Here is a 56,172-nt window from a genome sequence, read left to right on the forward strand (position 1 = left end):
GCGCTTGACAGCCCCTCGCCCGGGGGCGCGTACTGGAACGAGGACAAACAGCAGACAGGGCCCTGTGCTCCGGATATCCGTCGGATACCGCGGCCGGTGCGAAAGCGGCGACAGGGCGTGCTGGGATCTCGGTACCCCCTCGCGTCGCCTTCGGCCCGGTGCCCGACGGCGGTTTTCGCGTGCGGGCACCGCGCCGCCGCCGTTCGGACGGTGCGCCCGCGGTGGCGCCGCCGGAGCCCGTGGCCCGTCCGAGGGGCCGCCATGAGACCGACGTCGAGACCGACCGATGTTCGAACGCGGGAGGACGGTACCGGCGATCCGCCCACGGGGCGCTGCCGCACCGTCGCCCTGCCGCGCGTCCTTCACGCGAGCCCTGGCATCCGCCGTCCGACGGGGTGCCGCACGGCGGCTCGTCCACGGAAAGGCGGGCACCATGGTGCTCGATTCGACCACGCTGCACTCGAGCATCGAGGACCCGGTTCTCGACCGGATGAACTTCCTCAACGAGATCACGTCCAGCTACCCGGACGCGGTGTCCTTCGCGCCGGGCCGCCCCTATGACGGATTCTTCGAGGTCGAGGAGGTCCACACCTACCTGCGCAGGTACGCGGCCTACCTGGAGAGCCGGGGCGCGGGGCCGGCCGAAGTGCGCAGCGGCTTCTACCAGTACGGGCCGGCGGCGGGGCAGATCCGGGAGCTGATCGCCTACTCGCTGCGGCAGGACGAGGGGTTCGAGGTCGCGCCCGAGGCGATCGTGGTGACGGTCGGTGCGCAGGAGGCGATGTTCCTGGTGCTGCGCGCGCTGTTCGCGACGCCCGAGGACGTGCTGCTGCTCGTGACCCCCTGTTATGTCGGGATCATGGGGGCCGCGCGGCTGCTGGACATCCCGGTGGTCGCGGTGCCGGAGCGTGACGGGCGGCTGGTGGTCGCGGACCTGGACGCGGCGGTGCGGGCGCAGCGGGCGGCGGGCCGCCGGCCGCGGGCCGTGTACGTGGTGCCGGACCACGCCAATCCGACCGGGTCGACGCTGGACCTTCCGACGCGTACCGGGCTGCTGGAGCTGGCCGGGCGCCAGGGTCTGCTCGTCCTGGAGGACAGTCCCTACCGGTTGAGCGGCCCGGGGCCGCGGTGCCCGATGCTCAAGGCGCTCGACACGTCGAGGAGCGTGATCCAGCTCGGCACCTATTCCAAGACGGTGTTCCCGGGTGCGCGGGTCGGCTACGTGGTGGCCGACCAGGAGGTGCGCGACGGGCGCGGCGGGATCCGGCTGCTGGCGCGGGACCTGGCGAAGGTGAAGAGCATGGTGACGGTGAACACGTCCTCGCTCAGCCAGGCGGCCGCGGCGGGTGCGCTGCTGGGTTCGGACGGGCGGCTGTCGGTGCTGAACGCGCGGGCGGCCGAGCACTACCGGCGCAGCATGGCCGCGACGCTCGCGCAGTTGGAGCGGTGGCTGCCGGAGCGGCGGCGCCGGGAGCTGGGGGTGGGCTGGAACCGGCCCGACGGCGGTTTCTTCCTCACGCTGCGCACCGGTTTCCGGACCGGTACGGCGGCGCTGGAGCGGTCGGCCCGGGAATTCGGGGTGATCTGGACGCCGATGGAGTTCTTCCATCCGCACGGCGGGGGCGAGCGGGACATCCGGCTGTCGATCAGCTACCTGACGCCCGGGCAGGTGGTCGAGGGCGTCGAGCGGCTGGTGCGGTTCGTGGAGACGCTCAGTGAGGAGACGCGCGGCGGTGGGGCGCGCGGTGGTGGACGCACGGTGGTGACGTGCCCGGTACCCGGAACGGAGAGTGACGCACCATGACCACGGCCCTGGACCGAGCGCCGGCCGCCACGGTCCCGCGCATCGTGAGCGTGGGCACCGCCGTGCCGCCCGAGCACTACTCCCAGGAGGAGCTGCTGGACCTGTTCGGGATCACCGACCGCCGGGTGCGCTCGGTGTTCCTGCTGGGCTCCATCCGGCAGCGTTCGCTGGTGCTGCCGCCGGCGGCGCCGGACGGCACCAGGCTCCGGGAGAGCCAGGGCGACCTGCTGGACAAGCACAAGGCGTGGGCCGTGAGCATGGGGGCGGACGCGCTGCAGCTGTGCCTCAAGCGGATCGGGGCCGACCTGTCGGAGGTGGCGTACCTGTGCTGCGTGACCTCGACCGGCTTCCTGACGCCGGGGCTGAGCGCGCTGCTGATCCGCGAGCTGGGCATGGACTGGCACACCGCGCGGGCCGACATCGTCGGCATGGGCTGCAACGCCGGGCTCAACGCGCTGGCGGTGGTGGGCAACTGGGCGGCGGCGAACCCGGGCCGGCTGGCCGTGATGGTCTGCTCGGAGGCCTGCTCGGCCGCGTACACGATGGACGCCACGATGCGCACGGCCGTGGTGAACAGCCTGTTCGGCGACGGCGCCGCGGCGGTGGCGGTGGTGGCGGACCCGGTGAACGACGGGCGCCGCGAGGACGAGGAGGCCGAGGAGGAGGGGCCCGGCCGCCGGCTGGAGGGGCCCCGGATCCTGCGGACCGCGAGCGTGACCATCGTCGACGCGATCGACGCGATGCGCTACGACTGGGACCGCGACCAGGGCCGCTTCAGCTTCTTCCTGGACCCGCAGGTCCCCTACCTGGTCGGCGCGCACGTGGAGGGGGTCGTCGACCGGCTGCTGGCGGGCACCTCGCTGCGCCGCGACGACGTCGCGCACTGGCTGGTGCACTCCGGCGGCAAGAAGGTCATCGACGCGGTCGCCGTCAACCTCGGGCTGACCCGGCACGACCTGCGGCACACCATCACCGTGCTGCGCGACTTCGGCAACGTCTCCAGCGGCTCGTTCCTCTTCTCCTACGACCGGCTCCTGCGGGAGGGCGTGGTCCGCGACGGCGACTACGGCGTGCTGATGACCATGGGGCCGGGTTCGACGATCGAGTCCGCGCTCATCCAGTGGTGAACCGACCCTAGGGAGACCGCAATGCCCGTCAACGCCCTGCCCGAGGGCCCCGTGCTGCACGTGGACGGCCGCCGGGAGATCTCGGCCGAGCTGACCGCCGCCCTCGGCGCCCTGTGCGACGAGGCGGAGAGCGCCGGCGCCGACGCCGCGACCCTGTTCCTGTCCGGCGCCCCCGACGGCGAGGCGGTGGCGAAGGCGGGCGACACCGCCGCCGTCACGAAGTGGGAGCGGGCGGTACGGCGCTTCGAGCGGCTGCGGCTGCCCACCCTGGCGGCGGCGAGCGGGGAGTGCGGCGGCGTCGCGCTGGACCTGCTGCTGGCGGCCGACGTCCGGGTGGCGGCCCCGGACCTGCGGCTGCTGCCGTCCTTCCACGGGCAGGCCGTCTGGCCGGGCATGGCCGGCTACCGGCTGGTCCAGCAGCTCGGGCCGGCCCGCGCCCGGCGCACCGTGCTCTTCGGGGTACCGATCACCGCCCGCGAGGCCCTGGAACGCTGCCTGGTGGACCAGGTGAGCCGGGACCCCGGGCGCACCCTGGCGGCCGCCGCCCGGCTGCTGCGCCGCCTGTCCGGCCCCGAACTCGCGATCCGCCGCCAACTGGCCTTCGACGCCCAGTGGATGAGCTTCGAGGACGCCCTCGGCCCGCACCTGGCCGCCTGCGACCGCGCGCTGCGGCGCACCCGGGCCCCGGACGGGGTGACGGCGTGAGCGCGGCCACCGGGCGGGCGCCCGCCGCCGTACGGGAGCGCGCCGCGGACGGGCTCGACCGGGCGGCGCGGCTGCTGCCCCCGTTCCCCGCGCCCGGGCCGCGCACCGGCGAGGAGCGCGAGCGCGCCGAGCGGGAGCTGGACGCCGGCCGCGCGCGGCGCACCGCCTTCCTGGACCGCCACGCCGAGGAGCTCTACGACCGGATCACCGCGGGCCGCACCCTGCGCCCCCGGCTGGACGCCCTGGTGGAGGGCGCCGCGTCCGCCGTACCGAACCTGGTGCCCACCGCGGCGCAGCTGCGGGCGGAGCGGGCCCTGCCGGTGGCCGAGCGCCTCGGCTACGAGGTCGACCTGGGCGTCCTGCTGCGCGGCGTGCTGCGCGGCCCGGCCGCCGGCGGCCACCTGATGGACTCCATGCTGCGGCCCACCGGGCGGGCGCTGGAGCTGCTCGGGGAGTTCCGGGCCACCGGGGTGGTGCGGATGGACAGCACCCGGCTGGAGCGGCGCGCGGGGGTGGCCCGGATCACCATGTGCGCCGGGGACCGCCTCAACGCCGAGGACGAGCAGCAGGTCGACGACATGGAGACCGCGGTCGACCTCGCGCTGCTGGACGAGGGGTGCGAGATCGGGCTGATCCGGGGCGGCGAGATGACCCACCCGCGCTACGCGGGGCGCCGGGTGTTCAGCGCCGGGATCAACCTCAAGCGGCTGCACGCGGGCGAGATCACCCTCGTCGGGTTCCTGCTGCGCCGCGAGCTCGGCTACCTCAGGAAGCTGCTGCTCGGGCTGCGCACGGACGACGCGTCCTGGCGCTACCCGTTCACCGACATGCCGTGGGTGGCCGCGGTGGACGGCTTCGCGATCGGCGGCGGCATGCAGCTGCTGCTCGCGGTGGACCACGTGCTCGCGGCCTCCGACGCCTACCTGAGCCTGCCGGCCGCGCAGGAGGGGATCGTCCCGGGCGCGGCGGACTTCCGGCTGCCCGCGGTGACCGGCCCCCGGCTGGCCCGGCAGATCATCCTCGGCGGCCGGCGGGTGCGCGCGAGCGACCCGGAGGCCCGCACGCTCGTCGACCAGGTCGTCGACCCGGCGGACCTCGACCGGGCCGTCGAGCGGGCCCTGGAGCTGCTGCACGACCCGGCCGTCACCGCCAACCGCCGCATGGTGAACCTCGCCCTGGAACCGGCGGACGGCTTCCGCGCCTACCTGGCGGAGTTCGCCGTCCAGCAGGCGCTGCGCATCCGCGCGGCGGACGTGCTCGGCAAGGCGGGCCGCTTCACGGCCCGGCCCTCCGGGTGAGAGCGCCGCGCCGCTGCCCTCCCCCGCCGCCCCGGCGGGCGGCACCCGAACGAACAAGGAGACCGAGATGACCAGCCCCTTCGACGACCCGGACGCCTCCTACCTCGTGCTGGTCAACCCCCTGGGCCAGTACTCGCTGTGGCCCGGGTTCGCGCAGGTGCCCGCCGGGTGGCGGATCGCCCGCGGCCGGGGCTCCCGCGACGAGTGCCTGGCGTACGTCGACCGCGTCTGGACCGACCAGCGCCCGCCGGCCCCGACGGCCGCGGCGCCGGACGGCAGGGAGGTCGTCGCGCCATGACGAGCGGCCCGGGCCCGCTGATCACCATCCGGGCGACCCCCGGCGACGGGACGCGGCCGGCCCGGGGGCAGGTCAGGCCCGGCACCTCCCGGCGGATCCTGCCCTACCTGCGGCCCTACCGGCGGCAGATCGTCGCGCTGCTGACGCTGACCGTGGTCGACGCCCTCATCACCGTCTCCACGCCGCTGCTGTTCAAGGAGCTCATCGACCGCGGCATCGTGCCGCGCGACCGGGCCGTGGTGGCGGGCGCCGCCGTCGCGGTGGCGGTCCTGGCGCTGCTGCAGGCCCTGGTGGGCTTCCTGGTCAGCCGAAGTTCGGCGCGCATCGGCGAGGGGCTGATCTACGACCTGCGCACCGAGGTCTTCCGGCACGTGCAGCGCCAGCCGCTCGCGTTCTTCACCCGCACCCAGACCGGCTCGCTGGTGAGCCGGCTCAACACCGACGTGATGGAGGCCCAGCAGGCGGTGACGGTGCTGCTGTCCAACGTGCTCTCCAGCCTGCTGGTGCTCTGCCTGGTGGTCGCCACGATCTTCTACCTGTCCTGGCTGATCGGCCTGGTGGTGCTCGTCACGGTGCCGCTGTTCGTGCTGCCGGGCCGGGTCGTGGGGCGGCGGCTGCAGCGCAACCTGCGCACCTCGATGCAGCTGGACGCCGAGCTCGGCTCGCTCATGCAGGAGCGCTTCAACGTGGCCGGCGCGCTGCTGGTCAAGCTCTACGGGCGGCCCGAGCGCGAGGACGGCCGGTTCGCCGGCAACGCGGCCCGGGTGCGGGACGTGCGCGTGGTCACCTCCGTCTACGCGCGGATGCTGCTGGTGACGGTGACGCTGCTGGCCTCGCTGGCCACCGCGGTGGTCTACGGCGTCGGCGGCGAGCTGGTGGTCGCCGGGAGCATCCAGATCGGCACCCTGGTGGCCCTGGCCACCCTGCTGGCCCGGCTCTTCGGCCCGATCAACCAGCTCTCCAACCTGCAGTCGAACTACCTGACCGCCCTGGTCTCCTTCGACCGGCTCTTCGAGGTGCTGGACCTGAAGCCGCTGATCGTGGAGCGGCCCGATGCCGTCGCCCTGCCCGTACCGGGCCCGGGCCGGGCCCCGGAGGTCGAGTTCGAGGACGTCTCCTTCCGCTACCCGGCCGCGAAGGAGGTCTCCCTCGCCTCGCTGGAGACGCTGTCGCTGCCGGCCCCGGAGCGCTCCGGCACCGCCCAGGCGCTGCGCGGGGTGAGCTTCCGCGCCCCGGCGGGCCGGCTGACCGCGCTGGTCGGGCCCTCCGGCGCGGGCAAGACCACCGTCAGCCAGCTGGTGGCCCGGCTGTACGAGCCGACCGGGGGCACCGTGCGGATCGGCGGCGTCGACGTGCGCGACCTGTCCCTGGCCTCGCTGCGCGACACCGTCGGCATGGTCACCCAGGACGCCCACCTGTTCCACGACACCATCCGCGCCAACCTGCTCTACGCCAAGCCGGACGCCACCGAGGCGGAGCTCGTCGAGGCCTGCGAGGCCGCGCAGGTCCGGGACGTGGTCGCGGCGCTGCCCGACGGCCTGGACACCGTCGTCGGCGACCGCGGCTACCGCTTCTCCGGCGGCGAGAAGCAGCGCCTGTCGATCGCCCGGCTGCTGCTCAAGAAGCCGTCCGTGGTCGTGCTCGACGAGGCCACCGCGCACCTGGACTCTGAGTCCGAGGCGGCCCTGCAGAAGGCCCTGTGGACGGCCCTGGCCGGCCGCACCGCCCTGGTGATCGCGCACCGGCTGTCCACGATCCGCGAGGCCGACCAGATCCTGGTGCTCCAGGACGGGCGCGTGGTCGAACGCGGCCGGCACGCCGCGCTCGTCGACGCCGGCGGCCTGTACGCGGAGCTCTACCGCACCCAGTTCGCCGACCCGCCCGCGCCGCGCCCCGAAGCCGGACCGGACCCGGCCGACGGCTACGGCGCCCCGCCCCCGCTGCCGCCCGGCGGAGGCCCCCTGCGCCTGCTGCCGCCGCCCCAGGCGGCGGCCGGCCCCGACCGACCCGAACGGCCCGACCAACCCGAACGGAGAGCACGATGAGCCAGCTGACGGTCGAGGACGTGTGGCCGCTTTCCCCGCTGCAGGAGGGACTGCTGTTCCACGCCTCGTACGACCAGGACGCGCCCCGGGACGTGTACGTGGGGCAGCGGGTCCTCAACCTCGACGGCGAACTGCGGCCCGAGGTGCTCCAGGCCTCCTGGCAGGCGCTGCTGGACCGGCACGCGAGCCTGCGGGCCGGCTTCCGCTCCCGCGCGGCCGGCGACACCGTCCAGGTGATCGCCAAGGGCGTGCGGATCCCGTGGACGTACGCCGACCTCGGCGCACTGGACGAGCGGGAGGCCGACGCCCGCGCCGGCGCCCTGGCCGCGACCGACGCCCGGCGCTTCGACCTCGGCCTGCCCCCGCTGCTGCGGGTGCTGCTGCTGCGCGCCGGCCCCGACCGGTACCGGATGGTGGTGACGATGCACCACATCCTGATGGACGGCTGGTCGCTGCCGATCCTGTTCGACGAGCTGTGGCGGATCTACGACAACGGCGGCGACCCCTCGGTCCTCCCCAAGGTGCCGCCGTACCGCGACTACCTCGCCTGGCTGGGCCGCCGGGACACCGACGCCGCGCGCGCGGCCTGGCGCGCGATGCTGGCCGGCACCGGGGAGCCCACCCTGGTGGGCCCCGCCGACCGCAGCGGCCCGCCGGTGATGCTCCGGCACGTGATCGACCGGATCGGCGACGACCTCACCGACCGGCTGCGGGAGACCGCGCGCGACGCCGGGGTCACCCTCAACCGGGTCTTCCAGGTCGCCTGGGCGCTGCTGGTCGGCAAGCTGTCCGGCCGCCTGGACGTGGTCTTCGGCGCGACCGTCTCCGGCCGCCCCGCCGACGTGCCGCAGGCCGACCGGATGGTCGGGCTGTTCATCAACACCGTGCCGGTGCGCGTGCGCCTGGACGCGGCCGTGCCCTTCCGCACCGCCATGGCCGCCCTCCAGGACCAGCAGGCCGCCCTGCTCGACCACCAGCAGCTGAGCCTGCCCGAGATCCAGCGCGCCGGCGGCCCGGGCGCGGTCTTCGACACCCTGATGGTCTTCCAGAACTACCCCCGCGGCCCGATGGCCGCCCCCGCCGCCGACCCGGCCGCGCCCGGCGCGCCGCGGCCCACCGCTCCCCCGCCCCCGGGCGAGGGCCTGGGCGGCACCGCGCTGCGCAGCGGCGAGCAGGCCGGCGGCCCGCTGGGGCGTGGGCCGGGCCCGGAACCGCCCGCGCCCGCCGACGGGACGTCGAAGCCGCCGCCGATGCCCGCCTGGGTCTCCCGGCGCGGCCCCACCGGGGTGCGGGTGGCGGCCGGCGGCGGCGAGGAGGCCGCCCACTACCCGCTGACCGTCGTCGTCACGCCGGCCGACGACACCGAGATCCGGCTGGACTACCGGCCCGACCTGTTCGACGAGCGCACCGCCCGCGGCCTCGTCGACCGGATGACGCTGGTGCTGCGCCAGGTCGCGGCCGACCCGGACGTGCCCCTGGGCCGGCTCGACGTGCTGACCGGCGAGGAGCGGCGGGACCTGGACGGCTCCGGGAACCGGACCCGCCGCGAGCTGCCCGAGGCGACCCTCGCCGAGCTCTTCGAACGGCAGGTGCGCCGCACCCCCGCCGCGGTGGCCGTGGTCGCCGGGGACACCGAGCTGACCTACGCCGCGCTGGACCGGCGGGCGAACCGCCTGGCGCACCGGCTGGCCGGGCTCGGCGTGGGCCCCGAGACCCTGGTGGGCGTGGTGGCCGAGCGCTCGCCCGAGCTGATCACCGCGCTGCTGGCGGTGGTGAAGGCCGGCGCGGCGTACCTGCCGATGGACGGCCGGCACCCGGCCGGGCGGCTCCGCGCGGTGGCCGCGCAGGCGGGCCCGGCCGTCGTGCTGGTGGACGCGCCCAACGCCGGGCGGGGCCTGGCCGACGCCGGACTGTTCGCCCCCGCCGAGGTGCTGCGCCTGGCGGCGGAGCCCGCCGAGGAGACGGACGCGGAGCCGGAGGCCGGGGCCTTCCCGCCGGTGCCGGTCCGGCCGGAGAACCTCATGTACGTCATCTACACCTCCGGGTCCACCGGCCTGCCGAAGGGCGTCGCGGTGACCTACGGCAGCGTCCTCGCGTTCTGCCTCGACGAGTGCTGGTCCAGCGGGGCCCTGGAGCGGGTGCTGGTGCAGGCCAACCACGCCTTCGACGCCTCCACCTACGAGATCTGGACGACGCTGCTGCACGGCGGCCGGCTGGTGCTGGTGCCCCCCGGGGACATCGACACCGTCGAACGCGGCCGGCTGATCGCGGCCCAGCAGGTCACCAACGTGCACGCCACGGCCGGGCACTTCCGGGTGCTCGCCGAGCAGGCCCCGCACATCTTCGGCGGCGTGCGCGAGGTCTCCACCGGCGGCGACGTCGTCTCCGCGAACGCCGTACGGACCCTGCTGCGCTCCCACCCCGGCATGGTGGTGCGCACCACCTACGGCCCCACCGAGACCACCGCCTTCACCACCCAGCTGCCCTTCACCGACCCGGACGCGGTGCCCGACACCGTGCCGCTGGGGCGGCCGATGGACAACACCAGGGTGTTCGTCCTGGACGCCTTCCTGCGGCCCGTGCCGGTCGGCATGACCGGCGAGCTCTACCTCGCCGGGGCCGGACTGGCCCGCGGCTACCTCGGCCGTCCCTCACTCACCGCGGAGCGCTTCGTGGCCTGCCCCTTCCCCGCCGAGGACGAACCCGAGGGCGCCCGGATGTACCGCACCGGCGACCTGGCGCAGTGGACCCCGGACGGGCAGCTGCTCTTCCTCGGCCGCGCCGACGAGCAGCTCAAGATCCGCGGCTTCCGCGTCGAGCCGGCCGAGATCGAGGCCGTGCTCGCCGCGCACCCCGGCGTCGCCCAGGCGCTCGTCGTCGCGGTCGAGGACGAGGACGGCCACAAGCGGCTGGCCGGCTACGCCGTGCCGGCCGGCGGCGACGAGTCCGCCCTCGACCCGGAGGCGCTGCGGGAGCACCTCGCCGGGAAGCTGCCGGACTACCTGGTCCCGGCCTCGGTGACCGTCCTCGGGGCACTGCCCGTGACGGCGAACGGCAAGCTCGACCGGGCCGCCCTGCCCCGGCCCGTCTTCGCCGGCCGGGCGGCCGGACGCGAGGCGGCCACCGACGCGGAGGAGCTGCTGTGCCGGCTGTTCGCCGAGGTGCTGAACCTCGAACAGGTCGGCCCGGAGGACGACTTCTTCGTCCTCGGCGGCGACTCGATCACCTCGATGCTGCTGGCCGGGCGGGCCGGCAAGGCCGGCCTGGCGATCTCCCCGCGCCAGGTCTTCGAACTGTGCACGCCCGCGGAGCTCGCGCGGGTGGCCGGGCCGGTCGACGGGACGGCGGCGCAGCACGCCGAGGACGTCCCCTACGGCCCGGTCCCGCTGACCCCGGTGATGCGCGAGGTCGCGCGGCGGGCGGGCTCGGTGGCCCGGGCGGGCAGCCAGGCGATGCTGCTGACCGCGCCGCCCGGCCTGACCACCGGGCAGCTGGCGGACGCGCTGCAGGCGGTCCTCGACCGGCACGAGGTGCTGCGGGCGCGGCTGGAGGAGGACGAGGAGCAGCTGGTGGTGCCCGAGCCGGGCACGTCCTGGGCGGTCGCCGCGGCGGACCTGGTGAGCCGGGTGGACGCGGCCGGCCTCGACGGGGAGCGGCTGGACGCGCTGGTCGACGAGCAGGCCACCGCCGCCGAGGCCGCGCTCGCGCCGCGCGACGGCGTGATGCTGCGCGCCGTGCTCCTGGAGCGCGGCGCCGGGCGCAGCGGCCTGGTGCTGCTGACGGCCCACCACCTGGTGATCGACGGCGTCTCCTGGCGGGTGCTGGTGCCGGACCTGGCCCTGGCCCACGCGGCCCTGGCCGCCGGCGGCGCGGACGCGGCCGGGGCGGCGGTCGCCGCCGAGGCGACGTCGTTCCGCCGCTGGGCGGTCGCCCTGGCGGAGCGGGCCCGGGCGCAGCGGACGGTGGACGAACTGCCGGACTGGCGGCGGGTGGTGGACCGGGTCGAGGACCCGCTCGCCGACCGGCCGCTCGACCCGCGCGTGGACACCGCGGGCGGCGGCCGCTCGCGCGCCGAGCTGACCGTCCCGGCGCGCACCGCGGGGCCGCTGCTGGCGGCCCTGCCCGCCGCCTTCCACGCGGGCGTGGACGACGTGCTGCTGTCCGGTCTGGCCGCGGCGCTCGGCGAGTGGCTGCGCGCCCGGGGCAGGCCGGTGCCGGAGGGCTTCCTGGTCGACCGGGAGGCGCACGGCCGGGTGCCGCTGTCGGAGGACATGGACCTGACGCGCACGCTCGGCTGGTTCACCGCCGTCCACCCGGTGTGGCTGGAGACCGGGCCGATCGACCCGGCCGAGGTCCGGGCGGGCGGGGAGGACGTGGCGCGGCTGATCAAGCGGGTCAAGGAGCAGTTGCGGCAGCGGCCGGGCGACGGTCTGGGGTACGGGCTGCTGAGGTACGCGAACCCGGCCACGCGGTCGGTGCTCGCGCCGTTGGCGGCGCCGCAGATCGGGTTCAACTACCTGGGCCGGTTCGGCGGTTCCGGTGAGGAGGCGGGCTCCGCGGGCGCGGACGCCGGGGTGGGCTCCGCGGCCGGTGGGCGGCCGTGGACGTCGGCGGGCGAGCACGTGATGCCCGGCGGTGTCGACCCGGCGATGCCGCTGCGGCACGTGCTGGAGATCAACGGCCGGGCGCGGGACCTGCCCGAGGGCCCCGAGCTGTCCTTCGTCCTGGAGTCGCCGGCCGGGCTGCTCGGCGCGGCGGAGCTGGCGGACCTCGCCGAGCGCTGGCGGGCGGTGCTGGAGGGCCTGGTGCAGCACGCCGACGAGGGCTCCGGCGGCCACACCCCGTCGGACTTCTCGCTGATCTCGCTGGGCCAGGAGGACATCGACGAGTTCGAGTCCGCCTTCGGCGGCGGGGACGGCGCGAAGGACGGCGGGAAGGACGGCGGCTGAGGCGGCGGGCAGGGGTCGCGGCCCCGGTGGGCGCGGCCCCTGCCCGGGGGGTCAGCCGTCGCTGCCGATCGGGCAGGTCGCGTCGGGGGCGTGGCCGAGGGGCCAGGCGAGGCCGACCAGGACGGCGTTCTTGATCTTCGGGTCGAGTTCGACGACGGGCACGGCCTTGTTGTAGGCGTTGCCCTGCGGGTCGAGGCAGATCCAGCCGCTCGCGCCGTTGACCCGGTTGCTGCCGTGCATCCGCCTCCAGCCCTCGGTGACGTCGTCCGTCGAGGGCATCGCCACCTTGTCCGTGGTCTGGTTGCGGATGCCGGCGACGGCGGTGGTGACCGAGTCGTAGGTGACGATCACCCGGCCGTCGCGGAGGTCGGCGGGGCCGATCGCGTCGGGTGCCTTGGTGTCGGGGCTCTTCAGCAGGTCGGCCAGCCTCGCCGTGGCGTCCTTGGAGCCGCCGGTGGGCTCGGCGCTGCGCTCCCCGAAGGTGTCGGGGTGGGCGAGGGCCGTGTAGCGGACGGTGATGCCGGCCCCCTTGGTGAGGGAGTCCCACTTGTCGGCGAACTCCTTGTCGACCATCAGGGTGGAGGCGTGCGAGCTGGTGATGACCGTGTAGTGCTTGTCGCACTTCCGGTTGCCCAGGGCGACCAGGAACTGGCGCAGCTGCACGGGGCGGCCGGCGAAGTAGAGGGTCGTGGCGGCGGAGGAGCAGATGTCCGGCACCATCTGGTGGAAGGTGTTGGCGAGGTTGCCCTCCTTGTTGTAGTCGAGCGGCGACTGGAAGGTCTCCGGAGCGTTGGGCGCGCCCTTGGCGAGCGTCTTGAAGGTCGTCCGCAGGGTGGTGAGGAAGTTGTCGCCCGGCCGGGTGTCCTCGATCACCAGGGCCTCCTCGGGCTTGAGGGTCGCCCCGTACGAGGCGAGGGCTGCGGCCTGGTCGGCGGTGCCGGGGACGATGCGCGCCAGTCCCGGGTAGGAGCGGTCGGTGGCGGTGTTCTTGATGTCGTCCGAGGTCATGGGGCCGGCGACGACCGGGATGCCCTTGTTCGCGGTGAGGTAGCGGACGGCGTCCTGGGTCCGGTCGCTGCTGAGGTTGATGCCCGCGACGGCCCGGAGGTTCTGCTTGCCGTCGGCCTTGGCCCGGGCCAGCTGGTCGGCGACGGCGAGCCACTCCTTGTACTCGCGGCCGGGGTTGGCCAGCACCAGCCGGATCAGGGGCTGGGTCTTCTCCTTGTTCGCGTCGTCGTTGGCCCAGTGCTGGGCCAGGTAGGCGCCCTGCACCTGTTCGACCAGCTCGCGCCGTTCGGCGGGGGCGTCGGAGGTCATCGGGATCATCAGCGCGACGGTGGCGTGCGGTTGGCCGGCCACGCGGTCGTTCTCGGCCTTGATGCGCTCGGTGACCTGCCGCAGCTCCTCGCTGAAGACGTAGGCGCCGTCGGTGACGCCGACGCACTCGTGCTGCTCGCCGCGCTTCTCCACGCCGGGGGCGCAGGACGGGTCGTCGGCCAGTCCGTACTCGTATCCCAGGTAGCCGCCGGTGGCCAGGACGGCGACGGCCAGGGTGGTCACCAGCGCGCGGTTCAGGGGACCGGCGGGCAGCAGCCTCATCGTGGGGACTCTCCTCGGATCGGGAGGTGGGGGGCCTGGATCCAGCGCCGCAGGAGCTGCGGCCAGGTGTCGTACGCCCGGAAGAACACCGTCTGGTCGGCGGGCCCGCTGTGCTGGGCCAGGGTGAGCAGCTGCAGCTGGACGCTGTCGATCAGCCGCTGGTCGGGTGGGGCGAGCGGGTGCGACTGCTGCCACAGGCCGCGGACGAGCAGGTCGATCGCCTGGTGCACGGGGGCGCGGGTGCTCCCGCAGGCCGGGCAGTCCTCGGGGCGTGCGGTGGCGGGGGCGAGGTTCCGGGGCGGGTGGGGCGCGGCGCAGACCAGGTTGAGGGCGGCGAGCCAGGTGGCCGCGTCCTGTCGGGCCAGGCGCTGGTGCAGGGCGCGCACGACGGTGGCGGTGTCGAGGACCGCGAGCGCGTGGTGCAGGAAGCGGTCGTCGGGCTGGCCGCCGGCGGTCCGCGGGGCGTAGCGGTCGCGGAGGGTCTCGTGGATGTCGTGCCACGGCTCGGCCCCGGGCGTGGCGTCGAGCCGGGCGGCCAGCTGGTGGCCGAGCAGGGCGCGCAGGGCGGGGTCGCCGACGAAGGGTGCTCCGGTGCCCGGCCACGGGCGGGTGCCCCAGCGGTCGCGCTCCAGCAGCCGGATGGTCTCCTGGACGCGCAGGGCCCCGTCGTCGCCGGGCGGGTAGGCGGAGCCGAGCGCGTGGGCGGCCTCGTAGTCGAGGGCCGGGGAGAAGTAGGCGAGGCGGGTGCGGGCGGTGTCGTCGGGGACGAGGAGGCGCAGCAGCCGCTCGTGCACCGGGGTGTCCGGTTCGTCGTCGGCGGGCAGGTCGAGCAGGGCGCGGGGGCCGGTGTCCGTTCCGAGGCGCACCGCCCGCCGGCCGGCCTGGACCAGGCCGTGGGCGATGCCCGCCCGTCCCGCGCTGAGACGGTGGATCAGCTGGGCGGTGTCGGGCGCGGGGTGGTCGGTGCCGAACATCCGCTTGACCTCGTCGAGGGTCAGCTGGGCCAGCGGCAGCCGCACGGTCCAGCCGTCCGCGGTCTGCGGCCGGTCCGCCCGCCAGAACGGGCCGGCGGCGTTGCGCGTCGACGGGGCGGTGCTCTCCGGGTCGGGGACGGCCGGTTCCCGGTCCAGGGCGGTGACGACCACGCCGGGCCGGGTCCGGACGCTCTCCTCGTGCCACACCCGGGTCAGCGTCTCCAGGACCGGCCGGCCCAGCGGGGTGTGGGCGTTGTCGAGGAGCAGCAGCGGGCGCGGCAGCCGGTTCTTCAGCCGCGCCCAGGTGTAGTGGTCGTCGATGTCCGCCAGGAGGGCGGCCAGCAGGTGCCGTTCGGCGGACTCGCGGTCCTGCGCGCCGCCGCGGAAGGCTCGGGCCAGCTCGGACAGCTGGACGTTCGCCTCGCCCTGGGCGCTGACCCGCCGTTCGGCCCACCAGCGCAGGCCGTTCCTGTTGGCGCGGGCGCCGAGCAGTTCGGTGGCGACGACGTCGGCGAGCGAGGCGACGAGCTCGTTCACCCCGGGGCCGAGCCCGGCCGCGGCGCCGAGGTTCGGGGCGACCTGTCTGATCCAGCCCGCCACCTTGTTCCGGCGGGCCTGGGCGTCGGGCTGGCTCTCGCGCAGCAGGCTCTCCAAGCGCCGGCCGGCGGCCTCCAGTTCGCCGAGCCCGACGGCCTGCCAGCTGGTGATCGCGAGCAGGCCCTGGGTGAGCCGGGGGAAGGACAGGCCCCCGCCGAACCGGTTCGCCCGCCGGCTCAGCTCGTAGCGCACGTGGAAGAGCAGGTCCGAGGTGTGCGAGGCGTTGCTCAGCCGGGGCGCCTCGTTCTCGGCGGGCAGGGCGAGGCCGGGGCGGCCGAAGTCCGCGCGCCCGAGGTCCGCGTACGCCTGGGGCAGGCGCTCGGCGTACCGCTCCTCCAGGGCCTTGAGGAGGGTGGTCTTGCCGGTGAGCCGCCCGCCGGCGCACTCGACCAGCAGGGGGGTGCCGGGCGGGATGCGCAGCCGGGTGCCGTTGCCCGGCTCGGGCCCCGTCAGTTCGAGGCCGACCAGCGCGGGAACGACGGCCTCGAACACGGCCATGCGTCCGTCCAGAAGCACGCGACCCCCCAGTCGTCCGGCGCGGCGGGAGTGCGCCGCGCCGGATGGAGAATAGGCGAGCCGGTCGGTGCGTCACAGGTGTATCGCCGGAGACGGGGCCTCGGTTGCCGATTCGTGACGTGCCGTCAGAGTTGCTGCGGGGGCGGTCGGGCGGCCTCGGGTGGTGGGGGCCGGTCGGGGGTCAGCCGGCCGGGCCGGTCCAGATGACGTCCTTGTACTCCGTGCCCATGGTGTGGTCGAACCGGACGGAGAACGGGTCGCCCGCGCCGGCCGGCAGGGCGTACGCGGTCAGCCCGGTGGCCTCCTCGCCCGGGGCCAGGGACTTGGTGAGGATCTTCATCCGTCCGCTGCCGTCGATCAGGGTGAAGACGAGGTTGCCCTTGGCGTCCCGGACGGTGGGCAGCCCCGAACCGAGGAGCGAGACCTCCGCTGGCCCGGTGTTGACGACGGTGATCCTCACCTGGACGATCGTGGCGTCCTTGGGGGTCTCGCCCACGCCCCCGCGCGGGACGTACGGCTCCGGCGCGGCCATCGTGACCTTCAGCCCGTCCGGGTAGGTGTAGGACTGGCCGAACGACAGGCGCCGGGCCCGCTCGTCCGCGGCCCGCTTCTCCTGCTCGGCCGCGAGCCGCTGGCGCTCGGCCTCGATCCGCGCCTTCTCCTTGGCCGCCCGCTCCTCGGCGGCCTTGGTCGCGGTCTCGAAGCGGATGCGCGCGGCCTCCGCCTGCGCCTTCTGCTCCCGGTGGACCTCCTGCACCCGGTTCACGACGAACACGCCGGTGCCGACCGAGACCAGCAGGCCGGTGACGCCCAGGACCACGCCCGCCAGGGCCATCGCCCGGTTGGCCGCCAGGCCCTTGCGCACGTGGCCCAGGGCGATCGCGCCGAAGACCACGGCCAGCAGGGCGGGCAGCCAGGACAGCCAGAACAGGATGATGGTCAGGCCGAGCACGACGCCGACGATCCCGAGCACCATGGCCGCGATGCCCAGGCCGTTGCGGGGCTGCGGCGCGGGCGCCGGCATCGCGTAGGGCGGCCAGTACGGGGCGCCGGGTGCCTGGCCGGGGGCCTGACCCGGTATCTGCCCGGGGCCCGCGGCGGGGGCGTGAGCGGGGGCGGGGCCGAAGCCGGGGACCGTGGGGGCCGCGTCCCGGCCCTGGCCCGGCGGCGCCCACGGGTCGGCGGCGGCCGGCTCCTCGGCAGGCCGCGGGCTGCTGTCGGGCGGGACGGGAACGGTCATGCGGAATCCTTCGGGAACGGTGGGATGTCGGGCGGGCCGCTGCCCGGCCCCGGGTCGGGGGCCTCCTGCCCGGCTCCCCGACGGCAGCGGCCCGGCCCCACGCGTCACCCCCTGGGACGGGACGCCGGCCGGGCCGGCGAGTGATCAAGATATACAGGTGCCGGGCCGCGGCCTCCCCCCGGGTACCCGGTGGGCGCCCGGTGGTGTGGGCGGGGCGCGGCGCGGGGACGGTCGCGGTGTGACGGGCAGTCCGGAGAGCGTGTTGGTCGTGGTGCGGGGTCCGAGCGGCGCCGGGAAGTCCAGCGTCACCGCTCGGCTGCGGGCCGCCTACGGGCGGGGCCTCGCCGTCGTCGGGCAGGACCTGCTGCGGCGTACCGTGCTGCGGGAGCGGGACGTCCCGGGCGGGGCGAACATCGGGCTGATCGACCTGGTCGCGCGGCACGCCCTCGACCACGGCTTCCACACGGTCGTCGAGGGCATCCTCGCCGCCGAGCGCTACGGGCCGATGCTGGCCCGGCTCGTCGCCGACCACCGGGGCCGCAGCTTCCTGTACTACCTCGACGTGGACTTCGACGAGACCGTGCGCCGGCACGCCACCCGCCCCCAGGCCGCCGAGTTCTCCCCCGAGGACATGGCCGACTGGTACCGGCCCCACGACCTGCTCCCCGGCGGTCTCGAACGGGTCGTCGGCCGGCACAGCGGCCTGGAGGAGACGGTCGGGCGGATCCTCGCCGACACCGGCCTCGCCCCGGCCGGTTGGACGCCCCGGCCCTGAGGGGCCGCGGCCGGCGCGCGGGCTTCACCCAGGGCGGAACTCCGTGCTCTTCCCCCGGGGCGCCGGATCCCTAGGGTGAAGGGGTGAGCACCCATGCGCCGAACGAAGCCCGCGTCATCCCCCTGCGCCCGCAGGCGCAGCCGCCCGCGTCCGGCGGGCCGTCCCGTCCCCCGCACCCGGCGCCCGTACGGCGGGAGCCGCTGTGGCGCGACGTCGTCGGCGACGTGCTGCGGCGCGAACGGCTCGCCCAGGAACGCACGTTGAAGGACGTCGCGGAGGCGGCCCGGATCTCGATGCCGTACCTGTCGGAGCTGGAGCGCGGGCGCAAGGAGGCCTCCTCCGAGGTGCTCGCGGCCGCCGCCCGGGCGCTGGGCCTCGGCCTCGGCGACCTGCTCTCGCTCGCCCAGGACGAGCTGGCCCGCTACGCCGCCGTCCCGAGCCGCACGGGCCGGGGCCGTGCCCCGTCCACGGGCCGGTACGACGGGCTCTGCCTCGTCGCCTGACCGCTCGCGCCCGCCCGGCTCTTCGGCCGGGCGGGCAGCAGCTCAGCCGGGCGGGCCGGGCAGGCCCGGCAGGCGGTCCAGGGTGATGCCGAAGCGGGTGCGGTACGCGGCGAGGGCCTCGTCGTCGGTGAGGGTCCGTTCGGTGCGTTCGCCGGCCGGGGTGGTGGTGATGAGGCGGTTGCCGCTGAGGGTCGCCCGGCCGCCGTCCGCGGTGAGCCGTGTGCAGGTGGTGGAGCGGGTGAAGTGGGAGTCCGGTGAGGTGGTCTGCCACCGGCAGGTCGGGGCGAAGTCGGCGAGTTCGTACGGGCGCGGGCCCAGGCGGTACTGGGGCGTGCCGTCCCGCAGGACGTCCAGGTCGCCGTCCGTGCCGGTCGGGGTGAGGGTGAACGCGCCCTCGGCGTCGGCCTGTTCGCCGCGCTCGTCGAGGCGCAGCGGGTGGTGGCTGAAGCGGCCGAAACCGACGTCGGCCAGCCACGGTTCGTCGAGGTCCACCCGCAGGGCGAGGTGGTCGAAGGGCGGGCCGAGCCGTTCGCCGTCGAAGACGCGGGCGGCGAGCAGGCCGACCCGGTAGCCGAGCGAGGTGAGCAACTGCGCGAAGGCGCCGTTGAGTTCGTAGCAGAAGCCGCCGCGGCGGCGGGTCACGACCTTGGCCAGCAGGGCCGCGGGGTCGAGGACGATGCTCTCGCCGAGGTGGATGTCCAGGTTCTCGAACGGGACGGTGCGCAGGTGCGCGAGCTGGAGCCGGGCGAGCGCGTGCGGGGAGGGCGCGCCGGGGTCGGGCAGGCCGATGCGGTCGAGGTAGGCGTCCCGCTGGGCGGCGGTGAGGCCGTCGGCGGGGCCGTCGGACGGCTGCTCGGGGTGTGGCACGTGATCCATCGGGCCATTCCACCCGGGAGGCCGGGCGCGGGGCCATCGGCTTTTGGTCCTACGCCCCCGGGTTCCCGCGCGCCCGGGGTTCTTACACGCCTTTGCCGTCACTCTGCCGAACGGCTGACGGGCGCCCGGCAGAGTCGTGCCCACACCGACCGCAGGACGTACGGAGGACACCGCGATGACGACGAGCACGGCGAGGGGCACGGCCACCGGGGCGAACGGCGCGAGCGCGAACGGCGCGGACACGGGCGGCGCGGGGCGGCGGGCCCGGCGGGGCGCCCTGGCCGCCGCGGCCCTGGCGGTACTGGCGACGGCGCTGCCGCTCGCCGCCGCCCCGCCCGCGCAGGCCTCCGCCGCCGGGGCGCAGGGCCGGCCCGCGTGGTGCCCGGCCGTCCCCGGCCACCGGGTCGACTGCACGACCATGCGCCGGCCCCTGGTGACGGGCGAGCCGCGCCTGGGCGGCGTCGACGTGAGCTACGCGGTGGTGCGCCACAGCCGCCCCGGTCCGGCCCTGGGCACCGTCGCCCTCAACCCCGGCGGCCCCGGCGAGACCCTGATCGACCGCGCCGAGCAGGTGGCCGGTGCGCTGCGGGGGGTGCTGGACGACTACGACGTGCTCCTGCTGGACCCGCGTGGCACCGGCCGCTCCGGCCGGCTGCCCTGCGACGTCACCGAGGCCGAGTACCGCTGGGCCCCGCGCCCCGAACAGCGCGAGCTCGTCGCCGAGTGCGCCGAGGAACTCGGCCCGCGCGCCCGCGGCTACACCAGCGCCGCCACCGCCGACGACATCGACGCCGCCCGCGAGCGCCTGGGCGCCCCCAGGCTGGTGCTGTACGGCATGTCCTACGGCACCTACCTGATGCCGGTCTACGCCGACCGCCATCCCGAGCGGGTCGAGAAGATGGTGCTGTCCGGCGCCTACCCGGTCGCCTTCGACTCCCTGGCCCGGCCCGGCGCCCAGCAGGTCTCCCTGACGCTGCGCCGGATCTGCGAGCGCAGCGGCGCCTGCGACCCGGACACCGCGGTGCACGACCTCGCCGCCGTCGCCGAGCGGCTGCGCGCCCGCCCGCTGAAGGTGACCGCCGAGGCCGGCGGCGAGCGGCGCACCGTGCTGTTCACCGAGGACAAGCTCGCCGACCTGATGTACGAGCCGGCCACCCGCGGCATCGGCCTGCACCCCGGGGAGTCCGGGCTGCTCGGCGCCCTGCCCGCCGCCCTGCACGCCTTCGCCGCGGGCGACGAGGAGCCGCTGTCCGCCCTGGTGCGCGGCGAGATGGAGGGCACCGGCACCGAGGACCAGGCCTCCTTCCTGGCCGTCACCTGCAACGACTACGTCCGCGCCTGGGACCCGGACGCCCCGGTGTCGGAGCGCCGCCGCCAGTACCGCGCCGCCCTGGCCGCCGCCGACCCGGCCGACTTCGGGGCCTTCAGCCCCGAGGGCTGGGCCGCGGGCCAGACCGACGGCGGGGACAACTGCCTGAACTGGCCGCGCCGGGGCACCGCCCACCCGCAGCCGACCGACCTGGGGAACCTGCCCGACGTGCCCGTCCTGGTGCTCTCCGGGGACCTCGACACCAACACCCCCGAGGTCAACTCCCGCCTGTCGGCGGCCCAGTTCCGCCACAGCGCGTTCGTCTCGGTACCCAACAGCGGACACCTCCCGGAGATGGAGTCCACCGGCTGCGCCCTGGAGATCGCCAGCGGCTTCGTCCGCACCGGCGAGGTCGGCGACACCTCCTGCCTGGTGCGGATCCCGCCGGTCGCGGTCGTCCCGGTCCCCCGCTGACGCGTCGTCGGCAGCCCCCGACCGGCCTGACCACGCCCGCCACCAGCGAGGATGACACCATGACAGATCCCACCGCCGACGCCCGGCGCACCGTCCTGGTCGTCGAGGACGACCCCGGTGTCCGCGCCACCCTCGACCACCTGCTGCGCTTCGAGGGCTACCGGGTGCTCACCACCGCCGACGGCCAGGAGGCGCTGGAGCTCCTGGAGCACCGGCGCCCCGACCTCGCGGTGGTGGACGTGGTCATGCCCCGCCTCGACGGCCTCGCGCTGTGCCGGATGCTGCGCCGGCGCGGCGACCGCCTGCCCGTCCTCGTCCTCACCGCCCGCCACCAGCTCGGCGACCGGGTCGCCGGGCTGGACGCGGGCGCCGACGACTACCTCGCCAAGCCCTTCGCCACCGAGGAGCTGCTGGCCCGCATCCGCGCCCTGCTGCGCCGCACCGAGCCGCTCGACGCCGGGGACGGCGAGGACACCGGGCTCGTCCTCGCCGACCTCGCCCTGGACCCGGCCGCCCGGCTGGCCCACCGCGGCGGGCGCCGGCTCGACCTGACCAAGACCGAGTTCGACCTGCTGGAGCTGCTGCTGCGCAACCAGGGCACCGTCCTGACCCGCCACCGGATCTACGAGCGCATCTGGGGCTACGACTTCGACACCGACTCGCGCTCGCTCGACGTGTACGTCGGCTACCTGCGCCGCAAGACCGAGGAGCACGGCGCGCCCCGGCTGATCCACACCGTGCGCAACGTCGGCTACACCGCCCGGACCGCCTGATGCTGCGCACCCGCATCGGCCTGGTGGTCCTCGCCTCCGTCCTGCTGGCGATCGCCGTGCCCGTCACCGCCGCCTACCGCGGCGTCAGCACCCTGGTCTCCGACCAGCTCGACCGGAGCCTGCGGGACCGGGCCGAGACCGTGCTCGCCGCCCTGGACCTCGGCCGGCTGCCGCCCGCCCGGCCCGACACCGTCGAACAGCTGCTGCCCGCCGACGGCACCGCCCGGCCGCTGGCCCCGGGCGGCGGGCCGGCGCTGCCGGTCTCCGAGCGGGCCCTGGAGGTGGCCCGCACCGGGCAGGGCTCCCACCAGGAGGACGCCACCGTCGACGGCACCCCCTACGGCGTCCTCACCCAGGCCCGCCCCGACGGGCAGGGCGCGGTGATGGTCGGCCAGACCTACGCCGGGGTCACCGAGGTCGACGACGCGTTCCTGCGGCGGATCACCGTCACCAGCGTGGCGGCCGCCGCCGCCTGCGCCCTGCTCAGCTGGCTCGTCCTCGGCCGCATCCTGCGCCCGGTGCGGCGCCTGGCCCGCGCCGCCGAGCACATCACCACCACCCGTGACCTGGCCACCCCGCTGCCCGCCGCCGGGCGCGACGAGGTCGGCGGCCTCACCCGGGCCTTCGAGTCGATGGTCGGCGCGCTGCGCCGCTCCCGCGAGCAGCAGCAGCGCCTGGTCCAGGACGCCAGCCACGAGCTGCGCACCCCGCTGACCTCGGTGCGCGGGTGCGCCGAGCTCCTCCAGCGCGCCCGCGGCCGGCTCGCTCCCGAGGACGAGGAGCAGATCCTCGCGACCCTGGTCACCGAGACCGTCGCGCTCGACGAACTCGTGCGCGAGCTGGTCGAGTTGGCCACCGACCAGCAGAGCGCGGAGGAGCCGGAGCCGCTCGACCTGCCGGCCGCCGCCGAGGACAGCGCGCGGCGCTTCCGCCGCCGTACCGGCCGGGAGATCGCCGTCGTCACCGAGGGGCCCGTCCCGGTGCTGGCCCGTCCGCGGGCGCTGCAGCGCTGCGTGGACAACCTGGTGGGCAACGCCGTCAAGTTCAGTCCGGACGGCACCCTGGTCCAGGTCCGCGTCACCGGCACCCGGCTGGCCGTGCGCGACCGCGGGCCCGGGATCGCCGCCGGCGACCGGCAGGCCGTCTTCGGGCGCTTCTACCGTGCCGCCGGCACCCAGTCGACCCCGGGTTCGGGGCTGGGCCTGGCCATCGTCCACGACCTGGTCGTCGCGGACGGCGGCACCGTCTTCGCCGCCGCCGCTCCCGGCGGCGGTGCCGAGGTCGGCTTCCGGCTGCCGCCGGCCCCGGGCGGCTGACGGACCACCGGACGGCGCCCCGGCGGACCGTCCGGAGGGGCCCGGGCGGACGCGTGAGCGCGAGAAGTCCGACCCCGGCCGGACCCCCGCGCGGGAGGGGCCCGTCAGGCCGGGAGGAGGTGGGCGGCCACCAGGGTGGCGAAGTCCTCGGGGGTGAGGATGCGGATGCCGAGCTCCTCGGCCTTGGCGCGCTTGGAGCCGGCCTTCTCGCCCGCGACCAGGAGGGTGGTGCGCTTGGAGACCGAGGAGGAGGCCTTGCCGCCGGCGCGTTCGACCAGTTCGTTCATCTGGTTGCGGGAGAGGTCGGCGAGGGCGCCGGTCATGCTGCCGGTGACGACGACGGCCTCGCCGGCGAGCGGGCCCCGGTCGTCGGCGGGTCCGTCGGCGGTGTCGCCTTCCCCCGCCGTCGGCGCGGCGGCGGGAGCGGTGGGGGCGGTGACGGCGGTGCCCACGCCGAGGGCGGCGAGGCGGTCCAGCAGCGGGGCGAGTTCGGCGAGTTCGGCGGCGACGACGCGGGCCTTCTCGGTGCCGATGCCGTCGACGCCGGCCAGGGTCTCGGCGTCGGCGGCCCGGATCGCCGTCATGGAGCCGAAGTGCGCGGCGATCCGGCGGGACATGGTCCGTCCGGTGCCGCGGATGCCGAGGGCGCAGAAGACCCGGTTGAGCGGCCGGGTGCGGGCGGTGGCGATCGCGGTGAGCAGGTTGTCGGCGCTGGTCTCCCCCATCCGGTCGAGGGTGAGCAACTGCTCGCGGGTGAGGGTGAACAGGTCGGCGAGGTCGGTGACCAGGCCGGTTTCGACGAGCTGGACGGCGCGGGTGCCGCCGAGGCCCTCGATGTCGAGCTGGTCGCGGCCGGCCGCGTAGAGGACGGAGGCGACGGCCTGGCAGTCGCGGCCGCGGACGCAGCGCCAGCGCTGCTCGGTGGTGTCGATGGCGTCGCCGCAGCGCGGGCAGGTCTCGGGGAAGGCGATCGGCTGCTCGGCGCCGGTGCGGGCGTCGAGCACCGGGGCCTCGACCCGGGGGATCACGTCGCCGGCGCGGTAGACGAAGACCTGGTCGCCGATCATCAGGCCGCGCCGTTCGATGTCGGCGGGGTTGTGGAGGGTGGCGAAGGTGACGGTGACGCCGTCGATGACGACGGGTTCGAGGACGGCGCGCGGGGCGATGACGCCGGTGCGGCCGACGTTCCACTCCACCGCGAGCAGCCGGGTGACCTGGTGCCGCGCGGCCAGTTTGCGGGCCACGGCCCAGCGCGGCGCGCGCGAGCCGGAGCCGGCCTCGGCGCGGTCGGCGGCCAGGTCGGCCTTGACGACCACGCCGTCGATCCCGAAGGGCAGTTCGGCGCGCAGTGCGGCGATCTCCTCGACGCGCCGCTGGACCTCGGCGGTGTCGGCGCAGCGCCGGGGGCGGGCGGCGGTGGTGGCGGCGGTGTGGGCGCCGAGGGCGGCGAGGTGGTCCAGCAGGGCGCTGTGGGCGAGGCCGTCGGGGCCGATGGCGTCGTAGGCGAAGAAGGTGAGTTCGATCCGGTAGGGGCGGTCCTTGGCCCGCAGGGTGCCGGCGGCGCCGTTGCGCGGATTGGCGAAGGGGGTGGCGCCGTGGTCGGCGCGTATCCGGTTGGCGTGGTCGAACTGGTCCCGGGTGAGGAGGACTTCGCCGCGCAGTTCGATGTCGGCGGGTTCGGTGAGTTCGGCGGGCAGGCCGAGGACGGCGTCGGCGGCGTGGGTGATGTCCTCGCCAGCGAGGCCGTCGCCGCGGGTGACGACCTGCTGGAGACGGCCGGCGCGGTAGCGGGCGGCGATGGCGAGGCCGTCGAGCTTGGGCTCCACGCACCAGGCGGTGACGGGGCGGCCCAGGCGCCGTTCGAGGCCGGCGGCCCAGGCGTCGAGTTCCTCGGCGGAGAACACGTTGTCCAGGGAGAGCATCGGGGCGCTGTGCGGGACGTCGCCGTTCGCGGCGCCGCCGGCCACCTTGCCGGTCGGCGAGTCGGGCAGCGTCTCGCCGGGGTGGGCGCTCTCGTAGGCGGCGATGGCCCGCAGCAGGGTGTCGTACTCGTCGTCGCCGAGCGGGGTGGAGCCGTCGGTGTAGTACGCGGCGGCGGCCCGGACGGCGGTGGCGACGGCGTCGGCGTACGCGGACGGGGAGGACAGCGGTGCTGCGGTGGCGGTCATGCGGGAATCATGGCGGCCGGCACTGACAGGGCCCCGGGACGCGCGCCGGCGGAACGCTGGGAGGTGTCAGACCAGCCGGGCGGTGGTGGGGGTGTCGGTGCCGTTGCGGCGGGCGTCGCGGCGGGCGTGGCCGGGGGTGGGGCCGGTGCCGAGGACGCGGCCGTCGGCGAGGGCGAGCCAGGTGCCCGGGGGCGTGCCGTCGGGGACGGGGGCGGCGAGGGCGGCGGCGGGTTCGTGGCCGACGGAGGACGGCAGCGGGAGCGGACGGTTCTCGCGCCACTGGGCGGTGGTGCGCTCGCCGCCGGTGCGGCGCCGCCAGTACAGGTGCTGGGCGACAATCAGCGGGCCCAGGGCGGTGAGCAGCGGGAATCCGCTGGTGAGCCAGCCGGCGGCGAAGCAGGCGCTGACCGCGCTGGTGGTGAGCAGGCCGACGAGGGCGGCGACGGCGGCGGCTGTGCGGCCGTGGGCCTTGGCGGCGACGAGCGGGTAGAGGACGAGCAGCAGGAGGTCGCCGAGGCCGACGGCGACGGGGGCCGGGCCGCCGGTGAGGGCGAGCAGGGGGGCGAAGGGGCGGTCCTGGACCTGTTCGAAGAAGCGGGTGGTGGTGTCGGTGAGGGTGGTGGCGGCCAGGTCGTAGCCGGTGAGGACGGCGGCCAGGGCGGCGGTGTGGCCGGAGCGCAGGCCGCTCTGGGTCCAGAGGTTGGCGACGCCGACGACGGCGGCGGCGATCATCAGGTCGCTGCCGGCGCGGGCGGCGGCTGGGTGGCCGGTGAGGGCGGCGAGCGCGGTGGCGGCGGTGGCGGTGAGGGCGGCGGCCCAGGACCAGGGGGTGGCGCGCAGCGGGGTGGCGGCGAGCAGCGGGGCGAGGGTGAACTGGACGGCGAGGCAGGCGACGAGGCCGAAGACGGCGGAGACGGCGGCCGCGGGCAGGGCGGTGTAGAGCAGCGGGGCGAGGACGACGCCGGCGCACAGGACGGCGATGTCGCCGCCGGTGTAGACGCCGACCGGGGGGCGGGGCATCCGGACGCGGGCGAGGTACCAGGCGGCCAGGGCGGTCTCGGCGGCGACGGCGGCGCTGAGGGCGGCCAGGGCGGCGGGGTCGACGGTCATTCAGCGCCTTCCGGGGACACGGTCGGGGGCGGCGGGGGTGCCGGGGGCGGCGGGGACGTCGAAGGTGTCGAAGGTGTGCTCGCGCAGGTCGGCGCGCAGGGGTGCGGTCGGCGGCATGGCGGCCCGGTCCTCGTACAGCAGGATGTCGGCCAGGCGCAGGCCGGCGGCGCGGGCGCGGTCCTCCAGGCGGCCGCGCAGGGCGGTGGCGGGCAGGCGGTCGACCAGCAGGTGCAGGCGGGCCGGTCCGTCGGGGCCGTCGGGGCCTTCGGTGAGGGCGTGGCGGGCGGGCAGCGGGACCTCGGGTTCGGCTTCGACCAGGTCGAGCACCTCGCGGGTGGTGACGGTGCGGCTGAGCGGGCCGTTCCAGCGGCCGAGGATCTCGGAGGTGGCGGGCAGGTGGGCGAGTTCGCAGTCGGGCGGCTCGGCGGGGAGGCGTACGAGGTCGCCGGTGGCGTAGCGCAGCAGCAGGGTGCACTCGCGGTAGGGCACGTAGGGGGTGTGCACGACGGTGCCGGTGCCGCCGGGGGCGGTGGGTTCCCAGGTGAGCGGGTCGAGGACTTCGAGATGTCCGAACTCGGTGGTGTGGTGGAGGTGGCCCCGGGTGCAGGGGGTGGCGCCGGAGGGCAGGATCTCGGTCATCAGGTAGGCGGAGGTGGCGGTGGCGCCGAACACGGCCTCGGCGCGCCGGCGCAGCGGTGCGGAGAGCACCTCGCCGCCGACGCTGATCGACTCCAGGCCGAAGTCGGCGTCGCGCCACTTGTGCTGTTCGGCCTCCTGGACGAGGGCGGCCAGGTAGGAGGCGGAGGTGGTGAGGTGGGTGACCTGGGGGTCCTTGCCGGGCAGGCCGAGCGGGGCGGCGAGGCGGTCGAGGGCCACGGCGGGGGCCACGGTGCCGAGTTGGACGAAGCCGGCGCCGGCGCGGGTGGCCGACTCCTCGGCGTTGACCAGGGACAGGGTGGCGCGGGAGCAGCCGGCGTAGGCGACGGTGTGGCGGGGGCGCAGGCCGAGGCCGAGCACGGCGGAGATGGTGCTGAAGGCGATGGCGCACTCGAGTTCGGCGCGGGAGAACCACACGGCGGTGGGGGTTCCGCTGGTGCCGGTGGTGAGCGCCTGCAGGGCGGGGCGGGCGGTGTCGGAGACGAAGGCGGCGGGCAGGGCGCGCAGCGCCTGTTTGGGGGTGACGGGGACGCGTGACCAGTCCTCGGGCTCCAACCGGTCGGGGTCGAGGCCGAGTTCGGCGAAGGTGCGGCGGTAGTAGGCGGTGTGCCGGGCCGCGGTGCGGGCGGTGGCGCGCAGGCTGCGGCGGGCCACTTCGCGCCGGACCTGCGGGTCGACGTGTCCGGCGCGGCCGGGCAGCAGGGCGGAGTCCTCGCCGGGCTCACCGAACTCGGCGATGGTGGCGACCAGGTCCCGGGCGAGGCGCTCCAGGTCGCGGGGTCGGATCCGACGGTTCGTCAGGATCGCTGCGCCGTAGCGCAGTTGGCTCAGCGCGGTCGCGAACAAGCGGACTCCCAGGCCAGGGTCGGACGGTGGGCCACCCGGCCCCGGCCGGGGTCGGTCGGATCAGACCATGTGCAGGAACATCGCGGCGGTGAGAGTACTGAAGGCGTACTTGAGGTAGTGCTTGACCATGATCGGTTCTCCCTCGTACGGGCGGCCGGCCGCCCTGGCCGGGCGCAGCGGCGGATGCCCGGGGCCGGGTTCCGGCCTGCGGGCAACGGCAGTATAGGGACGGTCCGGCGGTGCGCAACAGGCTATGTGCACGGCCAACCTTCCGTTTGTGCAGGGGAGTTCGGTGTTGTGGGTGTGCGGTGGGGGTGTTCTGGGCACGATCTGACGAATCCATGCCGGGTGCCGGCCGTGCGACGGTCCGACACCCCCTCCCCCGAGGAGTCCCCTTGACGAACACGTTCCTGCGGCGGCTGTCCTTACCCGCCGCGCTCGCCGTCCTGACCGTCGCGGCGTCGGCCTTCTCCACCGGTACGGCCCACGCGGCCGAGCCGGGCGGGCCGTGCGACCCCCGCGTCTCCCGGACCGGGCTGTACGAGGTCTCGACCGCCGTCGTCGAGCCGGTGCTCACCCACCGGAAGGGCATCACCATCGCGCCGGGCACCACCGGCTCCGTCGAGACCACCGTGACCGAGGTCGAGAACGTCAGCACGACCTTCAACGCCTCGACCGAGATCAACGCGGAGGCCGGCGCGTTCTTCGCGAAGGTCTCCATCAAGGTCGGCTTCTCCGTCCAGACCAGCAAGTCCACCACCAGCACCTGGTCCCAGAAGGTCACCTACAACGTCAACCGCCCCGGCGACTACATGGTGTTCAAGGGCACCCATCGCATCCAGGGCAAGGCCGACGAGTACGTCTGCCTCCCCCGCGGCGGCTGGGGCAACAACGACCCCGGTGACGGGTACTGGGCCTACGCCTTCGGCTCCCACCCCACCTACAGCACCTTCGACGCCGAGATGGAGGGAATCGTCTCCTGCGACACCCCGGTCAACCCCGGCACCGTCCAGGAGCTGGCCCGCAACCTTCTCGTCTGCCACTGAGCCCCGCCCCGCCCGGGGCCGGTCCGTGCCCAGGACCGGCCCCGGGCGGGTCAGCGCCGGGGTACGGCGGTGTGCGGGATGGCGCGGTCGGCCATGCGGTGCAGGACGGCGGCGGGGATCGCGGGGTTCCGGGCGGCGGTGTCGGCCCGGCACGGGTCGAGCAGCAGCGGCACCAGGTCCTCCGGGGGCAGGGCCGGGTTGACGCGGGCGAAGTGCCGCACGCCGCCGTCGGGGTCGGCCGCGAGCACGGCCGCGGTGGCGGGGGCGAGCCGGGGGTCCGCGGCGGCGGCCCGGCGGACGGCCGGGTCGGGGTCGGCGGCGGCCCGTTCGACGTGGGCGGGGGTGGCGGCGGGGTCGTCGAGGGCCAGGGCCCGCAGGCGCGGGTTCGGGTCGGCGGCCAGGCGCAGCAGGCCCTGGCGGGGGAAGTGGGGGTGGTTGCGCGGGCGGCCCGGCCCCTCGGCCAGTTCCGCGAACAGCTCGCGCAGCGCCGCCCCGGGCGTGGCGGCGATCAGCCGCTCCCACTGGGCCGGTGACAGCCGGCCGCTCTCCGCGGCGCCCATCCGCACGCGCCGGTCGGGGTGGGCGATCGCGGCGTCCAGGACTCCGTCGGGCAGGTCGTCGCGGTCCAGGAAGTGGTGCTCGCCGGCGTCCAGGAGGCGCAGGAGCAAGCCGCCGGGGGCCGCGCGGTTGTGGCCGAGCCCGGACAGCCAGGCGAGGCCGGTCGCGCGGTCGACGGCGGTGGCGCGGGTCAGCGGGGTCCAGACGGGGCCGGGCTCGACGGGCTGTCCGGCCTCGGCAGGGGGTGTCGGTGCTGGTGTCACCGGCGGGAGCCTACGCCCGCCGCCCGTACGGCCCGCGGGGCGGGGCCGGGCAGGTCGGAGCGGCGGGAACGGGCGGAAACGCCGGCGGCGCGGCGGCCCGGACACCCGATCCCCCAGGTGTCCGGACCGCCGCGCCGCCGGTGCGCGGTGCCCCGGGTCAGCCCGCGAGGGTGCGGGCCAGGGCGTCGAGGCCGTCGGCGTAGATGCCGGTGAACAGGTCGACGACCTCCTGCTCGGTGGCGCCGACCGGGCTGAAGCGGCCGGACCACTGGACCTCGGCGAGGTCGGCGCGGCCGGGGACAGCGTGGACGCGGAGGGTGGAGACGTAGCCGTCGACCGGGAACGGGGCCTGGAGGATGGCGTAGCTGTACTGCCACTCGGTCTCGTTGAAGTCGACGAGGCGCTCGACGATGACGTCGCCCTCGGGGTTCTTCAGGCTGCGCACGCGGCCGCCCTCGGAGGCGGTGCTCTCGGGGATGTAGGGCAGCCAGTCGGGCAGGGCGTCGAAGCCGCCGATGAGGCTCCAGACCTGCTCGGGGGTGGCGGGGACGGTACGGCTGACGGAGGTGGAGGCCATGGTCGTTTCTCCTGTCACTGCGGTGGGGTGTGCGGGTGGTCAGGCGTTGTTCGGCAGCGGGGCGGCCGGGCTGACCAGGCCGGCGGCGCGCAGCTCCTGCCAGAACGCGGCCGGGACGGTCTCGTTGAGGGCGGCGACGTCCTCGGCGATGCGGCCGGGCTTGGTGGCGCCGGGGACAGCGGCGGCGGTCACCGGGTGGGCGAGGGAGAACTGCAGGGCGGCGGCCTTGATGGAGACGCCGTGCTTGGCGGCCAGGGCCTTGAGCTCGGTGACGCGCTCGATGATGTGGGCGGGGGCCTGCTGGTACTCGAAGTGGGTGCCGCCGGCGAGGATCCCGGAGCTGTAGGGGCCGCCGACGACCATGTCGACGCCCTGCTCCTGCGCCATCGGCAGCAGGCGCTGGAGGGCGTGGTCGTGGTCGAGCAGGGTGTAGCGGCCGGCGAGGAGGAAGCCGTCGGGCTGCGGCTCGTCCAGGGCGAGGGTGAGCTCGATCGGCTCGGTCTTGTTGACGCCCAGGCCCCAGGCCTTGATGACGCCCTCGTCGCGCAGGCGGGACAGGACGCGGAAGGCGCCGGTGCGGGCCTCCTCGAACTTGGCGAGCCACTGGTCGCCGTGGAAGTCCTGGGCGATGTCGTGGACCCAGACGATGTCCAGGCGGTCGGTGCCCAGGCGCTTGAGGCTGTCCTCGACGGAGCGCTCGGCGGCCTCGGCGGTCCACACGTGGAGCATCTTGTTCGGGTTGCCGTGCTCGAAGAGGCCGCCCTTCTCGCCGAGGTCGCGGGCGCCCTCCTCCAGCTCGTCGAGGATGACGCGGCCGACCTTGGTGGACAGGACGTACTCGTCGCGCGGCTTGGTGGACAGCACCTCGCCCAGGCGCTCCTCGGAGAGGCCGGCGCCGTAGAAGGGGGCGGTGTCGAAGTAGCGGACGCCCTGGTCCCAGGCGGCTTCGACGGTGGCCAGGGCCTCGGCGTCGGGGATCGCGCGGAACATGTTGCCGAGCGGGGCGGTGCCGAAGCCGAGCTTGCCGGGGAGGATGTTCTTCAGGGACATGTCAGTGCCTTTGCGGAGCGGGCGGGCGTCGTGGGGTGGGGACCCGCCGGGGATTGCGTCCGCACCGAAGGATTAGTGCAAACGCGCCTTACATGCAGGAACAATAGTTGCATACGCGTGGCAATGCAAGGGGTGGGCCGATCCCGCCGTCTACGGCCGCGGGCGGGGGCGGGGCCCGGTGCCCCTCCCCCGCCCGCACGCCGCCCGGGTCAGGAGGCGGTGAAGGAGACCTGGTCGACGGTCCAGAAGGCGCTGTTGGTGCCGGTGTAGCGGAACTGGAAGCGGGCGGTGGTGGCGCCGGCGGGGACGGTGACGGGGAGGTTCTCGACGGTGTTGAGGTCGCTGCGGTAGGACTTCACCAGCTGCGGGGCGCCGTTGTCGAAGACCACGTAGACGTCGCCGGTCTGCGGCCCGTCGACCTTGTAGTTGGTCGCGAAGGACAGCACGCCGCGGCTCGCGCCGGAGACCGGGTAGGCGGGGCCGACCAGGGTGGAGTCGAACTGGCCGGCGCCGTGCGCCTTGTCGTCCCACTCGTCGGAGTCGGCGACGGCGAACACGTTGCGGGCGCGCACGTTGGTCTCGCGGGACTGGCCGAGCTGGGCGGCCGTCCAGAACTCGTCGGTGGCGAAGGTCCAGCCGCGCCACTCGGTGACGCCGCCGCTGGGCATGCGGGAGTTGTCGATGCTCCAGCCGGCCGGCGGGGTGTGGGTCCAGCCCTTCACCCCGGCCGGGATGCCGCTCTCGTCGGCGCGGGCCTGCAGGCTCGGGCGCAGCGCGTCGAAGGCGTCGGGGGCGATCTCGTCGATCGGGCGGCCGTCGAGCTTCCAGGCGGGGTCGAGGGCGACGCCCTCGTGCTTGAGGACGGTGGGGGCGATGTCGACGGGCTTGACGTCGTAGCGGCGGGAGCCGGGGGCGTAGCCGGTGCCGTTGGCGATCAGGAAGGTCTGGCGCTCGTTGGCGCTGTTGCCGCCGTGGCCGCCGGCGTCGGTGTGGCCGTGGTCGGTGGTGACGACGATCAGCCAGTCCTCCGAGGCGTACGTGGGGCGGGACTTGACGGCCTGGAGGACCTGGCCGACCAGGGCGTCGGCGGAGTGCAGGGCGGCCGCGTACTCGGGGCTGGTGCCGCCGTGGTTGTGGCCGGCCTCGTCGACCTGGTCGAAGTGCAGGAAGGTGGTGTCGGGGTTGCCGTGGGCGAGGTAGTCGACGGCGTCGGCGGCGGTCTTGGTGTCGTTCTCGCTCTCCTGGAGGCGCAGGTCGGCGCGGCCGTTGAAGACGTTGCCGGCGATGGGGTTCCAGGAGCCGATCACCAGGGTGGAGGTGGTGGGGTCGGCGTTCTCCAGGCGGGTGGCGAAGTCGGGGAACAGGTCGAAGCGGGAGCCGGTGAAGCTGTTGTCCTTCACCTGGTGCTTGTCGGGCCACGCGCCGGTGGCGATGGTCGACCAGCCGGGGCCGGAGAGGGTGGGGGCCAGCGGGTTGGCGTAGAGGTTGCTGGTGGCGGTCATGCCGCCGGCCATCAGGGCCTTGAGGGCGGGGGCGTCGGCGGTGAGCAGCTTGTCGTAGCGGGTGCCGTCGACGCCGATGACCAGGGTCTTGGCCTGCTTGGTGCCGTTCGGCAGGCCCTGGTAGGGGCCGGCGGCGGCCCCGGTCGCGGCGGGGGCGGCGGCCGTGGCGGCGGTGGTCGGTGCGATCAGCGCGGCGGCGGTGGCGGCGAGGGCCGTGGCGGCGGCGAGGGCGGCGGTGCGGGAGGTGCGCATCGAGGGCTCCCAACTGGTCGTCAGTGCGGTGCAGTTGCACCGGGAGTGAGGATGCGCCGGGCGGGCGAGGACGGGCCCTCGCCGGATCCACGGTTGTATGAACAACCGCCGAAATTCAGACCAGACCCGTTACGCTTCCGTGATCGACGGCCCCGGGGCGCCGGGCTCGGCCCGTACGGCCCGGTGCGGCCCGGGCGGCGCTCGGTAGGCTTGCGCGGTGAACCACCCCATCTCCCGGGCCGGCCCCGAAGCGGCCCGCGCCGGCGTCCCCGAGCACGGCCGGGTGCCCAAGTACTACCTGGTCAAGGCGCGGCTGGAGGAGCTGGTCGCCGAGCTGGGCCCGGGCGGGCGGCTGCCCACCGAGGCCGATCTGGCGCAGCGTCACGGCGTCGCCCGGGCCACCGTGCGCCAGGCGCTGCGCGAGCTGCTGCTGGAGGGCCGGCTGCGCCGGCAGGGCCGGGGCACGGTCGTGGCCGGGCCGAAGATCGAGCAGCCGCTGTCCCTGAGCAGCTACACCGAGGGCGTCTCGCGCCAGGGCCTGCGCCCCGGGCGCACCCTGATCGGCCTGGACCGGCTGCCCGCCGACGCGGCGGTGGCCCGGCTGCTGGAGGTCCCCGAGGGCGAGCCGCTGTGGCACCTGGAGCGGGTGCTGCGCGCGGACGAGGAGCGCGTCGGGCTGGAGTCCACGTACGTGCCGGTGGCCCGGGTGCCCGCGCTGGACCGGGACTTCGACCCCGAGGGGTCCTTCTACGGCTACCTGCGCGGGCACGGGGTGCGCCTGGGCGCCGCCGAGGAGCGGATCGAGACGGTGCTGGCCACCCCGCGCGAGGCGCTGCTGATCGGCACCCCGCCGGCACTGCCGATGCTGCTGCTGCACCGCCGCAGCCTGGACGCCGCCGGGCGCCCGCTGGAGCAGGTGCGCTCCCTGTACCGCGGCGACCGGTTCAGCTTCACCCTCGCCCTCGGCGCCCCGGGCGGTGCGGACGGCCCCCTCGGCGCCCCGGACGGCGCGGGCACCCCGGACGCCCCGGACTGCGCCCCGCAGGAGCACTGACCGTCCCGCGATCACACCCGTACCCGGGCACGGCGCACCCGGCCCCACCTTGTAGGTTTCGGTGTCACCGGCTGCGAGGGGCCGGTGACACCTGGTGGGGAAGGGGAGCCCGACCGGGCAGGGAAGGGGACGGACCCCGGACGGGAAGGGCGGACAGTGGCGACGAGCACGGCGAGCGTGTTCCGCGGTGAGGGCGTACCCGAGAGGGAACGGTTCGAGTGCTGGCGGGAGTTGGTCGGCCGCACCCGGGACAGCGAGGTGACCAGCGACCACTGCGACGACTTCCGGGCGGAGATGCGGCGCCTGGAGCTCGGGCCGGTGACCCTCCTGCGGACCTCCTTCCCGCCGACCCGCTTCCAGCGCACCGAGCGCCGGGTGCGCCGCTCGGACCTCGGGGTGTTCCACCTGACCCTGCTGCTCGACGGCGGCTTCGCCCTGACCCGCGACACCGAGCCCACCGAGACCTTCGGGCCCGGCAACCTCCACATGCTCGACAGCTCCCACCCCTTCGACCTGCGGGCCTTCGGCTCCCGCGCCCAGGCGCCCGCGGAGCGCCGGATCGAGGCCGTCGGCGTCGACTTCCCCACCGCCCTGCTGCCGCTGCCGCCGCACCGGGTGCACGAGCTGCTGGGCCGCGGCTTCTCCTCCCGGGAGGGCGCCTGCGCGCTGCTCTCGGAGTTCCTCGTCGGCCTCGACCGGCAGGCCGCCGCCCTGGGCCCGGTCGAGACCCCCCGGCTGGGCGGCATCGTGGTCGACCTGGTGGCCGCCTGGCTCGCCCGGGAACTGGACGCCGAGGCCGCCGTACCCGACGACACCCGGCAGCGGGCCCTGGTCGAGAACGTCCGGGCCTTCGTCGGACGCAACCTGCACGACCCGGAGCTGACCCCCGCCGTGATCGCGGCCGCCCACCACATCTCGGTCAGCTACCTGCACCGCCTGTTCACCCGGCAGTCCGGCGGCGAGACCGTCGCCGCGTTCGTCCGCCGCCGCCGGCTGGAGCGGGCCCGCCGCGACCTGGCCGACCCCGCGCTGCGCGACCTGCCCGTCCACGCCGTCGCGACCCGCTGCGGCCTGCCCCGCGCCGCCGAGTTCAGCCGCGCCTTCAAGACCGCGTACGGCCTCTCCCCCAGCGAGCACCGCCGGCAGGCCCTGGCCGGGGGCGCCGGCGGTTAGCCGCACGGGCGGCACGGGCTCGCCGACGGGGCGGGCTGTCGGGGCATCCGGGACCACCACGGCGGGATGCACCGTGACCAACATGTGTCACGACACATATGTCGTGTAACCTATCTGGTATGAGCACTGCACGGAGAACCCCGACCCTCGTCTTCATCCCCTGCTTCTCCGGCGCCCCGTGGAGCGCCGAGCAGCTCGCCCCCTACGGCGAGGCGCCCACGCGCACGCTGCGCCTGCCCGAGGGCGTCGACGACATGGAGCGCTACGCCGACCACGTCGAGAACGCGGTCGCGGACCTCGACGACTACGTGCTGGTCGGCGACTCGTTCGGCGCGGTCATCGCGCTCGCACTCGCCACCCGCCGTCCGCGGGGCCTGCGCGCCCTGGTCCTGTCCGGCGGGTTCGCGGCCGACCCGGTCGACTCCAAGCCGTGGAAGGCCCTGATGCGGGCGATCGGCAGGGCCCGCGGCCCGCTCTACCGGCAGCTGACGCTGCGGGCCCACGCCCACCGCCTCGCCTCCCCGTTCGACGGCGAGGGCCAGGTGCCCTGGAACGAGGCGTGCAGCCGCGAACTGTTCCTCGCCAACACCCCGGCCGCGTCCTTCGGCGCGCGGGTGCGGGCCGCCATGACCGCCGACTACGTCGACGCGCTCGGCCGGGTCGAGGTCCCGACCCTGCTGCTGACCCCCTCGCACGACGTGCTGATCGGCGAGAACGCCTCGAAGGTCATGCTCGCGGGCATCCCCGACGCCCGGGAGGTCGTGCTGCCGCGCACCGGCCACATGTTCCGCTTCTCCCACCCGGTAACCTACGCCGCCGCGGTCGAGGACTTCCTGGCCGCCCCGTAGACCACCCGAGAGGACATCGATGCGCAAGGCCGAGCACCTGCGGTTCGCGATCCTGGCAGCCCAGCGCGAAGGCAACCGGCTGCTGATCCAGGCCCTCAAACCCCACGGCATCACCCCCTCGCAGGCCGAGGTGCTGCGCCTGCTCCAGCAGCACGGCACCCTGAGCCTCAACGGGCTCGGGCAGCTCCTGGTGTGCGAGAGCGGCACCAACCCCAGCCGGCTGGTCGAGCGCGTGGTCGCGGCCGGGCTGGTCGAGCGCCGCGCCGACGCCGAGGACCGCCGCTACGTCCAGCTCAGCCTCACCCCCGAGGGCGCACGCCTGGCCACCGAGGTCGCCGGGATCGAGGAGTCCCTCTACGCCGCGACGGACGCCGCCTGCGAGGGCCTGGACACCGACGCGATGCTCCGGTTCCTGCACAACTTCATCGACCCCCTCCCCTCGGGCGAGGCCCTCAACAAGCGCCTCGCCCTCGACTGATCCCCGTCCTCGGAGCGTACGGGCGCGAGAACCCCGCACCGCGAGCACCCGGCGCGCACGGACGGGCCGGAAGGCCGCACCTGTCCACCCAGTGCCAAGGACTGTCGACTCGGTGCCAACACCGCGGGGGTGTCCCCCTGGCATCCTCCACGAGTGAACACCGCGCGCCGGAACATCATGTTCCGTTTCCGCGCCGACGGCCCGGCACGCCACGGGGGAGCGTGCCGGGCCGTCCTTCCCTCTCCAGGACCTCAGGGCCTCAGGGCCTCGGATCCGGCGACGGCTTGTCGTTCGCGTCCTCCCGGGCCCAGGCGCCGGCGCCGAGGCGACCGGTGGTGCCGAGGTCGAGCTCCGGGACGACCATCACGGGGGCCGCGTCGGCGGTGGCGCGCACCCGGACGTACGGGGCGTTCTGCGGGTCCCCGGCCCCGGCCTCGGTGGTGTTGCGCCACACCAGGGTGGCGCGGGCGCCCTCCCCCGGCCCCAGGGCGATCTTCTGCGGCGGGTTGTCGGCGCCGGTTCCGGAGGCGATCTCGGCGCCGCCGCGCAGGATCCGCACGCCGTCGAGGGGCTTGTGGTCGGGGTCGAGCGGCTGCACCTGCGGGTAGCCGTCGAGGGTGACGGTGGCCGTCCCGCAGTTGCGCAGGTGCAGGCCGACCGCGCGCAGGCCCATCGCGGCGCTGCCCTCGTCGGCGTACAGCCGCAGGCCGGAGGGCGGGCAGGGGCCGCCGGCACTGGGCGCCTCGGCGGTGGGCACGCTGCGGACCTGGAGCAGCTCCGGCTTCGGCGGGCGGGGGTTGTCGGACCGCCCCAGGGTGGGCGCGCCCGGGCGGGAGCCCGGCCCGGTCGCGCCGGGCACGGCCAGGTCGATCCGCCCCTTCTCGGTGGCGCCGGGGGCGAGCCCGGTGACGGTCCGGGTGAGGTTCCCTCCCCCGCCCGGGCCGCCGAACACCGCCGCGCCCCGGTCCGGATCGGGACCGTTGAACACCACGGTGTAGTCGTACGGTTCGGCGTTCGGGTTGGTCACCTCGTACTCGAAGCAGGTGCGGCCGACGGCGGTGATCCGCGCCCCGCCCTGGGCGAGCGCGGTCGGCTGCGGCACACCGGGCGCGCTCGGCGGCGCGCTGCCGCACGGCCGGGGCTCGCCGGAGCCCTCCGGGCCACCGCCGGAGGCCACGGTCGTCGCGGTGCCGCAGCCCGCGAGCAGGAGCGCGGCGGTGGCGGCGGCCAGGGCGGACGCGGCGGGATGCCGGGCCGTCAACGGGCGGCGGGGCGGGGAGGGCTGGCGCATCGGTCGAGTCGATCACGCCCCGCACCGGACGGCAGTGAGCTGCGCCACTTCACGGGCAACAGTCCTGCCACGGTCCGCCCCTCCCGGCGGACGGCACCGGGCCCCGGCCGCACCTCCGGCCGTGTCTCCGGCAGGACCGCTCCTGCTTCCCCCGGGATTTCTCCGTCCCCCGGCTCCCGGCGCAATCCCCATGACAAGATCAGGAAGCCTGACACCCTTCACACGCCACCCCGCTCACTGGCCTCGCCCCCTGTGGCCCGGGCGAGCGGTCGTCAGAGATCGGAGGACCCACGAGGTGTCCGCAGCACCGGAGTTCCGCGGCTTCGACCTGGTCCGGCGCGGCTACGACCGCGAGCAGGTCGACCACTACCTCAGGGCCCTGTCCGGGACCGTCTCACTGCCGCCCGTGCCGGCGTTCCAGATCAGGTGGCGGGGCTACGACCGCGACCAGGTCGACGCGCGCATCGCGGACCTCCTGCGCGGCCGGGGCGGCAGGGCGTGACCCACGTGGGCCCTTGCACAGGAAGTCGGACCGGCCGACTTCCCGTACCGGCTCCGGTCTTCGAGGCCCGCCCCTAACCGGCGGCGCCGTCCTGCGCGATGACGGCCTGGGCCCGCTGCGTCCGCGCGCTCAGCTGCTGGGCGAAGCTCCGCAGGGAGTCGGCGTTCCTCGCGATGTACTGGTTGTCGTAGGCGGTCTCCACCGCGACGAGCCGGCCGACCGTGTTCAGGGAGAGCTTGCAGGCCATGTCGGCCTCGGCCGTCGCCACCTCGTCGGGGCTGCGCGGAGGCGGCGTCCCGGCGGCGGCGGTGCCCGCCGCGCCCCACCTGCGGTCGCTGTAGGCGTCCGCCGGGTTGGCGTAGCTGTAGCCCTTCCCCTTCATGCACGCGCTCCACTGCGCGTACGCGGCGGTCAGGCGCGGGTCGGTGAGGGGGATCCGGGGGCCCTTGTCGGGCAGGCCCTGCGCGGTGCCCGGCACCGGCGGCGGCCCGCCGAGCGCGTCCGCGCCGGCCTGCCAGCAGCCGCCCTTGGGCACCGGCCTGCCGTTGAAGCTCGTGACCGGCTTCCCCGAGGGGTCCGCTCCGTAGAGCACCGAGGTGACGTCCGGGGAGAGGGTGGAGTCGGGGATGACCTGGTTGCGGTCGTACCCCTTCTCGGCCGCTTTCGCCGGGGCGAAGTACCCGTAGAGCTGGGTCCGTTCCCGGGCCGCCGTCGCCGCCTGGGTGAAGGCGTCGTAGGTCTGCTCCGGGGCCTGGAGGCCGAAGTCCTTCATGCAGCGGGCCGTGACGAGGTGCGAGGCCCGACTGATCGTCACGGCCTGTTCGGCGGTCGGCTTGTAGCCGTCGAGGGGCAGGGTGATCTGCTCCGGCCGGTCGATGACCGGCACCTGCCCTGTCGGCGGCGGGCCGGAATTCGCCTGGCCTCCACCGGAACAGGCGGAAAGGGAACTCACGGCCACGGCCAGAACGGTGAGCGCGAGCGGGGCGCGTCCCCGCGGTGGCATCGGCATCGGAATTCTTCTCCTCCCTGGAGAAACGCGGAGAAAAGCGGGCGGCGGGCATCCGAGGACGCCCGCCGCCGCCGGCGGAATCACACGATCTGCACTTCGGAAACGTGCGCGCTGGTGAAGCTGAGGCTTCCGCCGGCGTAGAGGTTGTAGTTCGAGCCGTTCGCCGTGATGATGCCGTTGTTCCACTGCGAGGTCACCAGGTTCACGCCGTCGACGTTGGGGTAGATGGCCCCCACGCTGCCCGCGTAGCAGAGCTGCCAGCCCGACATCCACAGCTCGATGCCGTAGGCCTTCGCCCCGCCGCCGGGGCACTGCACGGGGCCGATGGCGCTGGCGGGCGAGGCGGCGACGACGCCTCCGCCGACCACGGTGGCGGCGGCGAGTGTCACCGCGGCGATTCGCTTGCTGATGCGAAGATTCATGGAAGTACCGCTCTCCCTGTCCCATTCGACTGACGGATCGTTGCGACCTGGCGATGCGAAATGACCGGCCCGCGCCGGGCCGATTCCCCGGCCCTCGCGGCCCCGTATCGCCGACAACGGAAGAGAGTGTCACTCGCCGCCGGGATCGACCAGCCCTTGCCGATGGCCGACGGAATAAAGCGGACAAAGGTGCCCTCGGGGGCGGCGTGAAGGAATCCCGAAGACGATCGTCCGATTCGCTTCTGCCTGCGGATATGCCGGGAATTCACGGCCGCCGGAAACAGGTTGATGTACGTACATCGTCAAGCGGCCTTCGGGCCGCCCTCCGGCCGCTGTCTAGCGCAGGAGCCGCAGGGCGAGGACGTCGCAGCGGACCGGGCTCACCCGGGGCCCTTCTCCTCCACGTCCCGGTGCCGGGTGTCGAGCTCGCACTCCTTCTGTCCGACGACCCTGTCGCCCCGGGAAGGTGCTCCCCCGCACCGGCGGGGCCGGGCGCGTCGGCCGCCCAGCGCCCACCTATGCCAGTCCCGCCGAAGACCACTCGACCGGCGGAATCCGGCGCGCAGCGCCGGTCGGCCCCTCGTGAGACTGGGAGCGCAGTCGCCTCGCGGCCGATCGGTCCGCACACGTCCGGCCTGCTGTCCGATGGGGAGCACAGGGAGTCCGGAGCCTCGGACGGGCCTCGCGGCCGCCTCAACCCCCCTTGGGAGTGAGCCCCATGCGAACCTCTGCGTTCTCCGACGACGGACCCGGCGGAGCCGACCGCCTCGGCGACACCCGCGACACCCGAGCGGCCGGCCGGTGCCGGCCGGCACCGACGGCCGTCCGGGGCGGCCTGGTGTGGTTCCGCGACGACCCGTTCCTGACGCCCGAGGGCGAGGACGACGAGGACGCGCTCGTCTACGTGGAGGACGGGCTGCTGGTCTGCGAGGACGGGAAGATCGTCGCGGCCGGGGACTACGGCGACCTCGTGCGCGGCCTCCCACCCGACACGAAGATCGTCCACTACCGCGACAAGCTGATCCTCCCGGGCCTCGTCAGCACCCACGTCCACTACGTGCAGACCCGGATCATCGCCGCCTACGGCAACCAACTGCTGGACTGGCTCAGAGCGGACGTCTTCCCGGAGGAGGCCCGGTTCTCCGACCCGGACTACGCCCGCGACGTCGCGGCCCTGTTCTGCGACGAGCTGCTGCGCAACGGCACGACCACGGCCCTGGTCAACTGCGCCACCTACCCGGAGTCGGTCGACGCGCTGTTCGCGGAGAGCGTCGGTCGCGGGATGCGGCTCGCGGCCGGCAAGGTGCTGATGGACAGCGAGGAGTGCGCGGCCCCGCCCGAACTGCTCGACGCCTCCCCCGAGGTGGGCTACGAGCAGTCCAGGGAGCTGATCGAACGGTGGCACGGGGTCGGCCGCAGCATCTACGCCGTCACCCCGCGGTTCGCCGTCGCCTGCACCCCCGGGATGCTGCGCGCGGCCGGGGAGCTCTGGCGGGAGTACCCCGGCACGCTCCTGCAGACCCACCTGGCGGAGAACCAGGTCGAGGTGGCGAAGGTCCACCAGCTGTTCCCGGAGTGCGAGGACTACGTCGACGTCTACGAGACGTACGGCCTGCTCGGCCCCGGCGCGGTCTTCGCCCACGCCGTGCACCTGTCCGAGCGCGAGTGGAAGCGCCTGTACGAGACCGGCAGCGGCGTCGCGCACTGCCCGACGTCCAACCTCTTCCTGGGCTCCGGCCTGTTCGACATGCCCCGCGCCACCGACCCCCTCCGGCGGGTACTGGTCGGACTCGGCTCCGACGTCGGCGGCGGCACCAGCCTCTCCCTGCTCCAGACCGCGGGCGAGGCCTACAAGGTCGGCGCCCTGCGGGACTTCCCGATGACCGGGGTCAAGCTGTTCTACCTGGCGACCGTCGGCTCGGCCTCGGCGATGCGCCTCGACCACCTCGTCGGCTCGCTGGAACCGGGGCACGAGGCCGACTTCATCGTCCTCGACCCGGACGCCACCCCGCTGCTCTCCGCCCGCACCTCCAACGCCGGCTCCCTCGGCGAACTCCTGTTCACCTTCGCGCTGATGGGGGACGACCGCGCCGTCCTGGCCACCTACCTCAACGGCCGGCTCGCCCACGAGCGGGACGCCGACGACGCGCCCACCGGGTCCGGGCGCGAGCCCGTCCGCCGGTTCGACGCCGGCGGGGGGAAGCGGTGGCAACGGACCTCTGAGCGCAACTACATGCGGTGGACGGTCTACGACCCCGAGACCGGCTGGTCGAAGGAGCGGGGCACCACCATCAGCGTCCCCTTCGGTCCCGGCATCGACGTGTACAAGGACTCGCTCTGGTCCCTCGGCACGGGCGGCTGGAAACCCTTCCAGATGATGTGCAACCGCTACCAGAAGGAGGACGACACCTGGTACACCAGGCTCTTCGTCAACGACGTCGAGGGCGACTACGTGCTCGCGTCCGACCAGGTCGCGGTGCAGCACGCCAACGACTTCCTGTACTGCGTGAACCACCGCACCGAGGACGACGCCCGCCTGTGGTGGACGCGCTACAACTCGGAGGGCCCCGAGCATGGTTGGTCCCCGCACCGGCCGGTGGAGGACGACCGGGACGTCGCGGTCCGGTCGACCAACCCGGCCGCGACCACCGTCTACGACGGCCTCCTGTACTGCGTGCACGACGACGAGGACGGCTTCCTGCGGTGGATCACCCACGACACCGCCACCGCGACCTGGGGCACCGACCGGCTGGTCCCCGGCGACATCGAGGTCGCCCGGGCACCGGTCGTCGAACGCTTCAAGAACGACCTGTACTGCGTGCACGACCGCGGCGGGGACGAGCTGTACCTCGTCACCTACAACAGCGCGACGGACGAGTGGAGTTCCGACGAGCCCATGGTGGACACCGACGGGAACCCGATCCGCACCGGCTACCGGCCCGCCATCGCCCGGTTCAACGACTACCTGTACTGCGTCTACTTCGTCTACGAGAACGCCTACTACGGGTCGCTCTGGTGGACCCGGCTCCACGAACTCGGCGACGAGTGGAGCGTCCCGGAACACATCCCCGACGTCTACTCGAGCTCCGGGCTCGACCTCACGCCCTACTACGGCGGCCTGTACTGCATGCACCGGTTCTGAGCCGGCCCGCGCGGCCCGTCCCCGACGATCAGCCGAGGGAGAATCCCGCGGCCTTGACCGCTGCCGCGGCCGGCCCGCCCGCGCGGGACGCGGGCGGGCCGGATCGAGGACGCGGACGGTGTCGGCGGCCTCCTCGTCCATCGCGAGCAGGCCGTCCGCCCGACCTATCAGATACTGCCGACCGCCGCGGCGCGGCGCGGGAACTCCCGGCCGGGTGCGGGCGGCAGCCCGATCCGGGCCGGGTCGGTGGGTTCGGCGGCGGGCGCTTCGAGGGACTTCGCGTGTTTGGCCGCGTCGACGGAACCGGGGCCGTGGATGGTGAGTTCGAAGTCCTGGTGCGCCTTGGCGTCCGGCGCGAACGGCAGGCGGAGCCGGCCGTCCGCGACCAGGCGGCGCACCTCGGCCCGGCTCAGGCCGAGACCGCGCTGGAGCAGCCGCTCCACCCGGACCGGCGCGGGCAGCTCGAAGCGCACCCGCACCGGGAGCGGGTTCGGGTCGTCGAGCGCGTACAGCGGCATGCGGGCCTCCAGCTCCCACGTCCCGGTCCAGTCGAGCCGGTACCGGTTCTTCGCCGCGAGCGACGCGCTCATCACCAACTCCCGCACCGCTTCCGGGTGGTTGGTCTCGTACGCCACCAGTCGGGCCGGCTCCAGCGTCGAGACGTGGGCGCGCTCGTGGACGGGCACCTTCGAGGTCCGGTCGCACGTCGCGCAGCTCAGCAGCAGCCAGACGTCGAGCAGCTTGCCGTTCGCGTTGACGCGGATCTTCCCCGAGGCGCGGTGCCGCATGCCGGGGCAGTCCGGGCACGGCCGGACGACGGTGGGCAGGGCGGACTGACGCACGGCCCACAGGGCCTTGCGGTCGGTATTCATGTGTGTTGGGTGCTTTCAGGACTCAGCGGGAGGGCATGCCGAACTCACTCGGCTGCTCCCGCTCTCTGACGGATGCTCACGAAGGGCGCGACCCATCGCCCCGGGGCCGGGTCGTCAGGCTCCGAGGTCGATCGCGCGACAGGTACGTACTACGTGGCAGTCATCAAAAGTCCATGTGGAAGATCATGATCGGGACGGCGGCCCCCGGCAACCGAATTTCCCCGTGCCCTCGGCCGGCGGTCGCGCGCACGGCCCCGCCCACCTCCCAACACCGTCTCCACCAGGCGGGCGGTTGGAGCTTCACCCGCCCATCCGGGCGCCCGGCGCACCCCGGGAGCAGAGGTTCGGGGGAAGACCATCCGCCAGTGGTTCGGTGGTCCCGGCCGGGCCGGGACCGCCACCAGGACTCGCGGTCCGCCGGATCGAGCCGCTTGCCCTGCTGCCAGGCGATGAACTCGGGGTCGTCCAGCGTGCAGCCGTCGCGTATCTCCGGATGCACAGCCGAGCACCGCGCCCTGGCCGACTGCTCACAAACCGCCGTTGCCACAGTCGTTGACCTCACCGTCCGACCTGGGGATGAACTGGACCATGGCCCCACTGAGCGGTGTGCATCGTGAAGTAGCAGGTCACGGGCTTGGTGTGCGTCGGCGTCGGGTTGCTCACACTGGATGTGGGCGGATGACTTCGGTGAAGATCGTCCGTCAGCGGGCGACTTCGCGGTTCGTCAGGACCAGCAGGGCCCGCACCAGTGCGGTCACCCACTTCGGGTCGGTACGGCTCCCGATACAGAACGAATCCGGAGCTTTCGCCAACTGCCGCCCCACCCCGGCCGGTGGCACTCATGCGATGAGCTTCCGCAAGGAGCCGGCCGTCCTGACCCTGACGGTGAGACAGGTCAAGATCATGGTGCGTTTCCGGTAGCGGCGAAGGTTTCGCCCAGCCCGACCCGCTGGACTGACCTCGATTAGTAGTCCGCAGAGTCATGGGAAACGGAATGATCATCCGAGTTCTGAAATCACTCGGATGGCGCATTTCTGGCGGTCGCGACAGCACCTTGATGCGTATAAGGTACCCACAGGAACAAATACGCCAACGAACGGATATGGAAATGGCCGACGCAAACTCTTCAATCCTCGAAGGCCTCAACCCCTCGGATATTGAGATCGACTCGGAGGGGAAAATCAAGATCGGAAATGCGGACATCGCCAAGGCGGTGAGGGCGGCATCCCAGGCCCCGGACACGGCAGACGCCGACTTCAACATCGGCTGTACCAGCAACAACGGGTGTGGCAAGAAGCTGACGGCACCGGCGTGACGACCCTGAACGCCGAGGGCGGCCTCGCCGAGCGGCGGTCCGCCCTCGGCGCGGCATGCGTGCGCTCTCTTCGTGACGACCATCTTCAGCTGATCGTCCTCCCCACCGAGCAGTGCAACTTCCGGTGCACCTACTGCTACGAGGACTTCACCGTCGGACGCATGGCGCCGGCCGTCGTGGAGGGCGTCAAGCGCCTCGTCGACCGGCGCCTGGACGGCTTGAGGGACCTGCGGATCTCCTGGTTCGGTGGTGAGCCCCTCCTGGCGATCGGCGTCATCGAGGAGATCTCCGGCCATGTCGCCGAAATGGCCCGCCGTACCGCCACGACCTACGTCGGCGACATGACCACGAACGCGTACCTCCTCGACTCGGCGATGGTGCGGCGGCTGGCAGCCCTGGGGATCCGGTCCTTCCAGATCTCACTGGACGGTCCGAAGCACCTGCACGACCTGACCCGAATCCGCCGGGACGGCCGGGGCTCCTTCGATCGCCTCTGGGAGAACCTGCTGGCCATCCGTAACGGCAATGCACCCGTCCAGGTTCTCCTGAGAATCCATCTGACGCCAGAGAACCTCCATGCCATGCCAGAATTCCTCCGCCGAATCCGCAAGGATTTCCTTGACGACCGCCGCTTCTCCGTTCACCTCAAGCCCGTCGAACACCTCGGCGGCGAGAACGACGCCACCACGGCCGTACTCTCCACAAGGGAACGGGAAAGAATCCTCGCAGACCTGCAGAGTGTCCTTGGGGTGGAAGATTCCACTGCCGACCGTTCCCCGTACGTCTGCTACGCGGCGCGTCCGAATTCTCTGGTGATCCGGGCCAACGGCACGGTCGGCAAATGCACGGTCTCCCTGACCGATCCCGCCAATAATGTGGGCCGGCTGACGGAAGACGGAACCCTCGAAATCGACAACGATCGCCTGCGCCCTTGGCTGAGAGGGTGGCAGAGCGGCGACTGGGACACCCTGGGCTGCCCGGCCGACGGTTTCACCCTGGGAGAGCCGCTGCTCCAGATCGGCCTCCCGCCCAACCGGTCCGCCGAATGACCGCAGCCGCCCTTGTGTCGCGGGACTACCTGGTCGACCAGGACCGCCTGCTGCGTCCCGCTCTCGACACGTGGGCCACCGAACTGGCCGAGCAGCTGGAGTCAGCCCTTACGACCCCAGGTCGGGATGCCGGCACGCTGCATGACGCCTTCGTCCACATCAACCAGGCCGGTTTCGTGGTGGCGGCGGCGGGCGACCTGACCACTGCGGCGCGAATCTGCAAGTCCCAGCTGGCACTGGTCGCCCACCACACGGCGTCCCGCAGAGACCCGCGGCTGCTCGGCCTCGCCGTGCAACCGTGGGTGAACCTCGGCAGACTGCACGCCTTGCGCCGGCGAACCCACCGCGCCGCCCCGCATTTCCGGCTCGCCGAGGACTACGACGCGCAGCGCAGCGCGGAACTCGGCCCGTGCACCATCTCCGCGGCGGCGTGGGCCGCCATCGTCGCGGCCGAACCGTCACTCCCTCAAGTCCTGTGGAACATCCACGCCAATGAGTCGGTGAAGGCGCACCTCATGGCGAGCGACCCGGCCTCGGCGCTGCGTGTCGCCGAGCGCCTCCGTGGGATGTGTCCCGTCACGGCCCAGGTCTTTCGCACCGAAGGCGAGATCCTGGCACTCCTGCACAACGGCCAACCGGAGTCGGCCGTGGCGCTGGCCGTCGATGAGCGACCTTCGTCGTTCTACGGCGAGCTGGCCTTCCATCTTCACCAGGTGACCGGCCTGGCCATGATGGGCGAGGTCCAGCGTGCCCGGCGCTCCGCCGCGGGCCTCCTCGCGGTGCTGGCCCACGTGCGGCCGCGTCAAGAGGACGCTCCCACCCTCATGCGTCAGCTCAGGCAGCTCGGCACGCTGTCGGAGGCGCTGGAACTGCCCAGGTACGCCCTTGCAGTGAACCTGCGCGGCCTGGAGCTCTGCCGCGCATACGATGACCAGCCCCTGCGTTTCCGGTTTCTGGGCTCGTTGCTCAGCCTCGCACCCGCCCACCGCTCGGCGCCGGACTGGGAGCAGGAGCACTCGCGCCTCAGCAGCGACTCCCTCTACGCCGAGGTACGTCGTGCCGGGCGCCACGCCGACGGAGTGTCGGGCAAGCCCCCGCTGGTCCGGCTAATTGCCGCAGTGAACGCGCTCTGCTCGCGCACTGCATAGCGAGGCTGGGGGGCTTGCCTGCTCGCACCACCCTCTCAGGCACCAAGAACGGCATCAGGCCCGGGATAGTACACACGTTCGTCCAGCACCATCCTCCGGTGGGCCCGACCGTCCGTGCCGCTGCTGCCGCACGGGCTGGCATCCTTCCCACCCACCCGGTCCGTACGGTGCTCGCGTCACTGCCGCCGATCACGGAAGTCCCGGCTGCCGCCGGCCCCGGGCCTTGACGGGGTTCGCGGAGCCAGAGGGTCAGGGAAGCCAGGACGACTCCTGCTCGGTAGCGTGCGGAATCGACGGCGGCGGTCCACTCCACCCGGCTCACCGCGTCGTCACGGACCTGGACATGCTTCAGCAGCCTCGCCCACGTGCCATCGGCCTCCCAGCGGGCGAACCGCTCGTAGACGGTCTGCCACGGCCCGTACCGACTGCCCGACGATCTACACGGCGGACTGCCGCGCGTGACCAGCACGAGCACCGAGGCGCGGAATCACACCAGGCCCGTGACCTGCCGCTTCACGATGCACACCGCTCACTGGCGAAGGGCCGTCAAGGGCGTGAAGGAAGTGCCGCAGCCCCCGGCGCGTGGGCGGCGGGGGCTGGCGGGGTCAGGCGTCCTCGTCGGGCGGCGGGGCCGCGCGGAGGGTGGTGACGACGCCCAGGGCGACGATGGCGGTCGCGAGGGCGAGGAGGACGGCGAAGGCCGTCCCGATCAGGTATCGCACGAGGTCCTGCGCTCGGCGTCGAGGAGCAGGGTGAGGAGGTTGAGGAGCGTTGACGCCGGCGCCGTGTTGAAGCGGACGAGGACGCGGCCGTCCATGGTCCGGTCGGTGCCGATCGAGGGGAAGATCAGGCCGAACTCGCGCCCCCGCTCCACGACTTCGTCCAGGAGGGCGCTGATGTGGTCCTCGGTGTAGTAGCGGATCCGGGGGTCGGTCGGCAGCATCGGGTGACGGCCGGGGCGGTAGATCATCAGACGGCGCCCTTCCGCAGCTCGAACCAGACGGATTTGGCGCGCTCGTGGGGGTCGACGCCCCAGCCGTGGGTGAGGGCGGCGACGAGCTGGAGGCCCCGGCCGGACTCGGCGAGCAGGGACAGCGGCGGGCTGGAGGGCAGCACCGGGCTCTCGTCCGTGACGGAGACCCGGAGGACGTCCCCCTCGGAGATGATCTCGACCAGCGGCGCGGGGGTCTCGGTGTGGCGCCACGCGTTGACGAGGAGCTCGCAGAGCGCGAGCTGCGCGTCGAAGATCGGGGAGGCGGGCCAGCCGACGCGGGTCATGGTGTTGCGGAGGGTCTGTCGCGCGACGGCGATGGTGGGGGTGTTGATGTGACGCATGGGAGTTCTCCCGAGGCGTGAGTGAGGGGGAACCGGCGGAACATGTGTCGCCGTGAGCCAGGCCGTGGAGAAGGACATGGCTGCTCTGCGGTGCTTGCTAGCAGGCGTTACTGACGATCCGTCGGATCGATGTGAGATCGACCCTAGCGCAGACGGTCTCAATTTTGAGCCGAGAGGCGAGGAGGTTCCCCCGAACGTGGCAACTCCACCGCCCCGACCTGCGGCAGACTGGTCATCATGGCGCTACGACCGAACCCAACCCTTCGCCAACGGCGGATCGGGACAGAGCTGCGGAGGATGCGGGAGCAGGCCGGCCTCGGCGGCAGTCAGCTGGCGCGCAAGCTCGGCATCCAGCCCGCGCAGATCACACAGATGGAGAGCGGGAAGGGCGGGATCAGCGTCGAACGATTGCGAACCATCGCTACCGCATGCATGTGCGACAACCAGCCCCTGATCGACGCGTTGGCCGGCATGACCTCGGAGCGCGGAAAGGGCTGGTGGGAGGAATACCGAAACCTCTTGACCATCGACTTCCTTGAAGTCGCAGAGCTTGAGGGTCATGCCAAGCGGATCACCTTCTGCAACACCGTCTACATTCCTGGACTTCTCCAGACCAGGGCATACGCAGCGGCGGTGTTCGCTCGGCTCATCCCTCCCTTGCCCCCGCAAGACATCGAGACGCGAACGACTTTCCGCCTCCGACGCCAGGAGGTTGTCCGATCCGGGGCAACACCTCTTCGAGCCTTCATCCATGAGGCCGCTCTGCGCATGCAGTTCGGCGGGCCTGTGGTGCTCATCGACCAGCTTGCCGCGCTACTGGACGACTCGGAGCAGCCCGGGATCTCCGTACGAGTGGTGCCGTTCGCCATCGACACCTTTCCGGGCGCTGGCGAGAACCTGATCTACGTCGAAGGGCCGGTCCCTGAGCTGGATACAGTCGAGATGGATGTTTCCCAAGGTGCGCTGTTCTTCGACTCGCCGACCAACCTCGCCAAGCACCGAACCATCTTCTCCAGCCTGGACTCCAATGCCCTCGGCGAAGACGAATCGCGCGACTTCATCCGATCCATCATGAAAGAAGTAAAGCCCGCCCATGCCTAGCTCAAAGTGGCAGAAGTCCAGCTACAGTGCCGCAAGCAATGAATGCGTCGAGGTTCGCGCCATCAGTGGGCTGGTCGAACTCCGCGAGTCCGACGAGGGCCACCTCACCCTCCGCACCACCCCCACCGCCCTTGCCGCCCTCCTCCACGGTGTCAAGGCCGGCGAGTTCGACCACCACGCCTGACGGTTCCGTTCCGTGCCCCTCGCCCTCCCGGGGCGAGGGGCGCAACACAAGACTCCATCCGATCTGCCAGAAGGAAGTGGAAGACAGCAATGCCTGAGTCCAACTGGCAGAAGTCCAGCTACAGCGCCTCAAGCAACGAGTGCGTCGAGGTCCGTACGTCCAACGGCGCGGTCGAACTCCGCGAGTCCGACGAAGGCCACCTCACCCTCCGCACCACCCCCACCACCTTCGCCGCCCTCCTCCACGCCCTCAAAGCCGGCGAGTTCGACCACCACGCCTGACGGTTCCACTCCACGCCCCTCGCCCTCCCCAAGGCGAGGGGCGCAACAGAACACTCCATCCGATCTGCCAGGAAGGAAACGGAAGACACCGATGCGAGAGTCCAACTGGCAGAAAACCAGCTACTCCGGCGCAAGCGACAACTGTGTCGAACTGCGGGCCACAAACGAGATAGTCGAACTCCGCGAGTCCGACGAGGGCCACCTCATCCTCCGCACCACCCCCACCACCTTCGCCGCCCTCCTCCACGCCCTCAAAGCCGGCGAGTTCGACCACCACGCCTGACGGTTCCACTCCACGCCCCTCGCCCTCCCCAGGGCGAGGGGCGCAACAGAACACTCCATCCGATCTGCCAGGCAGAAACAGAGAACAGCAATGCGAGAGTCCAACTGGCAGAAGTCCAGCTACAGCGGCGCGACCAATGAGTGTGTGGAGGTCCGTACGGCCAGCGGCGCGGTCGAACTCCGCGAGTCCGACGAGGGCCACCTCACCCTCCGCACCACCCCCACCACCTTCGCCGCCCTCCTCCACGCCCTCAAAGCCGGCGAGTTCGACCGCCACGCCTGAACCCTGTGCGCAGGAAGTCGGCCCGCCCGACTTCCTGCGCAGACACCCCACCGAACCGCTCCGACGCCGTCGTCCCCGGCGCCGGGGACCGTTGTTCGCCGCCCGGCGGGCCCTTGCGCTCCGCAAGGACCCGCCGACAGAGGGACCCTGCTTCCTCAGTGATCATCACGCGGCACCCGCCAGGACCTGACGATCACCCGGTGTGCCGCCGGACCGTACACGGCGCTCTCCGCCAGCGCGTCCCATGCCCGGGTGTGGAGCGCGACGTCCGCCGGATCGTCCAGCCACATCTCCGCGTGCCAGGACTCGGTGATCACCAACGTGCCGTCATGGATCGAGAACCCGACTCCCGCAGGCACTTGCAGATCGGCTTCGAAAGGAACGATTCCCAACCGGACGTTCCCACCCGCCAGCCACGGCGTCAAAGCCCTCATCTGGGCGGCCATCGCGGCCGGCGAGCAGAGGCGGGACAGGAGCGCCCCTTCCCACACCAGGAAGTGGAACGAACGCGAGCGATCGGCGAGCACCCTCTGGCGCTCCATCCGAGCCGCCACCGCCGCCTCGACATCACGGATCGAGGGATGGACCCTGGTGTACCGGGCGAGGACCGCCCGAGCGTACTCAGCCGTCTGCAGCAGGCCGGGAATGAGAGTCGGATCGAACGACTGACGATGCCCGGTCTTCCTTCCCTGCGCGGCATGCGCCTCCTGCACCGGTCGCGCGCCACCCGCGAGCTGGCGCCTCCACGACCGGTACTGCGTCTCCAGCGTCCGTAGTCGGCCCACGAGTTCGGCAGCGGCGTCAGGCCTGCCGACGGCCTCCGCCCACGCGACCAGATCCGCCGTGCCGGGCGACTGCCTTCCGTTCTCCAACGTGCTGACCTTGGACTGCGGCCAACCCAACAGCGCGGCCAGGGCGCGGCCGGACAAGCCGCTCTCGGTGCGGAGTTCACGCATCCGGGCACCGAGAGCAACCCGTGCCTGCTGAAAGTCGGTGCTCACATAGCGGAAACTACCTGAGCCCGGAACTCCGCGTAGCGCACCGCGTGGTGCCAGGCGGCGTCACGGGCCTGGCAGGCGCGAAGGACCTCCAACGGGTCGGTGACCAGTTCCATGCCGACGGTGCGCTCCCCTTCGAAGTGAAAGCGCGCGACCGTGCGGGAGTCGAAGAGCCAGAAGTCCGATAGCCCGGCCAGCCCGGCGGCGTCGGCGTCCGAGCGCCACATGTAGCGGATGTCCTCGCCGGCCGCCACGTTGGTTCGGGCGCACGCCAGCAGGTACCGCTGCCCTTCGGTCGGCGGGTTGTCCACCAGCCGGACCCGCTCGAACCGCTTGCCCTTGTCGACCATGCGGCGCACGTTCTCGAACCAGGGGTGCCCGACCTCGCCGGCGGTGTCTCCGCTGCGGAGGAACTCGGAGTAGGAGGGCATCTGCTTGTCGGACAGATAGCTGGTCCTCGTCTCCAGCCGCCACGCGGTGTGCTCGAAGCCATCGTTGATGAACTCGGTGATCCTCTGCTGCGGCACGAACTCCGGCACGGTCGTCGACTCCCTCGGCGCGAACCTCACGAGCAGTTCGCGAGGCACGACTACGAAGCCTTCATCCTCCTTCACGTACTTGAGTTGCGCCACATCCTCCGGGTCCGTCACCGCGTATCCCTGCACCAGCACCTCGCCGGTGTCCATGTCCTCGTACAGCGTCGGACAGTCCCCGACACCAGAGGTGCTACCCATTACTTGCAGCCGCCTTGCCATAGTCCTTCTCCTGTCCGAGAGCTCGGAAGACCTCATGATCTACGCCAACTCGCGCTGCATCATGGATGATTCTCGATTATTCTCAGACATCTCCGAACCGCCATGGCTCCTCGCATCGCGGCACCCTCGCGAGACTCGCCGATGATTCTGACAGTGCCTCACTCTCGTGGTCCAAATAGTCGAGAATCACGAATCCGATACTCGCTCAACATGGTTACCCGAGCGTTCCGAGTAAGACCGACCGACCATAAGGGGGACGACTGTGAGCCTGAACCAGGAGCGTGCGCTGGTCGGCTACGACGAGATCGAAGCCGGGGCCGGGGCCGAAGGCGTCGGGCAGCCCGGAGCGGCGGCCGAGCTGTCGGCGAGGCTGCGCGCCTTCGAGTCAGGAACCCGCTCCTGGCGGCGGCAGTTGGCCGCCGGGCACAAGCCGGTACAGGACACGCTGACCGCCGAGCACGACCGCTCGACAGTCATGCGCGCATGGCAGAACTCCACGATCGTCGGCCTGCTCCAGACACCCGACTACGCCCGGCACGTCTTCAGCGCATTCGTCGACCTCCACCGGTCACCGCGCGACGTCGAGGAAGCCGTACGCGCCCGCATCCAGAGGCAGGAGAGCCTGTACCGGCCGGGCCGGAAGTACCACATCGTCATGTGGGAGCCGGTACTGCGCAGTCTGATCTGCCCCCCGGCCGTGATGGCCGCCCAACTCGACCGGCTCAGCGGCGTGATCGGGCTGGACACCGTCTCCCTGGGCATCGTCCCGTTCGAGGCCTCGCTCACCTTGCCGCCGGCCAACGGCTTCTGGATCCACGACGACCGGCTCGTCATCGTCGAGGACTGGCACGCCGAACTCTGGCTCGACCAGCCGGACAACGTGGCGCTGTACCGGCGCGTCTGGGACACGCTGGCCGACTCCGCCGTCTACGGCGCCGACGCCCACCGGGTCATCGCGCGGTGCCGCCGGGCTCTCGGGGACGGGTGAGGAATCCCCGCGAACTCCGCTCCCAGCGGCTCGAATACCCGAGAATCACGCGCCCGCCCTCGCATCGGACACGCCTAACGTGCTCACTGACACCCGTGAGCAGCACGGGAGTCGACCGACAGCAAAAAGGGGAAGCGCATGCCCGAGTTCGACGGTGGCAAGCACGGTGGCGGCCAGGGCAACGGCCAGGGCGGCGGTCAGCAGGACGACTCCAGCAGCGGCAACAAGCACGGTGGCGGCGGCAGCGACGAGGGCGGGAACACCTCGGACGGCAGCGGCCCGACGTCCGGGCACTGACGCGTGAGCGACCGGCACGAAGCGGAGGCCGGCCGGGCCAGGCTGGCCTCCGCGCTCATCGCGAACGGGTCCCTCGCCCCCGACTGGCTGGCGTCGTACCAAGCCGTTCCACGCCACTGGTTCGTCCCTGACCTGATCTGGCCGGGCCGGGCGGACGGGGTGCGCCAGGGCGAGTCCGTGCACCGCTTCGCCGATCCGGACGGATGGTTGGGCGCCGTCTACTCCGACGCGCCGCTCACCACGCAGTGGGACGACGGCGAGCACAGCGGGTTCGACCGCGGCACCGTGCCCACCTCGTCCAGCTCCATGCCGACCATGGTGTTCTCCATGCTCGCCGCCCTGGGCGTGGCGGACGGCGACCGGGTGCTGGAGATCGGCACCGGCACCGGGTGGAACGCCGCTCTGCTCTCCCACCGCGCGGGGGCCGGGAACGTCGTCTCGGTGGAGGTGGACGAGGACAGCGCGGCCGCCGCACGGCACCGGCTCGCCCGCGCCGGGTACCGGCCCCGGCTCGTGGTGGGCGACGGCTCGGAGGGCTTCGCCGACGGCCCGCCGTTCGACCGGGTGATCGCCACCTGCTCGGTCCACCGGATTCCGTACGCCTGGATCGAGCAGTCCCGGCCCGGCGCCGTGATCGTCGCCCCGTGGGCGCCCGAGTACGGCGGGGAGGCCGTCGTCCGGCTCACGGTCGGCGACGACGGCACGGCGAGCGGCCGGTTCGTCAGGTCGTCCGCCTTCATGCGGCTGCGCCGGCAGCGGACCGTTCGGCCCGGCAGCCTGGAGTACCTGTCCGGGCCGTGGCCGGCCGACGGGGCGGTCTCGTCGACGGCCCTCTCCCCCGACGCCGTCGGCGGGTGGCCGGCCATGTTCGCCATCGGCGTGCAGGTGCCCGGCGCGTTCCCGCTGACCGAGCGGTACGCCGACGGCACGTACACGCTGTGGCTCCACGACACGGCCGTCACGTCCTGGGCCACCGCCGACTGGGAGCCCGGCCGGACCGCCTACGAGGTGGTGCAGTCCGGCCCCCGCGGCCTGTGGGACGAGGTGGAGGCGGCCTGGCGCTGGTGGCGTCGCCGGGGGCACCCCGGCTTCGAGCGGTTCGGGCTCACCGCCACGCCCGAGGGGCAGACGGTGTGGCTGGACAGGCCGGACAACCCCGTACCGGCGCCGCACTGACCGGAGTGGGAAGTCGGCCCGGCCGACTTCCTACTCCGCACCCCTCGCCCTCCCCCGGGCGGGGGCGCGACCGGGCGGGGGCGCGATCGGGCGGGGGCGCGATCGGGCGTACGTCTACACGGCTCCGCCGAGCCGCTGGTAGAGGACGTGCCGGGACTGCCGGGTGCGGCTCACGAGGCCGGCCCGGTGGAGGATCTGCAGGTGGTACGAGGCCGTGGCCGGGCTCAGGTACAGCCGCTGCGCGAGCTCCGTCGTGGAACGCGGCTGGCTCAGCTCCGCCAGCAGCCTGCGCCGCATCGCGCCGATCAGCGGGTGGTCCCGCTCGGGCGCCAGGCAGTCCACCGGCCCGGCCGGATAGACGATCAGCGGGGTGCGCGGCGCCGGCACGCCGGGCGGCTCGCCCGCGCAGAACAGCGCCCAGTCGACGAAGACGCTCGGCGTCAGGATCACCCCGTCCGCGTCCACCGTCAGCCGGTGGATGCTGCCCGTCCGCAGGTGCACGATCAGCTCGCCCTCGCGCCACTCCAGGTTCGGCGCCAGGTGGTTGAGCGCCTCGGCGAGCCCGGACCGGGCGATCTCCGACGCCCGCGCGGTGACGTCGGCCTCCAGCCTGGCCCGGATCCCCGGCCACGACGTCGCCAGTGCCCCGTGCCAGAACCGCGCCATCTCGTCGGCGAGGCGGCGCGCGACGTACTCCTCCCCCCGCTCCAGGGCCCGCAGCAGCTGCCGCGGCGGCGGGTGGCCGGAACCCCGGTCCCACGCGTGCCCGTTGACGGCCCCCGCCAGTTCGTAGTGGACCCGCTCCCGCGGGGTCGTCGCGATCTGGTGCAGCGCCGTGTCGATGTCGGTCAGGAACGCCGGGGGCTCCGGCCGGATGAAGTCCGGCGCGTACCCGAGCGGACCGCCCCCGCCGACCACGGCCAGCAGCCCCAGCCGGTTGCGGGACAGCGCCTCCGTCGCCCTGGCCCGCCACTGCGGGGTG

At 73.6% G+C, this 56,172-nt stretch carries 50 protein-coding genes and 1 pseudogene (1 of these 51 running past the window's edge); 30 read left to right on the top strand and 21 right to left on the bottom strand.

Annotated features, from left to right (window positions below; genetic code table 11):
* Positions 1–433: 433 nt before the first annotated feature.
* From ACWDD9_RS21125 to ACWDD9_RS21155, 7 genes are all read left to right on the top strand, one after another.
* Positions 434–1,804, top strand: a complete 1,371-nt coding sequence (locus ACWDD9_RS21125; protein WP_117484930.1) for an aminotransferase-like domain-containing protein — start codon at positions 434–436, stop codon at positions 1,802–1,804.
* Positions 1,801–2,931 carry a 3,5-dihydroxyphenylacetyl-CoA synthase DpgA gene (gene dpgA, locus ACWDD9_RS21130; RefSeq protein ID WP_049659701.1) on the top strand — a complete coding sequence of 377 codons (1,131 nt, stop codon included), beginning with the start codon at positions 1,801–1,803 and terminating at the stop codon, positions 2,929–2,931. The genes ACWDD9_RS21125 and dpgA overlap by 4 nt, the downstream gene beginning before the upstream one ends.
* Before the next feature lie 21 nt (positions 2,932–2,952).
* Complete coding sequence (dpgB, locus tag ACWDD9_RS21135; protein WP_049659703.1) at positions 2,953–3,636, top strand: enoyl-CoA-hydratase DpgB; 684 nt, start codon at positions 2,953–2,955, stop codon at positions 3,634–3,636.
* Positions 3,633–4,934 carry a (3,5-dihydroxyphenyl)acetyl-CoA 1,2-dioxygenase DpgC gene (gene dpgC, locus ACWDD9_RS21140; protein WP_449812309.1) on the top strand — a complete coding sequence of 434 codons (1,302 nt, stop codon included), beginning with the start codon at positions 3,633–3,635 and terminating at the stop codon, positions 4,932–4,934. Before dpgB ends, dpgC begins: the two co-directional genes overlap by 4 nt.
* Before the next feature lie 67 nt (positions 4,935–5,001).
* On the top strand, positions 5,002–5,232 hold the full coding sequence (locus ACWDD9_RS21145; RefSeq protein ID WP_074005399.1) for an MbtH family protein: 231 nt from the start codon (positions 5,002–5,004) through the stop codon (positions 5,230–5,232).
* Complete coding sequence (locus ACWDD9_RS21150) at positions 5,229–7,277, top strand: ABC transporter ATP-binding protein (RefSeq protein ID WP_387975181.1); 2,049 nt, start codon at positions 5,229–5,231, stop codon at positions 7,275–7,277. The genes ACWDD9_RS21145 and ACWDD9_RS21150 overlap by 4 nt, the downstream gene beginning before the upstream one ends.
* Positions 7,274–12,226, top strand: coding sequence for an amino acid adenylation domain-containing protein (locus tag ACWDD9_RS21155; protein WP_449812310.1), 4,953 nt, complete (start codon positions 7,274–7,276; stop codon positions 12,224–12,226). The genes ACWDD9_RS21150 and ACWDD9_RS21155 overlap by 4 nt, the downstream gene beginning before the upstream one ends.
* A 51-nt stretch (positions 12,227–12,277) precedes the next feature.
* Here ACWDD9_RS21155 and ACWDD9_RS21160 read toward each other — a convergent pair whose 3' ends face one another.
* The 3 genes from ACWDD9_RS21160 to ACWDD9_RS21170 all read right to left on the bottom strand — a co-directional run bounded on the left by ACWDD9_RS21160 (position 12,278) and on the right by ACWDD9_RS21170 (position 17,152).
* Positions 12,278–13,825, bottom strand: a complete 1,548-nt coding sequence (locus tag ACWDD9_RS21160) for a hypothetical protein (protein WP_449812311.1) — start codon at positions 13,823–13,825, stop codon at positions 12,278–12,280.
* Positions 13,822–15,894, bottom strand: coding sequence for a hypothetical protein (locus tag ACWDD9_RS21165; RefSeq protein ID WP_449812312.1), 2,073 nt, complete (start codon positions 15,892–15,894; stop codon positions 13,822–13,824). Before ACWDD9_RS21165 ends, ACWDD9_RS21160 begins: the two co-directional genes overlap by 4 nt.
* A gap of 199 nt (positions 15,895–16,093) precedes the next feature.
* Positions 16,094–17,152: a DUF4190 domain-containing protein gene (locus ACWDD9_RS21170; protein ID WP_449812313.1), complete on the bottom strand. Its 1,059-nt coding sequence runs from the start codon at positions 17,150–17,152 to the stop codon at positions 16,094–16,096.
* Between the two features lie 238 nt (positions 17,153–17,390).
* Here ACWDD9_RS21170 and ACWDD9_RS21175 point away from each other — a divergent pair, with 238 nt between their 5' ends.
* Together ACWDD9_RS21175 and ACWDD9_RS21180 are read left to right on the top strand one after the other, a co-directional pair.
* Positions 17,391–17,927, top strand: a complete 537-nt coding sequence (locus ACWDD9_RS21175; RefSeq protein WP_449812314.1) for an AAA family ATPase — start codon at positions 17,391–17,393, stop codon at positions 17,925–17,927.
* Between the two features lie 83 nt (positions 17,928–18,010).
* On the top strand, positions 18,011–18,430 hold the full coding sequence (locus ACWDD9_RS21180; RefSeq protein ID WP_049660094.1) for a helix-turn-helix domain-containing protein: 420 nt from the start codon (positions 18,011–18,013) through the stop codon (positions 18,428–18,430).
* 42 nt (positions 18,431–18,472) lie between these two features.
* On the opposite strand, the gene ACWDD9_RS21185 is transcribed toward ACWDD9_RS21180, so the two are convergent.
* Positions 18,473–19,306, bottom strand: a complete 834-nt coding sequence (locus tag ACWDD9_RS21185) for an arylamine N-acetyltransferase family protein (protein WP_449812315.1) — start codon at positions 19,304–19,306, stop codon at positions 18,473–18,475.
* Positions 19,307–19,481: 175 nt separating this feature from the next.
* Here ACWDD9_RS21185 and ACWDD9_RS21190 point away from each other — a divergent pair, with 175 nt between their 5' ends.
* The 3 genes from ACWDD9_RS21190 to ACWDD9_RS21200 are packed head-to-tail and all read left to right on the top strand — an operon-like array spanning position 19,482 to position 23,178.
* Positions 19,482–21,089: an alpha/beta fold hydrolase gene (locus ACWDD9_RS21190; RefSeq protein ID WP_449812316.1), complete on the top strand. Its 1,608-nt coding sequence runs from the start codon at positions 19,482–19,484 to the stop codon at positions 21,087–21,089.
* A gap of 59 nt (positions 21,090–21,148) precedes the next feature.
* Positions 21,149–21,862 carry a response regulator transcription factor gene (locus tag ACWDD9_RS21195; protein ID WP_074005393.1) on the top strand — a complete coding sequence of 238 codons (714 nt, stop codon included), beginning with the start codon at positions 21,149–21,151 and terminating at the stop codon, positions 21,860–21,862.
* Positions 21,862–23,178 (top strand): sensor histidine kinase, encoded by a 1,317-nt coding sequence (locus tag ACWDD9_RS21200; protein WP_375876349.1) that lies wholly within the window; start codon positions 21,862–21,864, stop codon positions 23,176–23,178. Before ACWDD9_RS21195 ends, ACWDD9_RS21200 begins: the two co-directional genes overlap by 1 nt.
* A gap of 104 nt (positions 23,179–23,282) precedes the next feature.
* Here the strand turns inward: ACWDD9_RS21200 and ligA are convergent, their stop codons facing one another.
* From ligA to ACWDD9_RS21215, 3 genes are all read right to left on the bottom strand, one after another.
* The gene (gene ligA, locus ACWDD9_RS21205; RefSeq protein WP_449812317.1) at positions 23,283–25,346 is read right to left on the bottom strand and encodes an NAD-dependent DNA ligase LigA; all 2,064 of its coding nucleotides are present in this window, start codon (positions 25,344–25,346) and stop codon (positions 23,283–23,285) included.
* Positions 25,347–25,412: 66 nt separating this feature from the next.
* Positions 25,413–26,456: a hypothetical protein gene (locus tag ACWDD9_RS21210; protein ID WP_449812318.1), complete on the bottom strand. Its 1,044-nt coding sequence runs from the start codon at positions 26,454–26,456 to the stop codon at positions 25,413–25,415.
* Positions 26,457–27,959 (bottom strand): phenylacetate--CoA ligase family protein, encoded by a 1,503-nt coding sequence (locus ACWDD9_RS21215; RefSeq protein WP_449812319.1) that lies wholly within the window; start codon positions 27,957–27,959, stop codon positions 26,457–26,459. It lies immediately after the preceding gene.
* A gap of 395 nt (positions 27,960–28,354) precedes the next feature.
* Here ACWDD9_RS21215 and ACWDD9_RS21220 point away from each other — a divergent pair, with 395 nt between their 5' ends.
* Complete coding sequence (locus tag ACWDD9_RS21220) at positions 28,355–29,005, top strand: hypothetical protein (RefSeq protein ID WP_449812320.1); 651 nt, start codon at positions 28,355–28,357, stop codon at positions 29,003–29,005.
* Positions 29,006–29,055: 50 nt separating this feature from the next.
* On the opposite strand, the gene ACWDD9_RS21225 is transcribed toward ACWDD9_RS21220, so the two are convergent.
* The 4 genes from ACWDD9_RS21225 to ACWDD9_RS21240 all read right to left on the bottom strand — a co-directional run bounded on the left by ACWDD9_RS21225 (position 29,056) and on the right by ACWDD9_RS21240 (position 33,207).
* A complete protein-coding gene (locus ACWDD9_RS21225; protein WP_449812321.1) occupies positions 29,056–29,826 on the bottom strand; it encodes a hypothetical protein in 771 nt (256 codons plus the stop codon).
* Positions 29,827–29,983: 157 nt separating this feature from the next.
* Positions 29,984–30,403: an SRPBCC family protein gene (locus ACWDD9_RS21230; RefSeq protein WP_449812322.1), complete on the bottom strand. Its 420-nt coding sequence runs from the start codon at positions 30,401–30,403 to the stop codon at positions 29,984–29,986.
* A gap of 39 nt (positions 30,404–30,442) precedes the next feature.
* Complete coding sequence (locus tag ACWDD9_RS21235) at positions 30,443–31,453, bottom strand: aldo/keto reductase (protein WP_449812323.1); 1,011 nt, start codon at positions 31,451–31,453, stop codon at positions 30,443–30,445.
* Positions 31,454–31,662: 209 nt separating this feature from the next.
* Entirely contained in the window at positions 31,663–33,207 is a 1,545-nt protein-coding gene (locus tag ACWDD9_RS21240; RefSeq protein ID WP_449812324.1) for an alkaline phosphatase family protein, read from the bottom strand.
* 217 nt (positions 33,208–33,424) lie between these two features.
* Between ACWDD9_RS21240 and ACWDD9_RS21245 the strand changes: the two genes are divergently transcribed.
* From ACWDD9_RS21245 to ACWDD9_RS21260, 4 genes are all read left to right on the top strand, one after another.
* A complete protein-coding gene (locus ACWDD9_RS21245) occupies positions 33,425–34,261 on the top strand; it encodes a GntR family transcriptional regulator (protein ID WP_449812325.1) in 837 nt (278 codons plus the stop codon).
* Positions 34,262–34,417: 156 nt separating this feature from the next.
* Complete coding sequence (locus ACWDD9_RS21250; RefSeq protein WP_234348383.1) at positions 34,418–35,434, top strand: helix-turn-helix domain-containing protein; 1,017 nt, start codon at positions 34,418–34,420, stop codon at positions 35,432–35,434.
* Between the two features lie 119 nt (positions 35,435–35,553).
* Positions 35,554–36,282 (top strand): alpha/beta fold hydrolase, encoded by a 729-nt coding sequence (locus ACWDD9_RS21255; protein WP_449812326.1) that lies wholly within the window; start codon positions 35,554–35,556, stop codon positions 36,280–36,282.
* A 19-nt stretch (positions 36,283–36,301) separates the two neighbouring features.
* Positions 36,302–36,760 (top strand): MarR family winged helix-turn-helix transcriptional regulator, encoded by a 459-nt coding sequence (locus ACWDD9_RS21260; RefSeq protein WP_416875107.1) that lies wholly within the window; start codon positions 36,302–36,304, stop codon positions 36,758–36,760.
* Between the two features lie 259 nt (positions 36,761–37,019).
* Here ACWDD9_RS21260 and ACWDD9_RS21265 read toward each other — a convergent pair whose 3' ends face one another.
* Positions 37,020–38,051 carry a DUF4232 domain-containing protein gene (locus ACWDD9_RS21265; RefSeq protein ID WP_449812327.1) on the bottom strand — a complete coding sequence of 344 codons (1,032 nt, stop codon included), beginning with the start codon at positions 38,049–38,051 and terminating at the stop codon, positions 37,020–37,022.
* Positions 38,052–38,346: 295 nt separating this feature from the next.
* Here ACWDD9_RS21265 and ACWDD9_RS21270 point away from each other — a divergent pair, with 295 nt between their 5' ends.
* Entirely contained in the window at positions 38,347–38,553 is a 207-nt protein-coding gene (locus ACWDD9_RS21270) for a hypothetical protein (RefSeq protein ID WP_449812328.1), read from the top strand.
* Positions 38,554–38,626: 73 nt separating this feature from the next.
* Here the strand turns inward: ACWDD9_RS21270 and ACWDD9_RS21275 are convergent, their stop codons facing one another.
* Together ACWDD9_RS21275 and ACWDD9_RS21280 are read right to left on the bottom strand one after the other, a co-directional pair.
* Entirely contained in the window at positions 38,627–39,439 is an 813-nt protein-coding gene (locus ACWDD9_RS21275; protein WP_449812329.1) for a hypothetical protein, read from the bottom strand.
* Between the two features lie 203 nt (positions 39,440–39,642).
* Positions 39,643–39,984, bottom strand: a complete 342-nt coding sequence (locus ACWDD9_RS21280) for a hypothetical protein (RefSeq protein ID WP_147408968.1) — start codon at positions 39,982–39,984, stop codon at positions 39,643–39,645.
* Positions 39,985–40,702: 718 nt separating this feature from the next.
* Here ACWDD9_RS21280 and guaD point away from each other — a divergent pair.
* A complete protein-coding gene (guaD, locus tag ACWDD9_RS21285) occupies positions 40,703–43,126 on the top strand; it encodes a guanine deaminase (RefSeq protein WP_449812330.1) in 2,424 nt (807 codons plus the stop codon).
* 167 nt (positions 43,127–43,293) lie between these two features.
* On the opposite strand, the gene ACWDD9_RS21290 is transcribed toward guaD, so the two are convergent.
* A complete protein-coding gene (locus ACWDD9_RS21290) occupies positions 43,294–43,998 on the bottom strand; it encodes a DUF1062 domain-containing protein (protein ID WP_449812331.1) in 705 nt (234 codons plus the stop codon).
* Between the two features lie 1,108 nt (positions 43,999–45,106).
* Here ACWDD9_RS21290 and ACWDD9_RS21295 point away from each other — a divergent pair.
* The 3 genes from ACWDD9_RS21295 to ACWDD9_RS21305 are packed head-to-tail and all read left to right on the top strand — an operon-like array spanning position 45,107 to position 47,510.
* Entirely contained in the window at positions 45,107–45,313 is a 207-nt protein-coding gene (locus ACWDD9_RS21295) for a hypothetical protein (protein WP_159028451.1), read from the top strand.
* Complete coding sequence (locus tag ACWDD9_RS21300) at positions 45,310–46,362, top strand: radical SAM protein (protein ID WP_159028450.1); 1,053 nt, start codon at positions 45,310–45,312, stop codon at positions 46,360–46,362. The genes ACWDD9_RS21295 and ACWDD9_RS21300 overlap by 4 nt, the downstream gene beginning before the upstream one ends.
* Entirely contained in the window at positions 46,359–47,510 is a 1,152-nt protein-coding gene (locus tag ACWDD9_RS21305; protein WP_049651779.1) for a hypothetical protein, read from the top strand. Before ACWDD9_RS21300 ends, ACWDD9_RS21305 begins: the two co-directional genes overlap by 4 nt.
* A gap of 271 nt (positions 47,511–47,781) precedes the next feature.
* Here ACWDD9_RS21305 and ACWDD9_RS21310 read toward each other — a convergent pair.
* From ACWDD9_RS21310 to ACWDD9_RS21320, 3 genes and pseudogenes are all read right to left on the bottom strand, one after another.
* Positions 47,782–47,940 (bottom strand): annotated as a pseudogene (locus tag ACWDD9_RS21310) (IS5/IS1182 family transposase); the annotation flags it as partial.
* A gap of 279 nt (positions 47,941–48,219) precedes the next feature.
* Complete coding sequence (locus tag ACWDD9_RS21315; RefSeq protein ID WP_049649547.1) at positions 48,220–48,480, bottom strand: hypothetical protein; 261 nt, start codon at positions 48,478–48,480, stop codon at positions 48,220–48,222.
* Positions 48,480–48,845, bottom strand: a complete 366-nt coding sequence (locus tag ACWDD9_RS21320) for an ATP-binding protein (RefSeq protein WP_117484996.1) — start codon at positions 48,843–48,845, stop codon at positions 48,480–48,482. The genes ACWDD9_RS21315 and ACWDD9_RS21320 overlap by 1 nt, the downstream gene beginning before the upstream one ends.
* Before the next feature lie 237 nt (positions 48,846–49,082).
* On the opposite strand from ACWDD9_RS21320, the gene ACWDD9_RS21325 reads away from it, so the two are divergent.
* From ACWDD9_RS21325 to ACWDD9_RS21345, 5 genes are all read left to right on the top strand, one after another.
* On the top strand, positions 49,083–49,946 hold the full coding sequence (locus tag ACWDD9_RS21325) for a helix-turn-helix domain-containing protein (protein ID WP_063780263.1): 864 nt from the start codon (positions 49,083–49,085) through the stop codon (positions 49,944–49,946).
* Complete coding sequence (locus tag ACWDD9_RS21330; protein ID WP_449812332.1) at positions 49,939–50,130, top strand: DUF397 domain-containing protein; 192 nt, start codon at positions 49,939–49,941, stop codon at positions 50,128–50,130. The genes ACWDD9_RS21325 and ACWDD9_RS21330 overlap by 8 nt, the downstream gene beginning before the upstream one ends.
* 89 nt (positions 50,131–50,219) lie before the next feature.
* Entirely contained in the window at positions 50,220–50,411 is a 192-nt protein-coding gene (locus ACWDD9_RS21335) for a DUF397 domain-containing protein (RefSeq protein WP_449812333.1), read from the top strand.
* A gap of 91 nt (positions 50,412–50,502) precedes the next feature.
* Positions 50,503–50,694 (top strand): DUF397 domain-containing protein, encoded by a 192-nt coding sequence (locus tag ACWDD9_RS21340; protein ID WP_449812334.1) that lies wholly within the window; start codon positions 50,503–50,505, stop codon positions 50,692–50,694.
* A 90-nt stretch (positions 50,695–50,784) separates the two neighbouring features.
* Complete coding sequence (locus ACWDD9_RS21345; protein WP_449812335.1) at positions 50,785–50,976, top strand: DUF397 domain-containing protein; 192 nt, start codon at positions 50,785–50,787, stop codon at positions 50,974–50,976.
* 155 nt (positions 50,977–51,131) lie between these two features.
* Here the strand turns inward: ACWDD9_RS21345 and ACWDD9_RS21350 are convergent, their stop codons facing one another.
* Positions 51,132–51,977, bottom strand: coding sequence for a helix-turn-helix domain-containing protein (locus tag ACWDD9_RS21350; protein ID WP_449812336.1), 846 nt, complete (start codon positions 51,975–51,977; stop codon positions 51,132–51,134).
* The gene (locus tag ACWDD9_RS21355; protein WP_449812337.1) at positions 51,974–52,729 is read right to left on the bottom strand and encodes a DUF6879 family protein; all 756 of its coding nucleotides are present in this window, start codon (positions 52,727–52,729) and stop codon (positions 51,974–51,976) included. Before ACWDD9_RS21355 ends, ACWDD9_RS21350 begins: the two co-directional genes overlap by 4 nt.
* Before the next feature lie 262 nt (positions 52,730–52,991).
* Here ACWDD9_RS21355 and ACWDD9_RS21360 point away from each other — a divergent pair, with 262 nt between their 5' ends.
* The 3 genes from ACWDD9_RS21360 to ACWDD9_RS21370 all read left to right on the top strand — a co-directional run bounded on the left by ACWDD9_RS21360 (position 52,992) and on the right by ACWDD9_RS21370 (position 55,190).
* A complete protein-coding gene (locus ACWDD9_RS21360; RefSeq protein ID WP_449812338.1) occupies positions 52,992–53,717 on the top strand; it encodes a DUF5753 domain-containing protein in 726 nt (241 codons plus the stop codon).
* A 138-nt stretch (positions 53,718–53,855) separates the two neighbouring features.
* Positions 53,856–54,014 carry a hypothetical protein gene (locus tag ACWDD9_RS21365; RefSeq protein WP_387821348.1) on the top strand — a complete coding sequence of 53 codons (159 nt, stop codon included), beginning with the start codon at positions 53,856–53,858 and terminating at the stop codon, positions 54,012–54,014.
* A gap of 3 nt (positions 54,015–54,017) precedes the next feature.
* Entirely contained in the window at positions 54,018–55,190 is a 1,173-nt protein-coding gene (locus tag ACWDD9_RS21370; protein WP_449812339.1) for a methyltransferase domain-containing protein, read from the top strand.
* 114 nt (positions 55,191–55,304) lie between these two features.
* Here the strand turns inward: ACWDD9_RS21370 and ACWDD9_RS21375 are convergent, their stop codons facing one another.
* Positions 55,305–56,172: the 3' portion of a helix-turn-helix domain-containing protein gene (locus tag ACWDD9_RS21375; protein ID WP_449812340.1), read on the bottom strand. 113 nt of this gene lie beyond the right edge of the window; only the last 868 of its 981 coding nucleotides appear in the window; its start codon lies off the right edge, out of view — the gene reads right to left on this strand; it ends in the stop codon at positions 55,305–55,307.

The organism is Kitasatospora sp. NPDC001119, from assembly GCF_053598475.1.

Excerpts from the sequence above, each read along its gene's own strand:
- ACWDD9_RS21125 (WP_117484930.1), top strand. The coding sequence starts at position 434 with ATGGTGCTCGATTCGACCACGCTGCACTCGAGCATCGAGGACCCGGTT.
- dpgA (WP_049659701.1), top strand. The coding sequence starts at position 1,801 with ATGACCACGGCCCTGGACCGAGCGCCGGCCGCCACGGTCCCGCGCATC.
- dpgB (WP_049659703.1), top strand. The coding sequence starts at position 2,953 with ATGCCCGTCAACGCCCTGCCCGAGGGCCCCGTGCTGCACGTGGACGGC.
- ACWDD9_RS21145 (WP_074005399.1), top strand. The coding sequence starts at position 5,002 with ATGACCAGCCCCTTCGACGACCCGGACGCCTCCTACCTCGTGCTGGTC.
- ACWDD9_RS21150 (WP_387975181.1), top strand. The coding sequence starts at position 5,229 with ATGACGAGCGGCCCGGGCCCGCTGATCACCATCCGGGCGACCCCCGGC.
- ACWDD9_RS21155 (WP_449812310.1), top strand. The coding sequence starts at position 7,274 with ATGAGCCAGCTGACGGTCGAGGACGTGTGGCCGCTTTCCCCGCTGCAG.
- ACWDD9_RS21160 (WP_449812311.1), bottom strand. The coding sequence starts at position 13,825 with ATGAGGCTGCTGCCCGCCGGTCCCCTGAACCGCGCGCTGGTGACCACC.
- ACWDD9_RS21165 (WP_449812312.1), bottom strand. The coding sequence starts at position 15,894 with ATGGCCGTGTTCGAGGCCGTCGTTCCCGCGCTGGTCGGCCTCGAACTG.
- ACWDD9_RS21170 (WP_449812313.1), bottom strand. The coding sequence starts at position 17,152 with ATGACCGTTCCCGTCCCGCCCGACAGCAGCCCGCGGCCTGCCGAGGAG.
- ACWDD9_RS21185 (WP_449812315.1), bottom strand. The coding sequence starts at position 19,306 with ATGGATCACGTGCCACACCCCGAGCAGCCGTCCGACGGCCCCGCCGAC.
- ACWDD9_RS21190 (WP_449812316.1), top strand. The coding sequence starts at position 19,482 with ATGACGACGAGCACGGCGAGGGGCACGGCCACCGGGGCGAACGGCGCG.
- ACWDD9_RS21195 (WP_074005393.1), top strand. The coding sequence starts at position 21,149 with ATGACAGATCCCACCGCCGACGCCCGGCGCACCGTCCTGGTCGTCGAG.
- ACWDD9_RS21200 (WP_375876349.1), top strand. The coding sequence starts at position 21,862 with ATGCTGCGCACCCGCATCGGCCTGGTGGTCCTCGCCTCCGTCCTGCTG.
- ligA (WP_449812317.1), bottom strand. The coding sequence starts at position 25,346 with ATGACCGCCACCGCAGCACCGCTGTCCTCCCCGTCCGCGTACGCCGAC.
- ACWDD9_RS21210 (WP_449812318.1), bottom strand. The coding sequence starts at position 26,456 with ATGACCGTCGACCCCGCCGCCCTGGCCGCCCTCAGCGCCGCCGTCGCC.
- ACWDD9_RS21230 (WP_449812322.1), bottom strand. The coding sequence starts at position 30,403 with ATGGCCTCCACCTCCGTCAGCCGTACCGTCCCCGCCACCCCCGAGCAG.
- ACWDD9_RS21235 (WP_449812323.1), bottom strand. The coding sequence starts at position 31,453 with ATGTCCCTGAAGAACATCCTCCCCGGCAAGCTCGGCTTCGGCACCGCC.
- ACWDD9_RS21240 (WP_449812324.1), bottom strand. The coding sequence starts at position 33,207 with ATGCGCACCTCCCGCACCGCCGCCCTCGCCGCCGCCACGGCCCTCGCC.
- ACWDD9_RS21255 (WP_449812326.1), top strand. The coding sequence starts at position 35,554 with ATGAGCACTGCACGGAGAACCCCGACCCTCGTCTTCATCCCCTGCTTC.
- ACWDD9_RS21260 (WP_416875107.1), top strand. The coding sequence starts at position 36,302 with ATGCGCAAGGCCGAGCACCTGCGGTTCGCGATCCTGGCAGCCCAGCGC.
- ACWDD9_RS21265 (WP_449812327.1), bottom strand. The coding sequence starts at position 38,051 with ATGCGCCAGCCCTCCCCGCCCCGCCGCCCGTTGACGGCCCGGCATCCC.
- ACWDD9_RS21280 (WP_147408968.1), bottom strand. The coding sequence starts at position 39,984 with ATGAATCTTCGCATCAGCAAGCGAATCGCCGCGGTGACACTCGCCGCC.
- guaD (WP_449812330.1), top strand. The coding sequence starts at position 40,703 with ATGCGAACCTCTGCGTTCTCCGACGACGGACCCGGCGGAGCCGACCGC.
- ACWDD9_RS21290 (WP_449812331.1), bottom strand. The coding sequence starts at position 43,998 with ATGAATACCGACCGCAAGGCCCTGTGGGCCGTGCGTCAGTCCGCCCTG.
- ACWDD9_RS21295 (WP_159028451.1), top strand. The coding sequence starts at position 45,107 with ATGGCCGACGCAAACTCTTCAATCCTCGAAGGCCTCAACCCCTCGGAT.
- ACWDD9_RS21305 (WP_049651779.1), top strand. The coding sequence starts at position 46,359 with ATGACCGCAGCCGCCCTTGTGTCGCGGGACTACCTGGTCGACCAGGAC.
- ACWDD9_RS21315 (WP_049649547.1), bottom strand. The coding sequence starts at position 48,480 with ATGATCTACCGCCCCGGCCGTCACCCGATGCTGCCGACCGACCCCCGG.
- ACWDD9_RS21320 (WP_117484996.1), bottom strand. The coding sequence starts at position 48,845 with ATGCGTCACATCAACACCCCCACCATCGCCGTCGCGCGACAGACCCTC.
- ACWDD9_RS21325 (WP_063780263.1), top strand. The coding sequence starts at position 49,083 with ATGGCGCTACGACCGAACCCAACCCTTCGCCAACGGCGGATCGGGACA.
- ACWDD9_RS21330 (WP_449812332.1), top strand. The coding sequence starts at position 49,939 with ATGCCTAGCTCAAAGTGGCAGAAGTCCAGCTACAGTGCCGCAAGCAAT.
- ACWDD9_RS21335 (WP_449812333.1), top strand. The coding sequence starts at position 50,220 with ATGCCTGAGTCCAACTGGCAGAAGTCCAGCTACAGCGCCTCAAGCAAC.
- ACWDD9_RS21340 (WP_449812334.1), top strand. The coding sequence starts at position 50,503 with ATGCGAGAGTCCAACTGGCAGAAAACCAGCTACTCCGGCGCAAGCGAC.
- ACWDD9_RS21345 (WP_449812335.1), top strand. The coding sequence starts at position 50,785 with ATGCGAGAGTCCAACTGGCAGAAGTCCAGCTACAGCGGCGCGACCAAT.
- ACWDD9_RS21355 (WP_449812337.1), bottom strand. The coding sequence starts at position 52,729 with ATGGCAAGGCGGCTGCAAGTAATGGGTAGCACCTCTGGTGTCGGGGAC.
- ACWDD9_RS21365 (WP_387821348.1), top strand. The coding sequence starts at position 53,856 with ATGCCCGAGTTCGACGGTGGCAAGCACGGTGGCGGCCAGGGCAACGGC.